The sequence below is a fragment of the Manganibacter manganicus genome, from assembly GCF_002075885.1.
GTDB classification, from domain to species: domain Bacteria; phylum Pseudomonadota; class Alphaproteobacteria; order Rhizobiales; family Rhizobiaceae; genus Mesorhizobium; species Mesorhizobium manganicum.
Genome location: NZ_MDET01000004.1, coordinates 111260 through 151724, shown reverse-complemented (window position 1 = coordinate 151724; position 40465 = coordinate 111260). Strand labels below are relative to the sequence as shown.

The following is a 40465-nucleotide window of genomic DNA, read 5'->3' as shown; positions in this document are numbered from 1 at the left end:
GAGGCGCTTGAAGGCCCCGAGCAGTTCGGCGCCCAGCGCCCCGTCGACGGCGCGATGGTCGGTCGAAAGCGTCACCGACATCACGGTGGCGATGGCAATCTCGCCATTTTTGACCACAGGCCGCTCCTCGCCCGCACCCACCGCCAGGATCGTCGCATGCGGCGGGTTGATCACGGCGGCAAAGTCCTTGATGCCGAACATGCCGAGATTGGAGACGGCTGTCGTGCCGCCCTGATATTCTTCCGGCTTCAGCTTGCGCTCGCGCGCGCGTTTGGCCATGTCCTTCATCTCGTTGGAGATCGCCGACAGGCTTTTCTCGTCGGCTTTGCGCACGATCGGCGTGATCAGCCCACCGGGAATGGAAACCGCAACGCCGACATCGGCATGCCTGTGCTTGACCATGGCGCTTTCGGTCCAGGACGCATTGGCATCCGGCACCGCCATCAAAGCCATGGCCATCGCCTTGATGATCAGGTCGTTGACCGAAAGCTTGTAGGCGGGAACCTCGCCATGCTCGGTCTTCTTCATCGGGGCCGCGCCATTGAGTTGTTTTCGCAAGGCCAGCAGCGCATCCAGTTCGCAATCGAGCGTCAGATAGAAATGCGGGATGGTGGATTTCGCCTCGACCAGCCGCCGCGCAATCGTCTTGCGCATATTGTCATGCGGCACAAGTTCGTAGGAGCCATCCTCGAACAGCTTCAACACCGCATCGTCAGGCATTGCTTTCGGCGCCGCGGAAGCGGCCGCAGCGGCAGGTGCGCCTGCCGCCGGTGCAGCCTTCATGCCGCCTCCAGCGACTGCCGTCTCCACATCCGCCTTCACCACACGGCCATGCGGACCGGACCCTTGGACGGCGGAAAGATCAACTCCACCTTCCCGAGCCAGTCGGCGGGCCAATGGCGTCGCGCGGACCGCACCCGCCGCAACAGGTATATCCTGTGCGGCAGGCGCAGCCTGCACGAACTTGTCCTGGGAGGACGGTTCTGATCTTTCTGTGTCAGTTCGGGTGGTGTTCACTGGCACCTCAGGCACCGGGCCAGTTTCCTCGCCCTCGGCATAGATCCAGGCGACCGCCTCGCCGACGGGAATGTCCACGCCTTCCTTGCCGATGATGTTGCGCAGCGTGCCGCTGGCCGGCGCGTCGATCTCCATCGCGGCCTTGTCGGTCTCGATCTCGAACAGCACGTCGCCCTGCTTGACCGCAGCGCCCTCATCCACGAACCAGCGTGAAATCTGACCGGTCGCCATGTCCATGTCGACCTTGGGGAGAATGACCTCGATCGGCATCTAGCGGTGCCCCGTCACGAGATCGCGCGCCGCCGCGACGATGTCGGGCACCTGCGGCACCGTCGCCTTCTCCAGTTCGGGATTGTAGGGAATGGGCGTTTCCGCCCCGCCCAATCGCACGATCGGCGCATCGAGATAGTCGAACGCCTCGCTCTCGGCGATCATCGCTGACACTTCGGCACCGATGCCCAGTGTCTTCACTGCCTCATAGACGCACAGAAGCCGCGAGGTCTTCTTTACGCTATCGATGACTGTGCGCTTATCCATCGGCCGGATGGTTCTGAGGTCGACCACTTCGATATCGATCCCCTCTCCGGCTAGCGCCTCAGCCGCTTCCAGCGCCTTGTGCACCATGATCGAAGTGGCGACGATGGTAAGGTCGCTGCCTTCGCGGCGTATTTCCGCCTTGCCGATCGGCACCGTGTAATGGCCTTCCGGCACGGGGCCTTTCATCTTGTAAAGCAGTTTGTGCTCGAAGATCATCACCGGATCGGGATCGGCGACCGCCGCCAGAAGCATACCTTTTGCGTCATGCGGCGTTGCCGGCTGGATCACCTTCAACCCCGGCACATGGCCGAGCCATGCTTCAAGGCTCTGGCTGTGCTGGGCCGCCGCACCCGTGCCGGATCCGGCTGGAAAGCGCATCACCAGCGGCACGGACACCTCGCCGCCCAACATGAAGCGCATCTTGGCCGCCTGGTTGACGATCTGCTCCATGCCGAGCGTGGCAAAATCGGAAAACTGGAACTCGAAGATCGGCCGCATGCCGGTAACGGCAGCGCCCACCGCGACACCCGCGCCGCCGAGTTCGGAAATCGGCGTGTCCATCACCCGGTCAGCACCGAAGCGCTCGACCAGATCGCCGGTCACCTGGAAAGCACCGCCATAAACGCCGATGTCCTCGCCCATCAAAAAGACGCGCTCGTCGGCCTCCATGGCCAGCGCCATGGCCTCCTGAATGGCCTGCGCATAGCTCAGTTCACGCACGGATGCGTCCATCACGCCACCTCCGTGTAGACGAAATCGGCATGGTCGCGAATATCAGGCGCGGGGCTGTCCTTGGCGAACTCGATACCTTCGGCGATTTCCTTTTTCACCGCCTCGCGCACGGCCTCGATGCCCTTGTCGTCGATAATGCCGAATTCTTTCAATTCAGCCTCGAAATGATCAATCGGGTCGCGATGCTCCACCCAGTCCTCGATTTCCGCCTTGGTGCGATAGCGGTTGCGATCGCTCTTGGAATGGCCGCGATAGCGATAGGTCTTCGCCTCGATCAGCGTCGGCCCCTCGCCCGCCCTCGCCCGCTCCACCGCCGCATGGGAGGCTTCCGCGACTTCGGAGAAATTGTTGCCGTCCACGATCACGCCCGGCATCGCATAGGCGGCGGCGCGCTCGGCGATGTTCTTCACCGCCGTCGAACGCGCCGTGGAAGTAGACATGCCATAGCCATTGTTCTCGCACACGAAGATCACCGGCAGCTTCCAGATCGCGGCCATATTGAGCGCCTCATGGAAAGCGCCCTCATTGTTGGCGCCGTCACCGAAAAAGGAGACGACGACCTTGCCGTTCTTCATTTTCTTGGCGGTAAGCGCCGCACCCACTGCAATCGGGATACCGCCGGCAACAATGCCGTTCGCGCCAAGATTGCCCTTCGACACATCGGCAATGTGCATGGAGCCGCCCCGCCCCTTGCAATAGCCGGTGGTCTTGCCGAAGAACTCGGCGAACATCCTCTTCACCTCCGCACCCTTGGCGATACAATGGCCGTGGCCGCGATGCGTCGAGGTAATCTGGTCCGCGTCGGTCAGCGGCATGCAAATGCCCGTCGCGGTGGCCTCCTGCCCGATCGAAAGATGCATGGTGCCGTGGATCAGGCCGCGCATGTAGCTGTCCTCCGCCCCTTCCTCGAATCGACGGATGAGATACATCTTGCGCAGCACTTCCCTGAGTTGTTCCGGCGAATAATGCCGGTAAGCGAAGGGCTGGTTCGCTTGCGCCTCATCCATGACTGCGATCTTTCTGGGGCTGGCCATTATCAGGCTCCGTAAACAAGCTTATCCTGCCGGGCACGCAGTTCGGCGATGCGCGAACCGGGCGCGACGGCGGCATTGGCGTACGTGATGAGTTCGCCCTTCCTGATCGGCGCCGTCACCGAACCGCCTTGCAGCAGGCCACAGGGAATGGCCTTGGCCGAATGGGCTTCCGGTGCGGTCATGATCCAGGCGCGGTAGCAATATTCGCCAATGGCATCGAGCGCCTCACCGGACTTCAAATCCTTCTTGGCAACGGCGCAGACTTCAGCCACCGGCTTCGACAGCGGCACCATGTCGGCCTTGCCGTAGAGCACGACACGCGCGCAGGTCAGCGGCACTTCCAGCGAGGTCAAATGATAGGGCCGGTGGAAGGTGAAGTACGGGCCGTGCCCCATCTTCAGATCCTCCATGCGCTCGGAAATGCGCGGATGCGACATGTCGGCGATGACGAAGACGCCGGGCGCGACGCCCTTGCCTATGGAATAATCAACGACGCCGACCTTGGAGAGCACACCGCCATCCCTTTGCGGTACCAGCGTTTTCGACAATTCGCCAAGCGTGGCGGATGGGCCGTGCATACCCGGCTTGTCCGGCACCAGGCCAGTGGCGTTGGCGATGGCCGCCATTTCCACCATGGTCTTGGAGCCATCGACGAATTCGACCAGCATGCGCACGTTCATGTTGCGGCGCGCCGCTTCCTCCTCATAGTTGGGCGGCGTGGCATCGACATTGAGCGGATTGTTCTTGCCCTTGCCGGCGGCAACGATGGGGTGGCCCATGGCTGAAACGAATTCGATCAGTTCCATGCAGGACGACGGCTCGTCGCCGGCGCCGAGCGAATAGGTAACGCCCAGCCGCTCCGCCTCGCTCTTGAGGTAAGCGCCGATGGTCACATCGGCCTCGACATTCATCATCACCAGATGCTTGCCGTGCTCCATGGCGTGCAGGCCGATCTCGGCGCCCACCGCCGGCACGCCGGTGGCGTCGATCACTACATCGATCAAATCATTGCCGATAACGAGATTGGCGTCAGCGGTTACGGCGACCTTGCCGGCCTCCATGGCGCTCGTCATCGCCGTGGCGCTGTCTGCCTCGCGCGAATGGCCCTCTTCACGAAAGGCGATATCGACAGCCTTCCTGGCATTCGGCACATTCAGTTCGGCGATGGCGCCGACCTCGATGCCATCCATGTGCGCCACGCGCGTTACGATATCCGTGCCCATCTCACCCGAGCCGATCAGGCCGATGCGGATCGGCTTGCCGGAAGCGGCCCTCTCTTTGAGGTCACGCGCAAGCCCGATGGGGGCAACGTTGATGGTCATGAGAAATTCCTCCGCTGGCATGAGCCGCTGTTTCATGAATAATGAACATGTGTCTTGCGATCAAGTCGAATGTTCATAGAGGCGTGAATCTCGCCCGCCCTCAGGAAGCACCCGAACCACCGGACTTCAACCGTCTCGGCGAGACAAGTCCGCCTGAACCGGCCGATGAGCGCGGCTGACAGGAACGATTTCGGAGTTTTTCAGGTTCCGTCAGGATGCCGTGATGTCGAGCGGCAGCAGAACCGGCCCGCCGCCAGCCTCGCCGACAAAGGCTTCTATGCGATAAACGGCGCGCAACCGTTCCGGCGTCAGCACCGCACGCGGCGCACCATCGGCGACCACGATGCCCTGATCGAGCAGGATCAGCCGCGAGCACCAACGTGCCGCAATGCCGAGATCGTGCATGGAAGCGACCACGCCATGCCCCTCCGCAGCCAGCGCGGCAAAGGTACGCATCAGCGTGATCTGGTGCGAAGGGTCCAGCCCCGCCGCCGGTTCATCAGCCAAAAGCAGCGGTGCATCCTGTGCCAGCGCACGGGCAATCAAAACCCGCGCCCGCTCGCCGCCGGAAAGCGCGGTAGCGGGTCGGTCGCGAAACCCATCGACCTCCATGCGCCGCATCGCCGCATCGGCAATCGCCCGGTCGGCCTCACCGGGCGCAGCAAAGGCGCCCAGATGCGGAAACCGCCCCAGCATCACCAGCATTTCGACCGAAACAGGCCAGGCGATGTCGCGCTCCTGCGGCAGATAGGCGATCTGTTGCGCCCGCTCGCGCGCCATCATCGCAGACGCGTCGCGCCCACCGATCGATACACCGCCCTGATGAGCGACAAAGCCGAGAACCGAACGCAACAGCGTCGATTTGCCGGCGCCATTCGGCCCGATCAGGCCGACGAATTCGCCGGCAGAAATATCCAGCGACAAGCCCTTGAGGACGGGCTTGCCGCCGAGCGAAACTTTGAGATCATTGACCGAAAGCAGGCTCACAGCATCTGCCTCCGCGTCTTGTAAACCAGCCAAAGGAAGAACGGCGCGCCGACGATGGCCGTCAGCACGCCGAGTTTGAGTTCGCGCTCCGGCGCAATCACACGCACCAGCGTGTCGGCGGCCAAAAGCACGCACGCCCCGCCGAGCGCGCTGGCCGGCAACAGGCGCGACGGGCGCGACCCGACCAGCGGCCTGAGCATATGCGGCACCACCAGCCCGACAAAGCCGATGACGCCGGCCACCGCCGTCGCCGCACCGACCGACGCCGCCGTGCCGAATACGGCCAGAAACTGCACCCGGCGCATATCGACGCCCATGCTGGCGGCGGCATCGCTGCCAAGCGTCAGCGCGTCGAGCGCGCGGCCGAGGCTGGCCAGCATTGCCCAGCCAACGAGCATGAAGGGCCCCGCCAGCCACACATGCGTCATCGAGCGGTCGGTCAGCGAACCCAGCATCCAGAACATGATTTCCAGCGCCGCGAACGGGTTGGGCGACAAATTGAGCGCCAGTGCGGTCATGGCGCTGGCAAGGCTGGAAATCGCGATACCGGCGAGGATGACTGTGAGCGCACCGCCACGCAGGCCGGCCATGGCCTGCACCACAAGCACCGCCGCCACCGCGCCGGCAAGGGCGGCCAGCGGCAAGCCGAGCGGGAACAGCGCCGAAAAGCCGGTATAAATGGCCAGCACCGCACCGAGCGAAGCCGAGGCACTGACGCCGAGCAACGCCGGTTCGGCCAGCGGATTGCGCAGCCAGCCTTGCAGCACCGCACCCGACAAGCCGAGCGTCGCGCCGATCATCAGGCCGAGTATGGCGCGCGGCAGGCGTATTTCCTGCATGATGAGCGCAATGGCGCTGCCGCTTGAGGAAAACAGCGCCTTGACGCTTGCGCCAAAGGCAATCGCCGCCGGCCCGACAGTCAGCGAGGCGGCGAACAGCATGAGCGTAAGCGCCGACAACAGCGCCAGCACCAGCCGGTAGCGCGCCACGTCGCTCATCGGTCAACCGCACCCTGCTTCAGAGCGGCGCGCTGGAGAATGCGCGAGGCCTCTAGCGTGAACGGCCCGCCGCAGATCGTGTATTTGTCGGGAATGGGCACCACGCGCTCAGCCATGGCCCGAAAAGCAGGGTGAGCAAAATTCTCCTTGGCCAGCGCCGGCGCGCCATACTGGCTGTCACCCTCGATGATGAGATCGGGATCAGCGAAGATCAGCAGTTCCAGCGGCAGCCGCGTCATGCCCTTGAAGCCGAGCGCGTCGCCCAGATTGGCAAGCCCCGCCGCCTTGACGATGGCATCCGCCAGCGTACCGGAACCGGAGGTATAGCTATTGGCATAATAGAATACGGCATTTTTGCGCGGCACCTTGCGCACCGCCAGTTCGGCAAGGCCATTGTCCAGTTCCGCGACCAGTTCGGCGGCCCGACCCTCACGACGCAGCAACACGCCCAGGCGCGTCAGGTTCTCGCGCACATCGTTGAACGAAGATGCCGGCTTGAACGTCTCGACATGAAAGCCGAGTTCCTTCAACAGCGCCACGGTTGCTTTTGCCGTATAGGTGCCGGCCAGAACGAGGTCCGGATGCATAAGGAAGACTTCTTCCGCCTGCCCGTGATTGAGCGGATAGCGCGCGGCTTCGTCGATCATCACCGAGGTGCCCTTTTCGGTGGCGAGGCTCGACACCGATTTAAGCTGACCCGGCGCGGCCATCAGCATCGCCATCTGGTCGGTGCAGAGGTTGATGGAAACGACGCGCCGGGGGGCGGGACTGGTGGCTTGGGCGCTTGACGGAGCAAAAGCGAACGCCATCAGGGCCGCCACGAAAGCGGCCCCGGTGTAACGATAGCCCGACAACACTGCGGTCATGGCAAGAAACGCTTTTGCTCTGTGTTCTAGAATGACCGGGTGAAACTCAGGTCGAAGGTACGTCCCGGAGCGCGATAACCCTGTTTGGTCTGGTACTGTTCGTCGAAGATATTGGCCACCGAGAACTTGAATTGCGATTGCTCGTCGAGCGCATAGTGCGCAGTAAAATCGGCCGTCACATAATCAGGCAATTTCTCGAGGTTAGCAGCATCCGCATAGCGCGACATGCCGTAAATGACCGCAGCCGAAAGCTCCAATTTTTCTGTCGGTTTGTAAGTCAAACCAGCCGTAGCTTTGAAGCGGTCGCCATAGGGTACGTATTTGCCGTGGACGCCCGGGCTCTTGTTCAGCGGTTCGCGGATATCGATGCCAAGGCGGCCCGCCCACTCATCGTTGAATTCATGTCCCAAGGTCGCTTCGAACCCAGTGATACCCGCTTTGTCGACATTGCTGGGCTGCCAGAAACCGCTTGGGTTAGAGGGGTCGACCGGGGCCCAAGCGATCATATCATCAAGATCATTACGATATAGAGCCATATCGAGTGTTGTCTGATCGGTCACGCTCCAATTCAAACCGACCTCGTAAGATCGCGACTTCTCAGGTCGGAGATCGGGATTGCCACTATAAGGATAATAAAGATCGTTGAACGTCGGTGCGCGAAAACCGGTAGCGTATGAGGCTCGCGCAACTAGCCCGTCCATCAATTCATAGCTGGCGCCGATATTGTAGGTGGTGGCTCCGCCGAATTGCTCGTCGTGATCGTATCGAATACCGGTATCGATAGTCAGCGCTTTATATTCGAACGAGTATTGGCCGAACACGGCAGCAAGGTCGCGCTTGGTATTTGCGTACTCCATCCCTTCGCCGGTGCTGCCATCGATTGACTCACGGTAGGCTTCAACACCGCCCAGAATTGTGTTTTTGGCTTCGCCATACTCGAAGGTTTTTTGTGTCGAGGCGAGCACGCCATACCTGAGCGTATTGAAATCATCTCCCTTCACTTCCCCTCTGAAATTGGAGGAATTGTCGACAGCAGTCATAAATTCGACAGTCGATGCCCAAGTGTCAGAGTGATCGATCCTAGCACCAACTTTTCCTACGAATGTGGTGTTGTCGGCAGTATCGGCGGGGTATTTCACCGCCCCGGTGAATGAATCCTTGTACGCGCTGTCATAATCCGTGCGCCCTCGTGTAAAAAGCCCATCCGCATATATTCGACCGGCATCGAAATCTTTCGAAAGTGCGAAATTTGCCGACCCTTGCAGGAAGCCATCCTTATCCAAATCATATGGTGACGTCGTAAAATCATAGCCCTCCGTGCCAATGACCTGCGCGCCGAAGGAATAATTCACACCGCTCTCACTCTGGCCCTGCACATTGCCGGAGACATAACCGCCCCACGGATGCATAACACCGACCGTCGCCGTCGCGCAGCTTTGGCGACCATCGGAGCAGATACCGCCCTGCCTAGTGATGATATTAATGATGCCTCCGATAGCGTCGGCGCCATATTGCGCCGAATGGCCGCCCTTGGCGATCTCGATGCGCTCGATCGATGAAAGCGGAATGCTGGAAAGGTTCACCGTCCCTGCGGTTGCAGAACCAGCCCGTACGCCATTGACCAGAACAAGCGTCTGTGCAGCGGTTGTACCTCGCAGCGAGACGCTGGAATCCGCCCCCATGCCGCCATTCGTCGTCACCGAAACGCCGGGATAACTCTTGAGCAGGGATGGCAGATCGGGCGCAGCCGATTGCTTGATGTCCTCCTCGCTCACCACCGTTACCGACGAGGTCGAGCGCTCTAAAGATGATTCGCGCCGCAGCGGCGTGGTGATCAGTATCCGGTCCAGCTTCGTCACGCCCTGCTCGTCCGTTCCGGCATCCTGTGCAACGCCGGCTCCCGTCAGCGCCAGGCTCAGCGTGCCGGCCGCGATAAATATCGTTTTCAAATCAGTCCCCAAGTCGGTCGCGGGCTATCCACAAGCCCGTGGTTTTCAAAAAACCGCGACCTGATTCGGCGAAAACTGGATGGGATTCGATTAATCCCCCCTCGGCCGGTCCGGCGCGCGGCAACACGCATGTGTCACCGCCACGGACGACCGCGCCTGAACACCCCTCGTGTCCGGGCATGGGTGACTGAAACCGGCAGGTCTCCTGACTTCCGTGTCGCTGCCTCTCTCCCGCCTTCCCGAGTGCGCGGCGCGCCTCAGTGGCTCGATGGGAGGTGACTCAACGGTTACAGTTGCGGGGGCAGTCACGGTTTCGGCCGCTCGGCCTCACCGTATTCCCTCTTCGTCCGCCAAAGGCGGAACCAGTTCCAAGAAAGACGTTAACGATCAGGTGCTTTCGCGTCAATCACGCCGAAGCGGCTAAAAGCATCAGATACGCAGGCCAAAACGGATACCGTCATAGATCGCGGCATGGATATTACGCGAAGCGACCGCATCGCCGATCCTGAACATCATGAAGCGGCCGCCCTCGTTCCTGACCGGGAACATGTCGCCGCCCTTTACAAGCCGCTCATAGTCCACAGCGCCCAAATTCTTCGACAAAGGCTTCAGGTCCAGATAGAGGTCTTCCAGCGGCAGGGTGCCATGCTCCACCACGATCTGATCGACACGCCGCTCTTCTCGCCAGCCTTCGGCGAAATCCGAACCCAGTACGGCGACAAGCTGATTACCGTCGCGGCGCGCGCCGACAAGTCTTGTGTTGATGGTGACGGTAACGCCCTTCTCATGGAATGCGTGCATGTAAGGCACATGGTTCATGCCGCCCATTTCCGGCGCAAAGAAGCGTTCGGGCGACACAAGCTCCAGCTTCGAGCCGGCGTTGGCGATGAGTTCAGCGGCACCCATGCCCTGATGGCCGCCATTGTCGTCGTAAAGCAGCACATGGTCAGCCGGCTTCACGCTGCCGGCCATAATGTCCCAACTCGAGGTAACGAGATTGTCGCCTTCCTCCAGTGGGGGGTTCTGCGGCAGGCCCCCCGTCGCCACCACGACACAATCGGGGTCCAGCGCCAGCACGTCGTCCTTTTCCGCCCATGTATCGTAGCGGATTTCCACGCCGAGGCGCTCCAGTTCCCCCAGTCGCCAGTCAACGATACCGATCAACTCCTTGCGGCGCGGATTCTGCGTGGCGAGCCGAATTTGCCCGCCGGCCTGCGATGCCGCTTCCAGCACGGTCACACGATGGCCGCGTTCAGCCGTCACGCGTGCCGCCTCCAGCCCGGCTGCCCCGGCACCGACCACGATCACGCGCTTTGCCGGCCCCTCCACCTTGCGAATGACATGGGGAATCCACGCCTCGCGCCCGGTCGCGGCGTTATGGACGCATAGCGCCTCGCCGCCCTCATAAATGCGGTCGAGACAATAGGTTGCGCCGACGCAGGGGCGGATTTCATGCTCGCGTCCTTCCATCACCTTCTTGACGATATGCGGATCGGCAATGTGGGCGCGCGTCATGCCGACCATGTCGAGCTTGCCGGTGGCGATCGCGTGGCGCGCGGTCGCAACATCGGAAATGCGCGCGGCATGGAAGGTCGGGAATTTCGTTGCCGCCCGCACTTCACCGGCAAAATCCAGATGCGGCGAGGCGCGCATGCCCGCCACCGGAATGACCTTGGTGAGGGCGGCATCCGTCTCGATGGTGCCACGAATGATGTTGAGGAAATCGACCTTGCCGGAAGCGGCCAGTCTTTGCGCAATCTCCACGCCTTCCTGGCGCGAGATGCCTTTGGCGATATCCTCGTCGGCCACCATGCGGATGCCGACAACAAATTCATCGCCCACCGCCTTGCGCACCGCATCCAGAACCATGTTGGAAAAGCGCAGCCGGTTGTCGAGCGAGCCACCGAAGTCATCGTCGCGATGATTGGTGAGCGGCGACCAGAAGCCGTCCATCAGATGGCCGTAGGCCTCGAACTCGATACCGTCGAGCCCGGCCGCCTGGCAGCGCTGGGCGGCAGACGCGTAATCGGCAACGATGCGCTCGATGTCCCAGTCTTCCGCCGTCTTCGGAAAAGCCCGATGCGCCGGCTCGCGTACAGGCGAAGCAGAGAGCACCGGCAGCCAGTCGGCCTTGTTCCAGCCGGTACGGCGGCCAAGGTGAGTGATCTGAATCATCACCTTGCAGTCATACTGATGACAGTCGTCGGCCAGTTCCTTCAGCCACGGCACGATGGCATCGTCATAAAGATGCAGATTGCCGAAGGCGGCCGGGCTGTCTCTGCTGACAAGAGCCGAGCCCGCCGTCATGGTCAGCGCCATGCCGCCCCTGGCCTTCTCGGCATGATAGAGCCGGTAGCGCTCCTTCGGCATGCCGTCCTCGGAATAGGCCGGCTCATGACTGGTGGACATGACGCGGTTCTTAAGCCGCAGGTGCTTCAACTGATAGGGCTGGAGAAGTGGATCGTTGCTGGCCATCATTGTCCTATTCTATCGCCGATGCCGGCAGTATAACCTGAAATGTTGCCGAACCGGAGCTTCCCATGACCGAGACAAGCGAACTTACCCAACTCGGCGCCAAGGTCGAGACGCCAGACAGCCCTGATCGTGCGGTCCTGGAAACCGTGCCGTACACGCACGGCGACGGCCCGCCTGCCATCGTGCGCTTCACCTGCCCGGAATTCACATCGCTCTGCCCCGTCACGGGCCAGCCCGACTTCGCCCACATCGTCATCGACTATGCGCCCGATAGTCTGCTGGTGGAATCGAAATCACTCAAACTATTCCTCACCACGTTCCGCAACCACGGCGCTTTCCATGAGGACTGCACAGTCATGATCGCCAGGCGCATCGTCTCCGTCACGAAACCGCTCTGGCTGCGCATCGCCGGCTACTGGTATCCGCGCGGCGGCATGCCGATCGACGTGTTCTGGCAGACAGGAACGCCGCCGAAAGACGCCTGGCTGCCGGATACCGGCGTCGCGCCCTATCGCGGACGCGGGTAGGCCTCAATACCACGCATCCGCCATGGCGGTTTTCTTGCGCGCCATGAAATCCTGCAAGGCCTCATCTATGGCCACATCGAGCGGCGGCGCCTCATATTCGGCAAGCGCCGTTTTCCAGCGCTTGTTGGCGCGTATGGCAGCATCTTCCGAGCCGGCAGCCTCCCATTTCTCGAAGGACTCGTTGTCCGCGATTTCGGAATCCCAGAAGGCGGTTTCGTAATTGGCAATGGTGTGGCCGCAGCCGAAGAAGTGATGGCCCGGCCCAACCTCGCGGAAGGCGTCGAGCGCAAGCTGGTTGTCATCCACCTTTATGCCGTCGAGATAGGTGTGCAGCGCGCCGCAGAAATCGGCATCCATGACGAACTTTTCATATGACATGGATAAAAGCCCATCCAGGAAGCCGGCCGAATGCAAGATGAAATTGGCGCCGCAATGCACCGCCGCCAGCATCGACATGGTGCCTTCGTTCATGGCATGCGCATCGGGCAGCTTCGACGTCGTGAAATTGCCCGAACAACGCAGCGGCAGATTGAGCCGCCGCGCAAGCTGGCCCACCACCATCGAGCCGATTGCCGGTTCCGGCGTGCCGAAGGTCGGCGAACCCGAGCGCAGCGACATGGACGACAGGAAATTGCCGAAGATCACCGGCGCGCCGGGGCGTTCAAGCTGGGTCAGCGCGCAACCTGCCATGGTTTCGGCCAGCGACTGGGCGATGGCCCCGGCATTCGTGACCGGCCCCATGGCGCCACCGAGGATGAACGGAACCACCACCGCCGCCTGGTTGGCGCGGGCATAGGCGCGCAACGCGGTCGTCATGGTGGCATCCCACACCAGCGGCGAGTTGACATTGACATTGCCGAGAATGACGCAGTTCTCGTCCACGAATTTTTCGCCGAATACGATGCGCGCCATGTCGATGGAATCGTCGGCCCGGCTCTCCGCCGTTACCGATCCCATGAAGGCCCTGTCGGAATATTTGATATGGCTATAGACCATATCGAGGTGGCGCTTGTTGACCGGCACGTCCACCGGCTCGCAGACCGTGCCGCCCGAATGATGCAGCCAGGGCGAGGATTGCGCGAGTTTCACGAAATTGCGGAAATCCTCGATCGTCCCATAGCGGCGGCCCTTGTCGATATCCATGACAAAGGGCGAGCCATAGGCTGGCGAGAACACGACGTTCCTGCCACCGATCTGCACCGAATTGGCCGGGTTGCGCGCGGCTTGTGTGAATTCGGCCGGCGCGGTCTTCAAAATTTCGCGCAGCATGCCCGGCTCGAACTTCACCAGCGCGCCATCGATATGGGCTCCGGCTCGCTTCCAATGATCGAGCACAACCGGATCGTCGCGGAACTCGATGCCGATTTCAGCGAGAATGCGGTCGGCGGTCTGCTCGATGCGAAGGAGATTTTCCTCCGACATCACGTCATAGGTGGGGATGCCACGCACGATATTGGGCCGGTGCAGCAGCCCGGTTGCCCGATGCGCTCGCTTCTGCCGGCGCGCGGCCCGCCCGCCTGCTCTCGTTTCGCCCGATTTGCCTTCCAGCGTGGTGGTCGCTTCAGCATTTTCAGCAAGCGTCATGACTGTCTCCATCCCATTTGGCCAGATGCGATGACCGGGGCGCCCAGACAAAGCCCTTGCGCCGATATGACATAAGCAGCCATTATGCGTTGGCCGCGTCAACGGCACTTCTTGGCATTCCACGCATGAGTTGAAGTAATGAGCGGTTTTCGCCAGCAACTCCCGTCCATGACCGCCCTGGTGGTGTTCGAAGCGGCGGCACGCAAGGCGAGTTTCACCCGAGCGGCGGCGGAACTCGGCATTACCCAGGCCGCAGTCAGTCGTCAGGTGCAGGCGCTTGAGGCCGGCTTCGGCTTTCCGTTGTTTCGCCGCCTGCACCGCGCGATCGAATTGACGGAGCCGGGCCGTGCTCTGGCTGCTTCAATGTCGGAGGCTCTTGGCATGGTGGCCGAAACCGTGAGCGTCATTACCAGCGAAACAGCCACCGAACTGACTCTGTCGGCGACTGTCGCGTTCTCGCATTTCTGGCTTTTGCCGAAAGTATCGGCCTTCCGGCAAGCCGCCCCTGACGTCAAGCTCAGGATCCTGACGCAGGATGGCAACTTCAATCTGGTGCGCGACGACATCGACGTGGCAATCCGCTATGGCGACGGTAAATGGCCGGACGGCAAGGCGATCCTGCTTTTTGACGACGAGGTGTTTCCGGTTTGCAGCCCCGCTTATATCGCCGCCCGAGGCGCCCCCGATTGCGTGGCGGACCTTGCCCGGCATCATCTCATCGCCAATGACTGGCAGGATCCGAACTGGACCGGCTGGGTGCAATGGCTGGCCGCGTTCGGCCAAAGCCTGCGGCCCAAATCGATCAGCATGAGTTGCAATTTTTACACCGACGCGATCAATGCCGCCATTCGCGGGGAGGGTATCGCCCTCGGCTGGAACCGTCTGGTCGAAAGCCATCTGCTGCATGGCCAATTGGTGCGCGTCTCGATCGAATCGGTGCGGCCGCGCAGCGCCTATTATGTGGTCATCAAGAGCGACGCCGCATCGAAACCCTCGGTCAAAGCCTTCCTTGACTGGATTCGCATGGAGACAGGCGCCGCATTGCCGTCAAAATCCAGATAACGGCGTGGCAGTCAGGTGCCCCGCGCCACGCGCTCGATCTCTTCGCGAACCAACCGCTCGACCAGGGTCGGCAAATTATTGTCGAGCCAATCCTGCAGCATTGGCCGCAACATTTCCTCGGCCATCTCGTCCAGGCTCTTGCGGTTGCGGCTGGCAAAGGCTTCGGAAAGCTCGCCAAACGCAGCCGCGACCTGCCGGCCCGTCTGCTCTGAGATGAGCGTCTGGCTTGTCATATTCTCGGCATCGTCGAGCGATTCCAATCGTGCCGCTTTCACCTGAGATTCCGAAGAAGGAGCGGGAGCGGCAATATTGAGCGTAGCGTCCGGCTGTTTGGAGGTAGTTTCGTGCAAAAGCGTGTCAGCACCTACATTTGACGGCCGCTGGAAGGTTGCCGTGCGCGTGGGCTCTGTCGATACCCGCGCCGACTGCTTAGAATCCCATTGCTCGCCGATATCGTCGACTCCGTCCGCCGGGGCCGCGGGAGCGTCGACCTGCTCCGAAAACGACGCGGAAAACGGCTGGATCGGTTGCTCGACCGGCGCTGAAGCAGGCTTTATCTCAGGCTGCCGGCGATCGGTCCTTGCCGCTTCCGCGTCACCATCGAATCCGCCACGAAGCTCGGCGCGAAACGCATCCATATCCGCGATGGTGTCGGCGGCACGCATATCTGCGTTCCCAGCGGATTCGGTTCCCTCATCCTTCCGAACGGGGTCGCTGTCCTCAATAATCTTGCGGATGGAAGCCAATATTTCTTCCATCGAAGGTTCGCGTTGTGCGTTGCTTGCAGTCGCCATCTTCGTCACGTCCGCCGCCCCTGTGATCTTTTCATCTTGCCGGCGATCTCCAGCGTCGAATCACAAGCTGAGCGTAACCGACCATCGGCCGCACGAGAATCCCCAAACTGAACGGTCCGAGGATTTCAACAGCTCAGACATTGATGCGCATGCAAAAAGCGCCGCGCCTTATTTCAGCGCAGCGCTTCGATGGAAACCGATTTTCATGCCATCAAGTCGACCTGGCGAAACCGCTCGATCAGCGGCCGTCCGGCGTACGCAGGCCGTACCACTTGTCCTTGACGGCCTTATAATGTTCTTCGGGATGATACTCCGTCACCTGAAGCCCCAGCCGTTTAATAGACAGTCGTCCTGTTGCCTGGAGAATGGCATAACTCGCCGTGACCACGTCACGTTCGGCGCTGGCGAGATTGATCCTGGCATTGATGACGTCGTTTTGCGCATTGAGGACGTCGAGCGTGGTCCGCTGCCCAACTTTTCTTTCCTCGATGACACCGTCGAGCGCAAGCTGCTGTGCCGCAACCTGCGCCTGGTTTGCATCGACATTCTCGCGCGCCGCCGTATAAAGCGTCCAGGCCGAAACAATCTGGTTACGCACCTGATCCCGGCTGACATCGACCTCGATCCTGGCCTGGCCGAGTTGTTCCTTCGACTGCCGCACAATGGCGGAAGTCCGCCCGCCCTGATAGATCGGAATCGTCAAGGTCGCGCCGATGCTGGCCGAGTTGGAGTAACCGTCACTCACGCCCCCGACGCCAGGCAAACTGCCCGATGCCGTATTGCGGTAGTCACGCGAAACCCCAGCCGAGGCGGTAATCTGCGGCAGCATGGCGCCTTCGGCTGATTTTACCGAAAAGCCCGCGGCATCCACCAGATGCTGCGTCGCCAGGATTGCGGGATGCTCATTGAATGCCACAGCAATCGCCGTATCGAGGCTCCTGGGAAGCAGCTTGGCCAATGGCGAGGCCGCCTTGAGCTTGCCGGGCGCATCACCGACGATCTGGCGATAGGCAGCTTCGCTCGACCGCACCTGTGCGCGGGCGGACGTCACCTGCGCCGTCGCCAGAGACCGGGCAGCCTCCGTCTGCGCGACATCGGTCCGCGTCCCCTCGCCCACCTCGAATCGCGAACGCGCCGAGCGGACCTGTTCGTTCATCGCCTCCAGGTTCTGTTGCGTCAGCGCAGCCACCTTGCGATCGTGAATCACATTCATATAGGCCTGAGCTGCAGCAAAAAGCGTGTTTTCTTCCGTGTTGCGCAGACTTTCCTGTTGCGCGGCCACCCTGGCCTCGGCCGCAGCAACATTATTCTTGGTCTGGAAACCGTCGAACAGCGTCTGGTTGATCGACACGCCGAAACTGCCGGTCGTCAACTGCGCGCTGCCCGCGTCCCGGCTCGTATTGGAATAGTCGATGCTGGCCGCACCCTGAACGGTCGGTCTGTAGCCCGACTTGGCGATTGCGACGTCTTCATCGGTAACGCGAACGCCAGCGCGCGCCGAATTCAGCGACGAATTATACTGATACGCCTTTGTCAGCGCTCCCATGATGGTTTCGGCAGATGCCTGCAAAGGAGAAAGCGCCGTCGCCGAAACAAGAAGGGCGAGAAAAAGACTCTTGCGTACTGGCTGCACAGCGTATCCCTCATTCCGTCACATGGGAGCCGGCGGCATCGCTATCCGTGATCCCACGGCCGCCAGATTTTCGAATCCCCCGACTCAACCGGCCGATCAATGAGCCGATTCAGTAACGATGTCTAAAATGCAAGCGAACATGACTGCACGCCAGCCGCAAGAAAAAAACACTCAAAACTCGAAAGCATGCGCACGTTCGAATCCGGGGAGTGGCTTTATTGCCGCATTAAATGCACGCCGCCCCGTAGCAATACCAGTAGTCTTCAAAAACAGACGGGCAACACCGGCGTTACCATAACCTTCGACTGCCACCAGGCGACCGCCTTCGCTCAATTGTGCCAGAAGCGTTTCCGGCACCTCCTCAACACTGCCGTCGATAAAGATTACATCATAGGGCGCCGCGGCGGAATACCCCTCCTGCAACGCACCCTGGACGATGTCGATATTGTCGAAGCCAAGCCTGGACAACACCAGTCTCGCGCCTTCGGCCAGGGCGGCATCGCTTTCCAGCGCGGTGACCGAACGGGCCAGCCGCGAAAAAATGGCCGATGCATACCCGCAGCCGCAACCAACCACGAGCACGCGGTCGTCGATTCCGACATCTGCGAGTTGAATCAGTCGAGCCAGCGGCGACGGCTCCATGAGGTAGCGCGGCCCCTGAGGGGTGTCCGCGATCCTGATATCCTCGTCGATATATGCCAGGGCAGCCTGCTCTGGCGCAATAAAGGCCTCCCGTGGAATGTCGAGCAAGGCGGCCAAAAGAGGCGCACTCGTCACATCAGTGGTGCGTATCTGACCATCGACCATCTTTACGCGCTGTTCGGAGAAACCAGCGTTCATATCCAACTGCCCCGTTTTTCACGCGAGAGGCGCGCCAAGGTTCATAACAGAACGCCTTGAAATCTTAAGGGAATGGAGGCCTCGCCCGGAATCGAACCGGGGTGCAAGGATTTGCAGTCCTCTGCGTAACCACTCCGCCACGAGGCCTCGCCGCTCCCGGCGTTCACCGCAACTCCAATAGGTTGCCCGAAATTTTGCGTCAAGCGCCCACGCGGCTTTATGACCGCTTTCTCTGCGGAAGCCGGCACGGACCTTCACGGTCCCCCGTCTTTCCGGCGCCTGCGCTCCCACCACACAACAACACGCCTTCGCCAGCGACGAACAGAGGCGAATTCGTAAGACAGCACCAGCAATCCGACCGGAATCATCCAGAAACCGAGAATCGGCAGGAAGCCGAACAGTCCGAAGACGATAAGAACGATCCCAATGGCGATCCTGAGCGCGCGCGAGCGCGGCATGGGGAAATCCCGGCCAAATATGGAAATCTTCCGCGGTGCCGTGTCGCTCTTATGCTCAGCCGTCATATGCGTGCCAGTCGTCTCCGCCAGTGCCGTGCATCGCCGCGCAGCAGGTGCCTATATGATGAGGCGATAACTCAATTGCCAGAAGAGCGCATAAAAAGCCGGAAAAATCCGAAATGGCGCTTTGCAAAGCGGAAATGGGTTTGCTATAGGCACCCCGTTCTCGCAAGAGCCGCTATTCCCCGGTAGCTCAGCGGTAGAGCAACCGGCTGTTAACCGGTTGGTCGCTGGTTCGAATCCGGCCCGGGGAGCCACTTTCTCCACTATGCGACAAAGCCGCCATATGGCGAAAAGACCGGCTGACGGACGCTTTACCTGCATAATCGGTTGCGAATACCCTACTTCATTGTGTTAGCGTCCCCCAGACGCGCTGCGTGAATCAATATTCAGGAACGGCATCAAGCGGGGAGTACCTATGGAGGTCAAGCGAAGCCGACATGCACGCCGGTTTGTGCGATGACCTATCAATTCGATTTCACGGACGTTTTCTCGGCCTGGCCTGAACTCGCGTGGGGCGCACTCCATACGCTCGTGCTCTCAGGCCTCGCCATGGCGATCGGCATGGTTGTCGCGATTGCCGGCGCGCTCGGCAAGACGTCCGGCCCGAAACCGGTTCGCATCGCCATCGACGCGTATATCGAACTGATTCGCAACACACCCTTCCTGATCCAGATCTTCATGATCTTCTTCGGACTGCCGTCGCTCGGCATTCGCCTCTCGTCCAACACGGCAGCCCTGATCGCCCTGGTCGTCAATGTCAGCGCCTATGCGATAGAGATTATCCGTGCCGGCATCGAAAACATCGACAAGGGGCAGATCGAAGCCGGCCGCGCACTCGGCCTCAAGCCGCTTCAGATCTTCCGGCTGATTGTCCTGAAGCCCGCGATCCAGGCCATCTACCCGTCGCTCACCAGCCAGTTCATCCTGCTGATGCTGAACTCCAGCGTCTGTTCGGTCATCGCGGCAACCGAACTGACGGCAGCGGCTGGTGATATCCAGTCGCGCACCTTCCGGTCCTTCGAGGTCTATTTCACCATCACCTGCATGTATTTCATCCTGTCCTTGATATTCTGGCAGGCATTCGGCGCGATCGACAGGAAATTCCTGCGAACGCCGGTGAAGAGGTAGAGCCATGCGCGAACTCGGCTCCGGCGACATCTTCTATATTCTTGGTGCGTTGCGCTGGACCCTGCTTTTGTCGATCATCGCCTTTATCGGCGGCTCCGTGGGAGGCACGCTCATTGCCTTGGCACGCACCGGCCGCTTCCAATGGCTGCGCACGATTGCGGCAGGTTACATCAAGGTTTTCCAGGGCACTCCTCTTCTGCTCCAGCTTTTTCTGGCCTTCTTCGCGCCTGGCATTTTCGGCATCAGCGTCGATCCGTGGACGGCGGCGGCATTGGGTCTGTCGCTGCATGCCAGCGCCTTCCTCGGCGAAATATGGCGAGGCGCCATCGAGGTCGTGCCACATGGGCAGAGCGAGGCCGCGACGGCGCTTGGCCTGCGCTACTGGCCAAGAATGGCCTTGGTCATCGTGCCGCAAGCCGTGCGGATCGCCATCCCGCCCACGGTTGGCTTCCTGGTTCAGCTCATCAAGGGCACGTCGCTGGCTTCGATCATCGGTTTCGTGGAACTGACGCGCGCCGCCCAGGTCATCAACAACGCAACGTTCCATCCCTTCACCATTTTTGGACTTGTGGCATTGGTCTATTTTATCGTTTGCTGGCCCCTGTCGGCCTATAGCAGGCGAATGGAACGCAAACTCGCGGCCGTCGCGCGCTGAATTTCAAGATATCGTCGAATGTTTCAAAGGGAGGACTATGCATGACCATGAAAACGCTGACACGACGCGGCTTTGCCACGCTTGCCGTCGCCGGCTTTGCTACAACATTGTTCGGGATCGCTACGGCTGGTGCCGCCACTCCCGATGAGATCAAGGAAAACGGTACCCTGCGTGTCGGTGTTCTGGTGGATTACCCGCCGTTCGGCGGTACCGATTCCAATCAGCAACCCGCGGGTTATGACGCCGACGTCGCCAAGCTTTTCGCCAAATCGCTCGGCGTGAAACTGGAGCTGGTTCCGGTTACCGGCCCGAACCGCATTCCCTACCTGCTCACCAACAAGATCGACGTTCTGATCGCCACTTTCGGTATCACCGCGAAACGAGCCGAGCAGGTTCTCTTCTCCGATCCCTATTCGGCCCTGACAGTCTATGTACTTGCTCCGAAAAGCCTGAGCATCAAAGGGCCGGAAGATCTCAAATCCGTCACCATCGGTGTCGCTCGGGCCTCGACACAGGACACGGCCATCACGGAGATTGCACCTGAAGGAACGCCAATCAAGCGCTTTGACGATGACGCGACCGCCTTGCAGGCCTTGATTTCGGGGCAGGTGCAGGCACTCGGTGCTTCTAACACCATTCTCGCCCAGCTCACCAAGGATTATCCGAAAATGGAGATCGAGCCGAAGATCAAGCTGAAGGCACAGGCGAACGGCATGGCGTTCCGCAAATCCGACACCGCCCTGCGAGACTATGCCAACACCTTCATCGCCGAGATCGTGAAGAACGGCGAACTCTCCAAGATCAATGAACGCTGGTTCGGCATACCGCTCGACAAGCTGCCGCCGATGCCCGAACTTTGACCTGCCGACCCTGGCCGATCCCGGATCTCGTTGAGGTCCGGGAGAATGGCGGCAAATGATCGCTCGAAAGCTTATGTGATTTTCGTCTGATCGGCTTTGCCGCGTCCGTCGCCGCTTCTGCTACGACCGATACGCCCTGCTCGGCTTAGCGGCCTGTTGCCCGCTCACGAAAACGTCTGCCTCTTTCTCCATTTGTGACGGATCGAATCTTGGTGCTGCCCATTTCTGGCGCTGAAAAGAGTGTCGTTAAACAGGAGCGCCGATCCATGACCAACAGTAAGTTCGATCAGCCCGTATCAGTTTTCGTTGGCCTGGGCTTTCCCCGCGAGGTGGCGACCGTTCTGGACGCTTACGATCTGCTGCTGGAATGGACAGGCATTTCAGACCTGGATTACCATGGCGCGCTCGAGGTGTGCCGCAAAGCTCTCATCGGCGAGAGAACGGCTGAAGACGTTCGCGAATCATTGGTACATTTCGCCCGTCGCCGGGGTATCCTTTCGGAAGAAGCTCTCGATCAGGCAGCTAGAAACCTTGCCCGCGAATGGGGGCAGATAAGCGCCTGAAAGCGCATTCAGTTCACTCTATACGCTTGATTTACGCACGGCTTTGCCCCGAAACCTGTGGCCGCTTTCGGGGCAAAATTGCTCATGCTGCATTGCAACCTAACCGTCACGCGATTAGCGTAAGAGTCTCGGGCGGGCGGCTGTATATATTCTGCGGAAAATTTCATGCCCAAACCTACGAGCCCCGATAACACATCCCTTGAGGCCATTGCACGGAATGCTAGCCCTTTCCGCCGGATCGCAGCGCGAATTCCTACCTATCTGACCGACATCCAGGAAAACCCCGCATGGCTGCCGATGTTCGTATTTGCGCGGACCTTGCCCGGCAGGCGGATGCATTGGCGTGGCGCGAAACCGGTCAAATCAACGGACTATGCCACGGCAACGATGTTCGAGGGCATGAACCGGCGTACAATTGTCGAAGCGCTGCGCGCCGATGGGCTTTTTTCCGGACTTCTCCTGCCCTCCTCGATCCAGGACGAGATTGCCCGTTTCGCAAGGAAGACACCATGTTTCGGCAATTTTGATCGCCGGCTGGAATTCTTTCCGACAGAGCATCCTGATGCTGAAAGTCGTTATGGCCGTGCCTTGCTCAGTGGGCACTATTTCGAGCGGATACTGAAATGCGATGCGGCGCTTGCGGTGCAGCAAGACCCGCTTCTGCACGACGTGGCGGCGCACTATCTGGGCGCGCAGGCAAAGCTGATCACGACACGCGTCTGGTGGAGCTTTCCAACAAAGTCCGTGTCGGATGCCGAGAAGAATCTTGCATCGCTGGACAAATTCCACTTCGATCTCGACGACTGGCGAATGCTGAAGTTTTTCTTCTACCTGTCTGATGTCGACAGTGATTGCGGCCCGCATGTTTATGTGCGTGGCAGCCACAATCACAGGAAAATCAAGCATCAACTGACGCTTCTCGTCGGACATTCTGCCGACGAAGTGCTGGGCGCTTATGGTGCCGAGAACGCCGTTACACTGTCAGGGCTAGCGGGCTCGGGCTTTGTCGAAGACCCGTTCGGCTTTCACATGGGCACGGTACCAAGCCGAGCGCCCCGACTCATGATGGAAATAGGCTTTGGCGTTTCCCGGCCGTCCCGCAGGCGATTTCATGGTGAACCCGTCATCCCGAGAGCGGCGGTGCAAAATTCGACCACGGTAGCGGCGCGATAATCCCGCTTCGGACGGCGTAAAAGTCGTCCACCTATGCTCTAATGACGGACGTCGAACTGCAATTTCGTGTTTTTGAGCCACTTATAATGTGTCTATACAATATTGATCTATATGGTGGGCCCGGAGGGACTCGAACCCCCAACCAAGCGGTTATGAGCCGCCGGCTCTAACCATTGAGCTACAGGCCCCACACGGGCTGGATAGTGTTTTTCGTTGCGTCGCACAAGGCTTTAAGAAACTTTGCGAACCATCTGGCGCACGACGCCCAAATCCACTCATAATCGCAGCATAATGCCGAACCTTCTTGATATGCAGAAATGGAGTTTTCGATGACCAGTTCTCTTTTAGCCTTGGCGCTCGCCGCAACGCTCGCAATGCCGGCAGTTGCAATGGCCAAGGATGCCGGGCCGGTGCCACGCATCATGGTGAGCGGCGAAGGTGAAGCCACCATCGCGCCGGATATCGCCATCCTGTCGCTTTCCGTCATGCGCGAGGCCAAATCCGCGCGTGCCGCACTCGACGCCAACAATGACGCCATGGCGGCGGTCATTGCGGCCATGAAAGCTTCGGACATCGCCGATCGCGATTTGCAGACTACCGGCATGCAGATCACGCCGCGCTACAATTATCCGCAAAACAACGATGACAACCAGCAACCCGAACTGGTCGCCTACCAGGTCACCAACACGGTGTCGGTACGCGTGCGCGACATCGACAGGACCGGCGAAATTCTGGACAAGGCGGTGACGCTTGGCGTCAACCAGGGCGGTGGCATCACCTTCACCAATGACGACCCGTCTACCGTCATCACCGAAGCGCGCAAGAAGGCGGTAGCCGATGCAGTCGCCAAGGCCAAGACTCTGGCAGAGGCCGCCGGCGTCTCGGTCGGCAAGGTGTTGAAGATCACCGACCAGAACATCGCGCCGAGGCCCATGCCGATGAATGCAAAGGCTTTCGCCGCACGGGATTCGGTCCCCGTTCAGCCAGGAGAAAACTCCTACCATGTCCAGGTCAACATCACCTTCGAGATCAAGTAGTCCCGATTCCACCGCATAAAGGAGAAGCCCCGGAGCCTTCGCTCCGGGGCTTTTTCGTCCATCGGCCAGGCGTCGAAGACTCTACCGATACAGGATCGGGCAGCCGCGCCTGTTGCGGAAGGTCACGACCACGCGCTCATTGTATTTGCGGCCTTTCACCTTGACCCGGCGGCGGTCGATATCGACAATGCGGGCGCGCCGCAGCCCCATGCGCTCGGCCTTGTCGAGCGCGCGCTCGGGCGTGCAGGAACGGCGCCATTTTCGGCGTTCATGCCGGTGGCGATGCCAATCGCGCATCTCGCCTCGGTCGCCGGTATAGATCCCGAAGCGGTCATCCGGCTCGTGGCCGAAATTAAGATAGATGCCGTCGGCCTGCGCGACGACCGGAGCGGTCGCCATGGCGCCAATCCCGACAATTACCGAAAGCGCCAAAGTCCTGATCGTGGTGAACATTGCGGATCTCCTGTCGAGCGGCTTGGCCGTTACAGGCAGCCGCCCTGTGGAATTGATGGGGCCAGGATACGCCCGCTTCGCTGAACCCATCAGGAATTTGGCGTTCATCGCCGGTTCACATCATTACAACGGCCGGCACCTCACGGCTCGCTATCGAGCATGTAGTCGAAGTAGTCCTCCGGCTCGCCCAGGTCGCTCTCGCTGGCGCGCACACGTCCACGCACCGACATGCCCGCCTCGTGCACTGTCTCGGGACTGCCCGATACCAGCCTGTGCCACCAGTAGAGATCGTGCCCCTCGGCGACGAGTCGATAGGCGCAGGTCGAAGGCAACCAGGCGATGGTGCGCACGTTTTCAGGCGTGAGCCCGACACAATCGGGCACCCGCGCCAGCCGATCGGAATAGTCCGAGCAGCGGCATGTACCGGCATCGAACAGGCGGCAGGCAACGCTGGTCCAGTAAATTTCGCCGGTGTCGGCATCCTCCAGCTTGGAGAGACAGCACTTGCCGCACCCGTCGCAGAGCGATTCCCATTCGGCGGGGCTCATCGCCTCCAATGTCTTGGTTTTCCAGAATGGCGCGTCCATCCGTTGCATGTGGCCCCGCCTTGCCTCCCGGTCAAGCTCATCTCGGCTCAACTCGGTCAGCAGCCCGACTCGGCCACCGGTTTGACACCGTCTTGCCGTCAAAACGCCGACCATTCGCCCAGCATCGGCACTAAGTCACCTTTGCCGGAACCATTTCGCGTCGTTCCGGTTTCGACGAGGACGGGACGTCACAAGGAGAGTTTCAATATGAAATGCCAACCACGGATTTTGGCCGGCACCGCGCTCGGCCTGTTGATGGCATCCACGCCGCTGAGCGCCGCGCCGCTCCATGGAGACAGCGTCACGAGCCCAATCCTCCACACCGGTATCATACTGGCGCAGGCGAATTGCGCCGAAGGTGAATCCGCCGAAGCCTGCGCGGAAGGCGGGGAGAAGCCGAACCGCAAAAAGCAGCAGGAAAAGCGAGCCGCACCTGCGGCCCAGGACGAACCCTCGCCCCAGGCGGAGCCGGAGCAGAAGCCTCGCCGCGAGAAGCGCAAGGAAATGCAGGCCGAACCCGCGCCACGCGAAGAATCAGCGCCCGCCGATACGGGAGGCGAAATGGCGCCGGCCATGAAGCCCGAAGAAAAGCCGCGCCGGGAAAAACGCAAACAAAAGCAACAGCAGGCCGAACCGGCCCAGCAGAATGAACAGGCCGCACCCGCAGGTGAGGAAAGCGAAACCAAGCCCGCCGTCAAGCGGCAGGAAAAACAATCCGAGCGCAAACAGCGCCGATCCACTGAGGAGGCCAAACCGGCCGAGACCGAACAGGCGCCCGCGCAAAGCGAGGAGCCGGCCGAACAGGCAACTCAGCCGAAATCGAAGAAAAAGGAACTGAAGGAGTTCCTCGACAAAAAGCAGGACGGCGGAGAAACGACGGAGCCGCAGCAGGCCGAAAAGCCGAAGCCGCGGAAGTCCGGATCTGACGATCAAGCAAAACCCGCCGGGGAACCTGCGGAAGAAGCCGCGCCGAAGCGGGAAGCCACGCCAGCCGAGACTGAAAAGGGATCTGCTGCCGATGAAAAGCCGGCCGACCAGGCAACCCAGCCGAAATCCAAGAAGGAAGAGTTGAGGGAGTTCCTCAATAAGAAGAAGGGTGGCGAGGAAGCGGCAGAGCCGCAGCAGGCTTCGCCGGAAGAACAGAAACCGACTTCCGGGGAGAAGGCTGGCGAGCAGACGCCGGCCACCGGCGAAGCGGAGGGCGGCAAACGCGACGCCACGCAGCCCGAACTGCCGACCGATACGCAAGAAGAACAGGCGATGCCGAAGAGCGACACCGAGGCAAGCCCTCTCCCCAAGGATGCCGCCCCCCTGCCCGACAGCGCCAAGAAGGCTGGCCGCAGAGGTGAAGGCCGCCAGGTCAGGCAACCGGCCGAGCAGCCAGCCGAACAGCCGGCCGGCGAGGCCGAAGCCGCGCCGCGCTCGGATTCCGCCGCTCAATCCGCCATCGAAAGGATCGGCAAGATAGAATCGGTGGAAGCCATGCAGGGCAAGCGCATCGATGCCGAGCAATGGCGCAAGGATCGTCGCGAGCGCCGCGAGGAGAGACGCAAGCGCGATAACATCGACGTGGTCAAGGAATTCGGCGACAGGATTGTCGTGAAGTTCGGCGACAACATCTATGTCGATAACCGCGATGCCAACGAAAGGCTCGAGCGACATGCCCGCGACAGCTATGTCGAGGAATTGCCGCGTGGCTTCACGCGCACCACTATCGTCAAGGACAATGGCGCGCGTGTCGTCACCATCCGCAATGCCTACGGCGATATCGTACGTCGTTCACGCATCATGCCGGATGATCGCGAGGTGGTACTCTATTATGTTCCGGAAGATGACTACGACCGGATTCAGCGCGGCTACATCGATGCCGGCGCGGATTTGCCGCCGCTGCGGCTCAGCATTCCCGCCGACGAATACATCCTCGATGCCGAGCGCGCTCGGCCGGAGGACTACTACACCTATCTCGACGCCCCCCCGGTCGAGCCGGTGGAACGCATCTATTCGGTCAACGAGGTGGTCCATTCGGCTCGCATCCGCGACAAGGTGCGCCGCGTCGACCTCGACACCATCACCTTCGACACCGGTTCCGCTGATATCGGCGAAAACCAGATTTCGAAGCTGGAGGCGCTTGGCGAGGCGATGAACAAGATCCTCGAGCAGAACCCGGCGGAAACCTTCCTGATCGAAGGCCACACCGATGCCGTCGGTTCGGACGAGTCCAACCTTGTTCTTTCGGATGAACGGGCCGATTCGGTCGCCGAAGCGCTCACCAAGGTTTTCGACATTCCGGCCGAAAATCTGACCACGCAGGGCTATGGCGAGGAGTACCTCAAGGTGAACACGGACGGGGCAAATCGCGAGAATCGCCGCGTCGCGGTTCGCCGCATTACGCCGCTGGTTTCGCCTGTCGCCAGTGCGGAGTGACGGCGGCCCGGTGAATTGATGAAGGGCGCCGAACCGGCGCCCGCCATTGAAACACCGGGCCTAGGTTCCCAGATTCCGGAAAGGGCGTTCCCTGCCCTCGTCCCGACTCCAGCGGGACATGCCCTGTCGGCCTTCGGGCCGGCAGGGATTTTTTCAACCTATAACAGCCGCGTCAGTTTGGTGTCCGTGCGTGCCAGAACCTCATCCGGCACGAAGAAGTCGCCGGCAAGCGGCCCTGTCGCCTGTGGCGCATATCTGGAAAAGTCGGTGATGCCCTCGGCGCGCAGCACCTCCTCGTCGATATAGAAATTGCCGGTCGTCTCACGGGAGGGCCGATTGAAGATCGCACAGGCGGCATCCGCCATGATTTCGGGCGAACGGCACTGCTGCGCCACCGAAACACCCCCGAGCAGATTGCGCACCGCAGCTGTGTCGATTGCGGTGAGCGGCCACAGTGAATTGACGGCAATGCCGTCGGCGGCGAACTCCGCGCTCATGCCGAGCGTGCACATCGACATGCCGAATTTCGCCATGGTGTAGGCGACATGCCCCTTGAACCATTTCGCCGCCATATCGAGCGGCGGCGCCAGATTCAGAATATGAGGATTTTTGGCCAAGCGCAGGTGCGGAATACACATTTTCGACACCAGGAAAGTGCCCCGCATATTGACCTGATGCATCAGGTCGAAGCGCTTCATGTCGGTTTCCAGCGTGCCGGTAAGCTGGATGGCGCTGGCATTGTTGATGCAGATATCGATGCCGCCGAACTGCTCCACTGTCGCCGCGACCGCCTTCTCCACCTGTGTCTCGTCGCGGATATCGCAGATGATGGGCAGCGCCTTGCCGCCTGCCTTTTCGATTTTCTCCGCAGCCGTATAAATCGTGCCGGGCAATTTCGGATGCGGGGCGGCGGTCTTTGCGGCAATGGCGACATTGGCGCCATCGCGCGCGGCCCTAAGCGCAATCGCCAGCCCGATGCCGCGCGAACCGCCCGAGATGAACAGCGTTTTTCCCTTCAGGGACATGGCAGGCCACCTCCAAAGCAAGCCCCTTCATGCCCCGTTCAGGGCGGGCATTCAAGATTTGCCCGGCCCCACGGCGAGTGCAACTTGCTACCTTTCCTCAGCCAGCCGCGACGCCCTCTTCATATTGCTCCAGAAATTCTGCCGAGGGTGCGATAGGTTTGACGACGTCGATCAGCACCCCGTTCGGATCGGCGAAGATAAAGTGCCGCTGACCAAAGGGCTCGTCGCGCAAATCGAGCAACATTGGCACGCCGGCCGCAACAATGCGCGCATGAACGGCATCGACATCCTCAACCTCGAAATTGATCAACAGCCCCTTTGCGCTCCTGCCCCGCGCAACTTGCGGAACGGTCTCATGCCCCTGATCGACAATGCCGAGATTGACGCTTTCGTCCTCTTCGGATTGCAGATGAACATACCAGTCACTCGAAAACAGCGGCTTGAACCGCAGATGGCGAACATAGAACGCCGCCGTTGCGGTAACGTCAGCTGACATGATGACCGGATAATAGCTGGTCGTCTTCATGGCTTTTCTCTCGCCCCCGTTTAACATACATTCTGCATGTTTATGGGATTTAACATACAGGCTGTATGTATGCAACGAAAAATCGAACGCCGCACTAACCGCCAGCGCACCGAGGCCACCCGTGCGGCGCTGCTGTCGGCAGCGCGGACACTTTTCATTGAAAAATCCTATGCTGAAACAGCAACGCCGGAGATTGTGGCTGCGGCCGGCGTCACGCGCGGTGCGCTCTACCATCACTTTACTGACAAGCAGGCTCTGTTCCAGGCTGTCGTGGAGCAGGAAGCGGCGGAAGTGGCGGCCGGGATCGAGCGCGCCACGCCGACCGAGCGGGATGCCCGCCAGGCCCTGCTGGACGGCGGCAGGGCGTTCCTTGATGCTATGGCGTCGCCGGGCCGCACCCGACTCCTGCTTCTCGATGGACCCGCCGTTCTTGGCCGCGCCACTATGGACAAGATCGACGCGAGGCACGGCGCACGCACCCTGCGCGAAGGACTGGAGATGGCCATGCAGGAAGGCGCGATGAAACCGGCGTCGCTCGATGTGCTGACCGCTCTCCTGTCAGCTGCCTTCGACCGCGCGGCACTGTCGGTGGAATCCGGCGCCGCGCGGGAGGATTTCATGAAAACCCTCGGCATGCTCATCGACGGGCTGTTCAAGCAGCAGCCATAGGCGCCAGTTGATACCTATTCGAAAATGCGTTCGCCCTGCTCATCCACGAGTTGGATGCCTTTCTTTAGCGAAATGTCCACCGCATCGTCCAGCCCGGCGAAACGGTCGGCGCGAATGAAGCGATGCTCCTTCACCACGCCGTCGATCTCCTTCGAGACGACGCCGCAGGTCTGATACTGGCCTTCGGCCTTGTAGGGCGTGGCGCTGATGGTGAAGCCCTTGTGTTCCACCTGCTTTGCCGGCGCGGTGCTGGCCGCCTGTGCGGGCTCATCGCCGCCACCGCCGAAAAGACGTTTCAGGAATGACATGGGCCGGCCTCCGCAAAAAAACCCGCCCCGTCCACGATGGACGAAGCGGCTTTTACCTAGCGTCCCGCGCCCGAACGGGCAAGGGTGCGCCAACACGTCAATCTTCGTTGGAAAGCGCTTCCAGTGCCTCGGCCGCTCCTGTCAGGATCGCCATCGCCTCGGCCTGCTTTTCGGCGGGCGCATCAACGATATCGGCAAGGGCGGCCCGAAGCCGGCGCCTGAGCGCATGGAATTCGGGATTGCGCCCCCGATGTCCGTGCCGGCCGCGCCGGTCGTCCTCGTCGTCGTTCCAACCGAACCATTCGCGCGCGGCCGCCATCTTGCGCCCGATGCGCTCGATCTGCTCCAGCACGCGCTCGACCAATTCACGGTTCTCGGCAAGATGCCCCTGCCCGTCCTCGGTAATCGAGAACACCTTCTTGTTGCCTTGTGCCGCCGAGACGGCAAAGCCGGCCTCCTCCAGGAACGTCAGCGTCGGATAGACCACGCCCGGGCTGGGGCTGTAAAAGCCGCTGGACCGCTCCTCCAGCGCCTTGATGATCTCGTAGCCGTGACGTGGCTGGTCGGCCAGCAGCGAAAGCGTAATCAGTTTCAGGTCGCCATCGGCCAGCATGCGTCCGGCGCGCAATACGTCACCCGGGCCGCCCCTGCCGCCACCGCCATGCCGCCCTCCGAAACCGAACGGGCCGAAGCCCCCGCGCCGACCGCCAAAACGGCCAGCCATATGAAAGAAGGCGCGCTCGTCGCGATCTCCGCAATGATGATGTCTGTGCATAAGGATTCCTTTCGTCCTATCGTAAGATATATCTCAGTTAAGTCGTCGTCGACCAAATATCAAGATATATCTTACGATAGGACGAGAAACAGTTTCGGCTGATGCCAGCCCAACGCCGGCCCGCTGCCGAACGGTGCCGAAAGATGATGCCCTGCGGCGACAGGAATCCTTCAGGCCAAATGCAACATGATCTCGCGATTGTACGGTCGCTCGCGATGCTCGAACAGAAAAAGCCCCTGCCAAGTGCCCAGCGCCAGTTGCCCTTCGGCCACCGGCACTGAAAGCGAAACCGCCATCAGTGCGGTCTTGATATGGGCGGGCATGTCGTCCGGCCCTTCCAGCCGATGAACGAGATAATCCATGGCCGGATCGTCGGCCGACGGCACGAGCCGGCGAAAGAACGCATCGAGATCGCGGCGCACATCCGGGTCGGCGTTCTCTTGAATGAGAAGCGAGCAGGATGTGTGGCGCACGAAGGCCGTCAAGAGGCCGGTTTCGATGCCAGCCTCGCGTACGAAGCGTCCGGCCTGCACGGTGAATTCATAGAGGCCCTGACCGCGTGTCGCGATGGTCAGTTGTTTCTGTGTTCCGGCCAATGCGTCGCTCGCTATTGCTGGGTAAAGGCGAGCCGCGCGCCCAACGCCACGAAGGCCGCCGCAAAACCGCGGCGCATCCACGCCATGAGGCGCTCGCTGCCGAGAACGCGCTCGCGCATGACCGCGGCGCATATGCCGTAGATGCAGAAGACGACGAACGTCAGCAGCATGAAGACGCCGGAAAGCTCCAGCATGCGTACCAGCACATGCGGTTCGTCATGGGCGATGAACTGCGGCAGGAAGGCAACGAAGAAGATCGACAGCTTCGGATTGAGCAGATTGAGCAATATGCCGTCGATCACCACCTGGCGGGTGCTGCGTGCATCCGCCCTCGCCTCGAGCCTGAGCGCGCCGCGCTGCCGAAGCATGCCCCATGCCATGTAGAGCAGATAGGCGATGCCGGCATATTTCACCGTCTCGAACGCCACCGCGCTGGCATGCAGCAGCGCCGCCACCCCGGTAAGTGCCGCGACCAGATGCGGCACGATGCCGAGCGTACAGGCGAAGGCGGCGAGAATGCTCGCCCGTGCGCCGCGCGAAAGCCCTGCCGCCAGCGTATAGACCACGCCAGTTCCGGGAGCCACGACGATGATCAGCGTGGTCAACAGAAACTCAATCGACATTCCGGTTCCTCATGCGAGAATCGCTTTTACCATCGTCAGTTGCCGGCCCCGGCGCGCACCGCACTCGGCGACGCACCATAGAGGCTGCGGAAACGCCGGCCGAAATGCGAGCGTGAAGCGTAACCTGCCATTGCCGCCGCATCGGTGACATTGCCTTCGCCGCGCGCCAATATATCATGTGCGAGGCGCATGCGCGTCTGGGCCAGAACCACGCGCAGCGATGTGCCCTCGCCCTTCAGTTTTCGCCGTAACGTCGAAGCGGCCATACCGAGCGCGCGGCCGATGCTTGTCGCCGTCCAGCGCCGCGCCGGGTCGCCCAGCACCAGCCAGCCGATACGCGCAGCCAGCGTGGTCTCGAAAATACAGGAAGCGGCCGGCACCTTGCGCAGCAAAAGCAGCACCTCGGCCAGCCTGTGCTTGGCCAGGGCATTGGCATGATCGGATGCGGCCAGCAAAGCCGCCGCATGCACCAGTGCCTCCACCAACTCGGCATTGAGCGGCACGCGCATGTCCAGGCCCGGCTCCTGCTGGCGGGGTGGTGATTTGAGGCGCTGAACCGCCTCCGGCACATGGTCCACCTCAACGATCAGCGTCTCGTAAAGCCCGCTATCGGCCGCCGGGATGTTGACCACGTCGAATTTCGGTCCCGCAGGAAACACGAAGACATCGCCGGCCGAAAGCCGCTGACCCGCGCCACCCAGCCAGAACTCCTTGTTGCCGCTCAAAACAATGCCGATCAGCGGCTTGGCGTTGGCAATCCGGGTCAAGCGCTCGGTGGAGAAACAACAATAGCTGAAAAGCTGACGCCCGCGCGGCGCAAAACCCGGCTGCCTTACGGGACGTTCAGGCGCGGATGCAATCGGCCTGAGAGCTGCAAGAAGACGCCGGGCCAGATTGTCGGATGATGAAACGGAAAGCGCATCCATGATGCTGAACCCCGGCGGGAAATCCCACGATGGGCCGAACCTAACCCGTATAGGCCAGCCGCGCAACGAATGAGCGTTTCAGGCACATGAATGGAGCCGTTCCGGCGCATCGGCCGGCACGCAGCCTGTAAACGGCCGGCAATGGCCATGAGCCATTGGATGGTGAAGGAAAACACGATCATGAGAACCAGAAACATCTTGTTGGCGGCGATCACCGCCTTATCGCTGGTTTCGGCGGCAAAGGCGGCCGATCTCGAACTGTGGCGGCTCGATTGCGGACGCATTGCCGTCAACGACCTCGATTTGTTTTCCGACACCTTCGCCTATGTTGGCCAGAAAAAGACACTCACCGACAGTTGCTATCTGATCCGCCACGACGACGACTACATGCTGTGGGATACCGGCCTGCCCGCCAGCCTGCATCATGCCGAGCAGAGCACCACTGCACCGATGGCGCCGACGCTGGACCGGACCTTGCCCGAGCAGCTCAAGCAAATCGGTGTCGCGCCGCAGCGCATAGCGATTATCGGCATCAGCCACTATCATTTCGACCATATCGGACAGGCAGCCGACTTCCCCAAGGCCAAGCTGCTGATCGGCAAGGCCGACTTCGATGCCCTGAAAGCCACGCCGCCGCCTTTCGGAGCGGAACCGTCCCTGCTTGAACCATGGCTGAAGGGCGGCGCCACGGTCGAGACGGTCACGGGCGATAAGGACATATTCGGCGACGGTTCGGTGACTATGCTCTACGCGCCGGGCCACACGCCCGGCAGCCGTGCCCTGCTGGTGCAGCTGGCGAAGAAAGGCCCGGTGCTTCTGAGCGGCGACGTGGCGCATTTCGAGAAGCAGTTCGAAACCGGCAACGTACCCGGTTTCAATACCGACCGCGCCCAGTCGCTCGCCTCGATGGCACGCTTGCAAAAAGTGGCAAAAACGCTCAACGCCACGCTGATCGTCCAGCACGATGCCGACGACATTTCCAAGCTGCCGGCCTTCCCTCAAAGCGCGAAATAGATTTCAGGGCGGACAGGCAGCCTAAAAAAGAAAACCCGGCCAAACGCTTGGCCGGGTTTCCGGATTCATCATTGCAAGAGCCGCTTAGCTATCCAGGAAACTCCTGAGCTTGCGCGAGCGGCTCGGATGCTTGAGCTTGCGCAGCGCCTTGGCCTCGATCTGGCGGATGCGCTCGCGCGTCACCGAGAACTGCTGGCCTACCTCTTCGAGCGTATGGTCGGTGTTCATGCCGATGCCGAAGCGCATGCGCAAAACACGCTCCTCGCGCGGCGTGAGCGAGGCCAGAACGCGCGTCGTCGTCTCGCGCAAATTCGCCTGGATCGCCGCATCAATCGGCAGCACGGCGCCCTTGTCCTCGATGAAATCGCCGAGATGCGAATCTTCCTCGTCGCCCACCGGCGTCTCGAGGCTGATCGGCTCCTTGGCGATCTTCAGCACCTTGCGCACCTTTTCCAGCGGCATGGCGAGTTTCTCGGCCAATTCCTCCGGCGTCGGCTCGCGGCCGATCTCGTGCAGCATCTGGCGCGAGGTACGCACGATCTTGTTGATCGTCTCGATCATATGCACGGGGATGCGGATCGTGCGCGCCTGGTCGGCAATCGAGCGGGTGATCGCCTGCCTGATCCACCATGTCGCATAGGTCGAGAACTTGTAGCCGCGGCGGTATTCGAACTTGTCCACCGCCTTCATCAAACCAATATTGCCTTCCTGAATGAGATCAAGGAATTGCAGGCCGCGGTTGGTGTATTTCTTGGCGATGGAAATGACGAGCCGCAGATTGGCCTCCACCATCTCCTTCTTGGCGATCGCCGCCTCGCGCTCGCCTTTCTGCACCTGGTTGACGATCTTGCGGAATTCAAGGATCGAGATCGCCGTCTCGGTTGCAAGGTTCTGGATTTCGGAACGCAGGTCGCGGATGGCGTCCTTTTCGTTCTTGGTGAATTCCTTCCAGCCGCGCGAGGTCAGGTTGGCGATAGAGCGCGTCCAGTTGGGATCGAGTTCGGAGCCCTGGTATTCCTTGAGGAATTCCTCGCGCCGCACGCCATAGCTTTCGGCGAGCCGCAGAAGCCGGCCTTCATTCTGCACCAGCCGCTTGTTGATGTCATAAAGCTGCTCGACCAGCGCCTCGATGCGGTTCTGGTTGAGCGACAGCGACTTCACCGCCGTGATGAGCTGGTCCTTCAGTTCCTTGAGGCGACGGTCCTGGCTGGGCGACAACGTGCCGGTGGCGGCCAGACGGTTCTCGACCTGCTGATCCTGCAGCTTGCGCAATTTCTTGTAGGTATCGGCAATGAGATCCAGCGTCTCCATCACCTGCGGGCGAAGTTCGGCTTCCATCGCGGCGAGCGATAGGCTTGCCTCGTCTTCATCGTCGTCGTCGTCTTCAAGGCCGCGCGTGTCGCCACCGACATTGGTGATGTCGTCATCCGCACGCGAAGCGCCGCGCGACTTTTCATCCGCCTTCGGTTTGGCCTCCTCCTCCACGCGCTCCACCACCGGCGCCTGCTTGGCTTCCGGCCCGGCATAGGTGGCTTCGAGATCGATGATCTCGCGCAGGAGAATCTTGGCCTCGTTGAGATCGTCGCGCCAGAAGATGATGGCCTGGAAGGTCAGCGGCGATTCGCAAAGCCCGGCGATCATCGTCTCGCGCCCGGCCTCGATGCGCTTGGCGATGGCGATTTCGCCCTCGCGCGACAAAAGTTCGACCGAACCCATCTCGCGCAGATACATGCGCACCGGATCGTCGGTCCGGTCGGTCGGCTCCTTCTTGGCAACGGTAGCGACAGCCGTACCGGTCTGCTCGGCCAGTTCGTTGGCGTCTTCCTCGGAATCGCCTTCGCTGGTCTCGGCCTCGTCGTTCTGCTCGTCGTCCTCGACAACGTTGATGCCCATATCCGAGAGCATCGCATTGATGTCTTCGATGCGATCGGGATCGGTTTCCTCGGATGGAAGAACCGCATTGAGTTCGGTCAAAGTGACATAGCCGCGCTTTTTCGCGAGCTTGATCATCTTCTTGACAGCGTCATCGGAAAGGTCGAGCAAGGGACCGTCGGTCGTGCCCTCGCGTTCGGTCTCGACCTCTTCCTTTTCCTTTGTCGCCATTCTTTGCTTCTCCAACGGCCTTAGCTGCAAACCGGGTAAACCGATGAGCGGTACGCTCCATGCGCGCCGCTGCAAACTGCGTTCACCGCTCTTGTTGCCGCATATCTCGTTAAGTCCAGATTAACCCTGATATCTGGGACAATTTTCCTGTCCGTCCAGTAACCGTCGCACACTTAGAGCGCCGCGCTTTCAATCGAGCGCCCGAAGCACGCTCTGACACTTCTATGGAGCATCGGATCATCCGCAACCGGATTCCATTGTTCGTTCCGACGCTCCAGGCGCACTCGCTCGGCACTGGATGGGATTAACGTTTCGAATCGTTCTGATTCCGTCATTCCAACGCAAGGTCAAGCGCCTCTCGCATGATTCGCTCCAAAAAAGCGAATCAATTAGCCCATTTCAGCCAGGTTCGTGTTAGGTTCGCCCTGCCCTGCCCGACGAAACACCGAACCCCTCGATAAGCGCTTCGGTCGCCTGCACATCCCTGAACTGCATCTGCACTTCGACCAGATGCCGGTAATTCTCGTCTGTGGGATCGGTGGCCAGCGCTGCCTCGGCCTGCTTCAGCTCCCTATGTAGGATGCGGGCGCTACGGTGCAAGTGCAGTGCCTGGGCAAAGGCGTCGCGTGCATCCTCGAGCGCAGCACTCTCCAGTGCCGGCCATTGGCGCATGCGCCTGGCAAGCGCAACAGCGCGTTCCCACACATCCGCACAGCCCGCTTTTCCGATCGCTGCGATCACCGCCTCGCGACTGTCCGCCATGTCATGCGCCAGCGCGTCGAGGACAGCCGCGTGCAGTTTACGCAGATCGGCATTGGCCAGGTCGAGAAACTCGACATGCTCGAAATACTCGTCGATCAGCACCGGATGGTTGACCAGAGCCACGATGATGGTGGCCTCGCGCACCGGCATGATCTCGCCCTGCCGCTTGACCAGAGCCGAACGGCCGAGGCTTTCGGTGATGGCGCTGCGCGCCTGCACCGACCCGCCCCCCGGCTTCCATGGCTTGCCGCCCTGCCCATAGCCGCCGGAACCGCGCCCTCTCGGACTGCGCCCTCGCTGGGCGCCGAAAAAGCCCTGCACGCGCTCGCGCATGTCCTGATTGTAGTGATAGCGCACGCTTTCGTCGCGGATTCGGCCGCTCAGTTCGCGCAGCGTCTTTTCCAGCTCCGCCCGCCGCTCGGGCGTATCGAACGCCTTGCCCGCCGTCTCGCGCATCCACAGAAGGTCTGCCAATGGCCGCGCTTCTGACAGCACGGCGCGAAAGGCCTCCGGCCCGTTTGCCTTGACCAGATCGTCCGGGTCCTTGCCCTCCGGCAAAAGCGCAAAGCGCGCCGTGCGTCCGGGCTGGATCGTCGGCAGGATGAGGTCCGCCGCCCGCCATGCGGCTTTCAGGCCCGCCGGATCGCCATCGAAACACAGCACCGGTTCGCCCGCCATGCGCCACAAAAGCTCCATCTGGTTTTCGGTGAGCGCGGTGCCGAGCGGTGCGACGACATTCTCGAAACCGGCCTGCGCCAGGGCGATCACGTCCATGTAGCCTTCCACGGCAATGACCGTTCCCTCACGGGCCATGCCCTTGCGGGCGCGGGCGAAATTATAGAGCACATTGCCCTTGTGGAAGAGTTCCGTCTCCGGCGAATTGAGGTATTTCGCCGGCACGTCCGGCGACATGGCGCGGCCGCCAAAGGCAATGATGCGCCCGCGTGAATCCGGGATCGGAAACATGATACGGTCGCGGAACCTGTCATAGGGGAGAGGAATATCCTCGAAGACTGTCAGCCCACAGGCTTCGATCTGCGCCTTCTCGACCCCTTTGGCGGCCAGAAATTCCTTCAGCGCGTTGCGGCTGTCGGGCGCATAACCCAGCCGGAACGCCTCTTGAGTGGCCGGCGCAAGCCCCCTCTCACGCAGATAGGCGCGCGCCTTGGCGCCATCCGCGCTGTGCAGTCGCTCCTGGAAGAAGCACGTCGCCATTTCCATGACGTCGGTCAGGCTGGCGCGCTCGCGCTCGCGCTTCTCCTCGGCCACGTCGCGTGCCGGCAGCGGCACACCGGCCAACTCAGCGATGCGTTCCACGGCTTCGGGAAAATTCAGCCCGTCAAGCTCGGTCAGGAACTTGAAATGGTCGCCCGAAACGCCGCAGCCGAAACAATGGTAGCGCCCTTTGCGGTCCTCGCAATGAAAGGACGGGGTCTTTTCTCCATGGAAAGGGCAGCAGCCCCAATAGTCACCCCGGCTGGCATTGGTCTTCTTGCGGTCCCATGACACACGTGTGCCGATCACCGCGGAAATCGGCACGCGGTCACGGATCTCGTCGAGAAAGGCTGGCGGAAAGCGCATGGGCAACTCTTTTCATCCCATATAACCGCGCCGCAGGCCCGGTACGACTCCTAAAGCGCGCAATGCCCACTGTTCACAGCCTGCCAATAAAAAAGGCGGCCCTGGCGAGCCGCCTTTTCATTCTTTGCGGTTGTCGGTTTAACGCGCCGCGATCATCGCACCGATCAGACCGGACGCGATACCGACCAGCAGATAATCATTGCCGACGCGGATCCATTCCTGGCCACGACCGGGCCGCTTCAGCCCATGGCGATGCCAGTCGCGCACGGCCGCGTGCCTGCGCCAGTCGCGGTAATGTTCGCCGCGCCGCCATTTGCGCACGACCTTCTTGCGCACGATCTTCTTCTTCACGACATGGCGGTCATGACGGCGATCATAGTGGCGGTCGTTCTTTTTCCAATCGACCTGGACGACATCGCGCTGCACGGCGATGGCCGGGCCGTTCATCATAGGTGCGGCCATGCTGGGGGCCACAGTCGCGGCAGCCATCGAAAAAGCGAGGGCGGTAAGAATGAAGCGTTTCATGGGTAGTCTCCTGGGTTGTCGATGACCGCAAGGAATAGAGACGGGCGGATGAACCGAAACTGAATGGGAGATTACGTTTTGGTAATGGTTTCAAATGTTTGCCGGTATTGTTTTAGAGACTGCCCACATTCCCCAGCACCAATCGCGTAAGGCTGGAGGCTGGTTCGCAGCCTGTGCGCGCCTGTCCCGCCATGCTCCGCCGGAAGCGACAAAACAATGCAATTTTCGAATTCCAACGGTAGCGCCGGCTAAAAGCCTGCGCCCATGGCGTACACCACCGGAAGAACCTTCAAATGTTGAAATTTATGCAATCATTACCTTGACTTATACGATTTCAGGCCCACTTGCAGAGTTTGTGGAAAAGGCGTATCCGCAGCCGCTCAGTCGCAATTTTTCCATGCATGGAAAAATTAACCGGCTAATATGATTGCGATTCAAGGAGATTCCGTGCCCGTCAACCGTCAAAAGCTTACATGCGACATGGCAAGTCTGCCGTGGCTGCGCGGTATTGCCGAGGTCCGGACATGAGCGGGTCCGTGGTTCTCCTGCATCTGGCCGGCGCGGTGGCGCTGATGCTGTTTGCCACCCGCATGGTCAAGACCGGGGTCGAGCGCGCCTATGGCGACGTGTTGCGCCACCGGCTTCGCGACACCATGCGCAACCCGATCATGGCGGTTCTGGCCGGCACGGGTCTGGCGATAGCGCTGCAAAGCTCCACCGCCGTCACGCTTCTGGTCGGTTCTTTCGCCGGTTCCGGCATCGTTTCCGGTGCCGCCGGCCAATTGGCCGTACGTGGCGCCGAAATCGGCTCGGCCATCGTCACCAAACTGCTGACCTTCGACCTCACCTTGCTGGTGCCGCTCTGCCTGATCGCCGGCACCATCATGTTCATGGCAACCGAACGGCGCGACTGGCGCCAGATCGGCCGCATCCTCGTCGGCATCGGCCTGCTGATTCTTTCCCTGGAGATGATCGGCCAAGCTTCCGAGCCGCTGCGCGACAGCCAGTTGATGCCGGTCATTATCGATTATTTCTCCGGCGACCCGATCACCGCCTTCCTGATCGCGGCGCTGATTACCTGGCTGTTCCAGTCATCCATCGCAGCCGTCCTGCTGATGGCGACACTGGCCGGGCGCGGGCTCATCACCCCGGAACTCGGCGTGGTGCTGGTTCTGGGCGTCAATCTCGGCTCGTCCGTCATCGCGCCGATGCTGACACGCGGGGCAGATGCGGCGGTGCGGGTCGTGCCGGTCGGCAATCTGTTGATGCGCGGC

General features: G+C 60.9%; 39 protein-coding genes, 3 tRNA genes and 1 riboswitch (1 of these 43 only partly in view). Of the genes, 14 read left to right on the top strand and 28 right to left on the bottom strand.

Annotated elements, in window-relative coordinates:
• The 9 genes from BFN67_RS04365 to BFN67_RS04325 all read right to left on the bottom strand — a co-directional run.
• Nucleotides 1-1287 (bottom strand): pyruvate dehydrogenase complex dihydrolipoamide acetyltransferase (locus BFN67_RS04365; RefSeq protein ID WP_080918379.1); only part of this gene is annotated, 1287 nt, incomplete at its 3' end.
• The gene (locus tag BFN67_RS04360; protein WP_080918378.1) at nt 1288-2286 is read right to left on the bottom strand and encodes an alpha-ketoacid dehydrogenase subunit beta; all 999 of its coding nucleotides are present in this window, start codon (nt 2284-2286) and stop codon (nt 1288-1290) included.
• Nucleotides 2286-3320: a thiamine pyrophosphate-dependent dehydrogenase E1 component subunit alpha gene (locus BFN67_RS04355; protein ID WP_080918376.1), complete on the bottom strand. Its 1035-nt coding sequence runs from the start codon at nt 3318-3320 to the stop codon at nt 2286-2288. Before BFN67_RS04355 ends, BFN67_RS04360 begins: the two co-directional genes overlap by 1 nt.
• Before the next feature lie 2 nt (nt 3321-3322).
• Nucleotides 3323-4642, bottom strand: a complete 1320-nt coding sequence (locus BFN67_RS04350) for an NAD(P)H-dependent oxidoreductase (RefSeq protein ID WP_080918415.1) — start codon at nt 4640-4642, stop codon at nt 3323-3325.
• A gap of 210 nt (nt 4643-4852) precedes the next feature.
• On the bottom strand, nt 4853-5629 hold the full coding sequence (locus BFN67_RS04345) for an ABC transporter ATP-binding protein (RefSeq protein WP_080918375.1): 777 nt from the start codon (nt 5627-5629) through the stop codon (nt 4853-4855).
• Nucleotides 5626-6627, bottom strand: coding sequence for a FecCD family ABC transporter permease (locus BFN67_RS04340; protein ID WP_080918373.1), 1002 nt, complete (start codon nt 6625-6627; stop codon nt 5626-5628). The genes BFN67_RS04345 and BFN67_RS04340 overlap by 4 nt, the downstream gene beginning before the upstream one ends.
• Nucleotides 6624-7436, bottom strand: a complete 813-nt coding sequence (locus BFN67_RS04335; RefSeq protein ID WP_425349736.1) for an ABC transporter substrate-binding protein — start codon at nt 7434-7436, stop codon at nt 6624-6626. Before BFN67_RS04335 ends, BFN67_RS04340 begins: the two co-directional genes overlap by 4 nt.
• A gap of 83 nt (nt 7437-7519) precedes the next feature.
• Complete coding sequence (locus BFN67_RS04330; RefSeq protein WP_080918370.1) at nt 7520-9442, bottom strand: TonB-dependent receptor domain-containing protein; 1923 nt, start codon at nt 9440-9442, stop codon at nt 7520-7522.
• 178 nt (nt 9443-9620) lie between these two features.
• Nucleotides 9621-9824, bottom strand: a riboswitch (cobalamin riboswitch).
• 47 nt (nt 9825-9871) lie between these two features.
• The gene (locus tag BFN67_RS04325) at nt 9872-11917 is read right to left on the bottom strand and encodes an oxidoreductase (protein WP_080918413.1); all 2046 of its coding nucleotides are present in this window, start codon (nt 11915-11917) and stop codon (nt 9872-9874) included.
• Nucleotides 11918-11982: 65 nt separating this feature from the next.
• Between BFN67_RS04325 and queF the strand changes: the two genes are divergently transcribed.
• Nucleotides 11983-12444: a preQ(1) synthase gene (gene queF, locus BFN67_RS04320; protein WP_080918369.1), complete on the top strand. Its 462-nt coding sequence runs from the start codon at nt 11983-11985 to the stop codon at nt 12442-12444.
• 3 nt (nt 12445-12447) lie between these two features.
• On the opposite strand, the gene BFN67_RS04315 is transcribed toward queF, so the two are convergent.
• Entirely contained in the window at nt 12448-14028 is a 1581-nt protein-coding gene (locus tag BFN67_RS04315; protein ID WP_080918411.1) for a trimethylamine methyltransferase family protein, read from the bottom strand.
• 138 nt (nt 14029-14166) lie between these two features.
• Here BFN67_RS04315 and BFN67_RS04310 point away from each other — a divergent pair, with 138 nt between their 5' ends.
• Nucleotides 14167-15090, top strand: coding sequence for a LysR substrate-binding domain-containing protein (locus tag BFN67_RS04310; protein WP_245295151.1), 924 nt, complete (start codon nt 14167-14169; stop codon nt 15088-15090).
• An 11-nt stretch (nt 15091-15101) separates the two neighbouring features.
• Here the strand turns inward: BFN67_RS04310 and BFN67_RS04305 are convergent, their stop codons facing one another.
• The 5 genes from BFN67_RS04305 to BFN67_RS04285 all read right to left on the bottom strand — a co-directional run bounded on the left by BFN67_RS04305 (nt 15102) and on the right by BFN67_RS04285 (nt 18881).
• Entirely contained in the window at nt 15102-15884 is a 783-nt protein-coding gene (locus BFN67_RS04305) for a PopZ family protein (RefSeq protein ID WP_080918367.1), read from the bottom strand.
• Nucleotides 15885-16122: 238 nt separating this feature from the next.
• Nucleotides 16123-17517, bottom strand: a complete 1395-nt coding sequence (locus BFN67_RS04300; protein WP_245295149.1) for a TolC family outer membrane protein — start codon at nt 17515-17517, stop codon at nt 16123-16125.
• A gap of 171 nt (nt 17518-17688) precedes the next feature.
• Nucleotides 17689-18357, bottom strand: coding sequence for a protein-L-isoaspartate O-methyltransferase family protein (locus BFN67_RS04295; protein ID WP_080918366.1), 669 nt, complete (start codon nt 18355-18357; stop codon nt 17689-17691).
• Nucleotides 18358-18430: 73 nt separating this feature from the next.
• Nucleotides 18431-18504: transfer RNA gene (locus tag BFN67_RS04290), tRNA-Cys, on the bottom strand.
• Between the two features lie 107 nt (nt 18505-18611).
• Entirely contained in the window at nt 18612-18881 is a 270-nt protein-coding gene (locus tag BFN67_RS04285) for a hypothetical protein (protein ID WP_080918365.1), read from the bottom strand.
• Nucleotides 18882-19057: 176 nt separating this feature from the next.
• Between BFN67_RS04285 and BFN67_RS04280 the strand changes: the two genes are divergently transcribed.
• The 6 genes from BFN67_RS04280 (at nt 19058) to BFN67_RS04255 (ending at nt 23257) form a co-directional block, all read left to right on the top strand.
• Nucleotides 19058-19132: transfer RNA gene (locus BFN67_RS04280), tRNA-Asn, on the top strand.
• Nucleotides 19133-19334: 202 nt separating this feature from the next.
• Entirely contained in the window at nt 19335-20006 is a 672-nt protein-coding gene (locus BFN67_RS04275; RefSeq protein WP_080918364.1) for an amino acid ABC transporter permease, read from the top strand.
• Between the two features lie 4 nt (nt 20007-20010).
• Complete coding sequence (locus tag BFN67_RS04270) at nt 20011-20661, top strand: amino acid ABC transporter permease (RefSeq protein WP_080918363.1); 651 nt, start codon at nt 20011-20013, stop codon at nt 20659-20661.
• 41 nt (nt 20662-20702) lie between these two features.
• Nucleotides 20703-21521: a transporter substrate-binding domain-containing protein gene (locus BFN67_RS04265; protein WP_204842120.1), complete on the top strand. Its 819-nt coding sequence runs from the start codon at nt 20703-20705 to the stop codon at nt 21519-21521.
• Between the two features lie 212 nt (nt 21522-21733).
• Nucleotides 21734-22084 carry a DUF982 domain-containing protein gene (locus tag BFN67_RS04260; RefSeq protein ID WP_245295153.1) on the top strand — a complete coding sequence of 117 codons (351 nt, stop codon included), beginning with the start codon at nt 21734-21736 and terminating at the stop codon, nt 22082-22084.
• Nucleotides 22085-22249: 165 nt separating this feature from the next.
• Complete coding sequence (locus tag BFN67_RS04255; RefSeq protein ID WP_080918361.1) at nt 22250-23257, top strand: phytanoyl-CoA dioxygenase family protein; 1008 nt, start codon at nt 22250-22252, stop codon at nt 23255-23257.
• A gap of 112 nt (nt 23258-23369) precedes the next feature.
• On the opposite strand, the gene BFN67_RS04250 is transcribed toward BFN67_RS04255, so the two are convergent.
• Nucleotides 23370-23445 (bottom strand) — tRNA-Ile (locus tag BFN67_RS04250).
• 141 nt (nt 23446-23586) lie between these two features.
• Here BFN67_RS04250 and BFN67_RS04245 point away from each other — a divergent pair.
• Entirely contained in the window at nt 23587-24294 is a 708-nt protein-coding gene (locus tag BFN67_RS04245) for an SIMPL domain-containing protein (RefSeq protein WP_080918407.1), read from the top strand.
• A gap of 81 nt (nt 24295-24375) precedes the next feature.
• Here BFN67_RS04245 and BFN67_RS04240 read toward each other — a convergent pair whose 3' ends face one another.
• Together BFN67_RS04240 and BFN67_RS04235 are read right to left on the bottom strand one after the other, a co-directional pair.
• Nucleotides 24376-24747 carry a hypothetical protein gene (locus BFN67_RS04240; RefSeq protein WP_080918406.1) on the bottom strand — a complete coding sequence of 124 codons (372 nt, stop codon included), beginning with the start codon at nt 24745-24747 and terminating at the stop codon, nt 24376-24378.
• Between the two features lie 140 nt (nt 24748-24887).
• Entirely contained in the window at nt 24888-25334 is a 447-nt protein-coding gene (locus tag BFN67_RS04235) for a YcgN family cysteine cluster protein (protein WP_080918360.1), read from the bottom strand.
• Nucleotides 25335-25541: 207 nt separating this feature from the next.
• On the opposite strand from BFN67_RS04235, the gene BFN67_RS04230 reads away from it, so the two are divergent.
• The gene (locus BFN67_RS04230) at nt 25542-27758 is read left to right on the top strand and encodes an OmpA family protein (protein WP_080918359.1); all 2217 of its coding nucleotides are present in this window, start codon (nt 25542-25544) and stop codon (nt 27756-27758) included.
• A 158-nt stretch (nt 27759-27916) separates the two neighbouring features.
• On the opposite strand, the gene BFN67_RS04225 is transcribed toward BFN67_RS04230, so the two are convergent.
• Nucleotides 27917-28783, bottom strand: coding sequence for an SDR family oxidoreductase (locus BFN67_RS04225; protein ID WP_080918358.1), 867 nt, complete (start codon nt 28781-28783; stop codon nt 27917-27919).
• Nucleotides 28784-28880: 97 nt separating this feature from the next.
• The gene (locus tag BFN67_RS04220) at nt 28881-29309 is read right to left on the bottom strand and encodes a VOC family protein (protein ID WP_080918357.1); all 429 of its coding nucleotides are present in this window, start codon (nt 29307-29309) and stop codon (nt 28881-28883) included.
• A 69-nt stretch (nt 29310-29378) separates the two neighbouring features.
• Between BFN67_RS04220 and BFN67_RS04215 the strand changes: the two genes are divergently transcribed.
• Nucleotides 29379-29978, top strand: coding sequence for a TetR/AcrR family transcriptional regulator (locus tag BFN67_RS04215; protein WP_080918355.1), 600 nt, complete (start codon nt 29379-29381; stop codon nt 29976-29978).
• 14 nt (nt 29979-29992) lie between these two features.
• On the opposite strand, the gene BFN67_RS04210 is transcribed toward BFN67_RS04215, so the two are convergent.
• The 5 genes from BFN67_RS04210 to BFN67_RS04190 form a co-directional block, all read right to left on the bottom strand.
• Nucleotides 29993-30286 carry an HlyU family transcriptional regulator gene (locus BFN67_RS04210; protein ID WP_080918354.1) on the bottom strand — a complete coding sequence of 98 codons (294 nt, stop codon included), beginning with the start codon at nt 30284-30286 and terminating at the stop codon, nt 29993-29995.
• 97 nt (nt 30287-30383) lie between these two features.
• Nucleotides 30384-31061 (bottom strand): PadR family transcriptional regulator, encoded by a 678-nt coding sequence (locus tag BFN67_RS04205; protein ID WP_080918353.1) that lies wholly within the window; start codon nt 31059-31061, stop codon nt 30384-30386.
• A gap of 170 nt (nt 31062-31231) precedes the next feature.
• Complete coding sequence (locus BFN67_RS04200) at nt 31232-31657, bottom strand: secondary thiamine-phosphate synthase enzyme YjbQ (protein WP_080918352.1); 426 nt, start codon at nt 31655-31657, stop codon at nt 31232-31234.
• A gap of 11 nt (nt 31658-31668) precedes the next feature.
• Nucleotides 31669-32280 (bottom strand): LysE family translocator, encoded by a 612-nt coding sequence (locus tag BFN67_RS04195; RefSeq protein ID WP_080918351.1) that lies wholly within the window; start codon nt 32278-32280, stop codon nt 31669-31671.
• 35 nt (nt 32281-32315) lie between these two features.
• Nucleotides 32316-33047, bottom strand: a complete 732-nt coding sequence (locus BFN67_RS04190; RefSeq protein WP_158083468.1) for a helix-turn-helix domain-containing protein — start codon at nt 33045-33047, stop codon at nt 32316-32318.
• A gap of 339 nt (nt 33048-33386) precedes the next feature.
• Between BFN67_RS04190 and BFN67_RS04185 the strand changes: the two genes are divergently transcribed.
• Nucleotides 33387-34220 (top strand): N-acyl homoserine lactonase family protein, encoded by an 834-nt coding sequence (locus BFN67_RS04185; RefSeq protein ID WP_080918405.1) that lies wholly within the window; start codon nt 33387-33389, stop codon nt 34218-34220.
• 84 nt (nt 34221-34304) lie between these two features.
• Here BFN67_RS04185 and rpoD read toward each other — a convergent pair whose 3' ends face one another.
• From rpoD to BFN67_RS04170, 3 genes are all read right to left on the bottom strand, one after another.
• Nucleotides 34305-36323 (bottom strand): RNA polymerase sigma factor RpoD, encoded by a 2019-nt coding sequence (gene rpoD, locus BFN67_RS04180; RefSeq protein ID WP_080918349.1) that lies wholly within the window; start codon nt 36321-36323, stop codon nt 34305-34307.
• A gap of 414 nt (nt 36324-36737) precedes the next feature.
• On the bottom strand, nt 36738-38666 hold the full coding sequence (gene dnaG / locus BFN67_RS04175; protein ID WP_080918348.1) for a DNA primase: 1929 nt from the start codon (nt 38664-38666) through the stop codon (nt 36738-36740).
• Nucleotides 38667-38804: 138 nt separating this feature from the next.
• On the bottom strand, nt 38805-39191 hold the full coding sequence (locus tag BFN67_RS04170) for an RcnB family protein (RefSeq protein WP_080918347.1): 387 nt from the start codon (nt 39189-39191) through the stop codon (nt 38805-38807).
• A gap of 94 nt (nt 39192-39285) precedes the next feature.
• On the opposite strand from BFN67_RS04170, the gene BFN67_RS23870 reads away from it, so the two are divergent.
• Both BFN67_RS23870 and BFN67_RS04165 read left to right on the top strand, forming a co-directional pair.
• A complete protein-coding gene (locus BFN67_RS23870) occupies nt 39286-39618 on the top strand; it encodes a hypothetical protein (protein ID WP_139789023.1) in 333 nt (110 codons plus the stop codon).
• A gap of 97 nt (nt 39619-39715) precedes the next feature.
• Nucleotides 39716-40465, top strand: the beginning of a protein-coding gene (locus BFN67_RS04165) for a Na/Pi cotransporter family protein (RefSeq protein WP_080918346.1). 915 nt of this gene lie beyond the right edge of the window; only the first 750 of its 1665 coding nucleotides appear in the window; it begins with the start codon at nt 39716-39718; the stop codon falls past the right edge of the window.

Bases quoted from the DNA above. Each gene is read 5' to 3' on its own strand.
- BFN67_RS04360 (WP_080918378.1), bottom strand. From the start codon at position 2,286: ATGGACGCATCCGTGCGTGAACTGAGCTATGCGCAGGCCATTCAGGAG.
- BFN67_RS04355 (WP_080918376.1), bottom strand. From the start codon at position 3,320: ATGGCCAGCCCCAGAAAGATCGCAGTCATGGATGAGGCGCAAGCGAAC.
- BFN67_RS04350 (WP_080918415.1), bottom strand. From the start codon at position 4,642: ATGACCATCAACGTTGCCCCCATCGGGCTTGCGCGTGACCTCAAAGAG.
- BFN67_RS04340 (WP_080918373.1), bottom strand. From the start codon at position 6,627: ATGAGCGACGTGGCGCGCTACCGGCTGGTGCTGGCGCTGTTGTCGGCG.
- BFN67_RS04335 (WP_425349736.1), bottom strand. From the start codon at position 7,436: ATGGCGTTCGCTTTTGCTCCGTCAAGCGCCCAAGCCACCAGTCCCGCC.
- BFN67_RS04325 (WP_080918413.1), bottom strand. From the start codon at position 11,917: ATGGCCAGCAACGATCCACTTCTCCAGCCCTATCAGTTGAAGCACCTG.
- queF (WP_080918369.1), top strand. From the start codon at position 11,983: ATGACCGAGACAAGCGAACTTACCCAACTCGGCGCCAAGGTCGAGACG.
- BFN67_RS04315 (WP_080918411.1), bottom strand. From the start codon at position 14,028: ATGACGCTTGCTGAAAATGCTGAAGCGACCACCACGCTGGAAGGCAAA.
- BFN67_RS04310 (WP_245295151.1), top strand. From the start codon at position 14,167: ATGAGCGGTTTTCGCCAGCAACTCCCGTCCATGACCGCCCTGGTGGTG.
- BFN67_RS04305 (WP_080918367.1), bottom strand. From the start codon at position 15,884: ATGGCGACTGCAAGCAACGCACAACGCGAACCTTCGATGGAAGAAATA.
- BFN67_RS04295 (WP_080918366.1), bottom strand. From the start codon at position 18,357: ATGAACGCTGGTTTCTCCGAACAGCGCGTAAAGATGGTCGATGGTCAG.
- BFN67_RS04285 (WP_080918365.1), bottom strand. From the start codon at position 18,881: ATGACGGCTGAGCATAAGAGCGACACGGCACCGCGGAAGATTTCCATA.
- BFN67_RS04275 (WP_080918364.1), top strand. From the start codon at position 19,335: ATGACCTATCAATTCGATTTCACGGACGTTTTCTCGGCCTGGCCTGAA.
- BFN67_RS04270 (WP_080918363.1), top strand. From the start codon at position 20,011: ATGCGCGAACTCGGCTCCGGCGACATCTTCTATATTCTTGGTGCGTTG.
- BFN67_RS04265 (WP_204842120.1), top strand. From the start codon at position 20,703: ATGACCATGAAAACGCTGACACGACGCGGCTTTGCCACGCTTGCCGTC.
- BFN67_RS04255 (WP_080918361.1), top strand. From the start codon at position 22,250: ATGCCCAAACCTACGAGCCCCGATAACACATCCCTTGAGGCCATTGCA.
- BFN67_RS04245 (WP_080918407.1), top strand. From the start codon at position 23,587: ATGACCAGTTCTCTTTTAGCCTTGGCGCTCGCCGCAACGCTCGCAATG.
- BFN67_RS04240 (WP_080918406.1), bottom strand. From the start codon at position 24,747: ATGTTCACCACGATCAGGACTTTGGCGCTTTCGGTAATTGTCGGGATT.
- BFN67_RS04235 (WP_080918360.1), bottom strand. From the start codon at position 25,334: ATGGACGCGCCATTCTGGAAAACCAAGACATTGGAGGCGATGAGCCCC.
- BFN67_RS04230 (WP_080918359.1), top strand. From the start codon at position 25,542: ATGAAATGCCAACCACGGATTTTGGCCGGCACCGCGCTCGGCCTGTTG.
- BFN67_RS04225 (WP_080918358.1), bottom strand. From the start codon at position 28,783: ATGTCCCTGAAGGGAAAAACGCTGTTCATCTCGGGCGGTTCGCGCGGC.
- BFN67_RS04220 (WP_080918357.1), bottom strand. From the start codon at position 29,309: ATGAAGACGACCAGCTATTATCCGGTCATCATGTCAGCTGACGTTACC.
- BFN67_RS04215 (WP_080918355.1), top strand. From the start codon at position 29,379: ATGCAACGAAAAATCGAACGCCGCACTAACCGCCAGCGCACCGAGGCC.
- BFN67_RS04210 (WP_080918354.1), bottom strand. From the start codon at position 30,286: ATGTCATTCCTGAAACGTCTTTTCGGCGGTGGCGGCGATGAGCCCGCA.
- BFN67_RS04205 (WP_080918353.1), bottom strand. From the start codon at position 31,061: ATGCACAGACATCATCATTGCGGAGATCGCGACGAGCGCGCCTTCTTT.
- BFN67_RS04195 (WP_080918351.1), bottom strand. From the start codon at position 32,280: ATGTCGATTGAGTTTCTGTTGACCACGCTGATCATCGTCGTGGCTCCC.
- BFN67_RS04185 (WP_080918405.1), top strand. From the start codon at position 33,387: ATGAGAACCAGAAACATCTTGTTGGCGGCGATCACCGCCTTATCGCTG.
- rpoD (WP_080918349.1), bottom strand. From the start codon at position 36,323: ATGGCGACAAAGGAAAAGGAAGAGGTCGAGACCGAACGCGAGGGCACG.
- dnaG (WP_080918348.1), bottom strand. From the start codon at position 38,666: ATGCGCTTTCCGCCAGCCTTTCTCGACGAGATCCGTGACCGCGTGCCG.
- BFN67_RS04170 (WP_080918347.1), bottom strand. From the start codon at position 39,191: ATGAAACGCTTCATTCTTACCGCCCTCGCTTTTTCGATGGCTGCCGCG.
- BFN67_RS23870 (WP_139789023.1), top strand. From the start codon at position 39,286: ATGTTTGCCGGTATTGTTTTAGAGACTGCCCACATTCCCCAGCACCAA.